The organism is Streptomyces sp. NPDC104309 (assembly GCF_055584025.1).
Genome location: NZ_JBVJMV010000001.1, coordinates 113,329 through 169,649, shown reverse-complemented (window position 1 = coordinate 169,649; position 56,321 = coordinate 113,329). Strand labels below are relative to the sequence as shown.

The 56,321-nt window shown below is 70.1% G+C and carries 49 protein-coding genes, 1 tRNA gene and 4 pseudogenes (1 of these 54 running past the window's edge); 15 read left to right on the top strand and 39 right to left on the bottom strand.

What is annotated here, in order from left to right; genetic code table 11:
• Window positions 1-55 precede the first annotated feature (55 nt).
• A complete protein-coding gene (locus tag ACZ68L_RS00775) occupies window positions 56-688 on the top strand; it encodes a class F sortase (RefSeq protein ID WP_469573023.1) in 633 nt (210 codons plus the stop codon).
• Window positions 689-778: 90 nt separating this feature from the next.
• Here the strand turns inward: ACZ68L_RS00775 and ACZ68L_RS00770 are convergent, their stop codons facing one another.
• The 5 genes from ACZ68L_RS00770 to hsaA form a co-directional block, all read right to left on the bottom strand.
• On the bottom strand, window positions 779-2,467 hold the full coding sequence (locus tag ACZ68L_RS00770; RefSeq protein WP_469573021.1) for an FAD-dependent oxidoreductase: 1,689 nt from the start codon (window positions 2,465-2,467) through the stop codon (window positions 779-781).
• A gap of 298 nt (window positions 2,468-2,765) precedes the next feature.
• Entirely contained in the window at window positions 2,766-3,251 is a 486-nt protein-coding gene (locus ACZ68L_RS00765) for a flavin reductase family protein (protein WP_469573018.1), read from the bottom strand.
• On the bottom strand, window positions 3,239-4,132 hold the full coding sequence (locus tag ACZ68L_RS00760) for a VOC family protein (protein WP_469573017.1): 894 nt from the start codon (window positions 4,130-4,132) through the stop codon (window positions 3,239-3,241). Before ACZ68L_RS00760 ends, ACZ68L_RS00765 begins: the two co-directional genes overlap by 13 nt.
• Window positions 4,133-4,404: 272 nt before the next feature.
• Complete coding sequence (gene hsaD / locus ACZ68L_RS00755) at window positions 4,405-5,268, bottom strand: 4,5:9,10-diseco-3-hydroxy-5,9,17-trioxoandrosta-1(10),2-diene-4-oate hydrolase (protein ID WP_469573016.1); 864 nt, start codon at window positions 5,266-5,268, stop codon at window positions 4,405-4,407.
• Window positions 5,265-6,437 (bottom strand): 3-hydroxy-9,10-secoandrosta-1,3,5(10)-triene-9,17-dione monooxygenase oxygenase subunit, encoded by a 1,173-nt coding sequence (hsaA, locus tag ACZ68L_RS00750; protein ID WP_469573015.1) that lies wholly within the window; start codon window positions 6,435-6,437, stop codon window positions 5,265-5,267. Before hsaA ends, hsaD begins: the two co-directional genes overlap by 4 nt.
• A gap of 169 nt (window positions 6,438-6,606) precedes the next feature.
• On the opposite strand from hsaA, the gene ACZ68L_RS00745 reads away from it, so the two are divergent.
• Complete coding sequence (locus ACZ68L_RS00745) at window positions 6,607-7,443, top strand: IclR family transcriptional regulator (RefSeq protein ID WP_469573013.1); 837 nt, start codon at window positions 6,607-6,609, stop codon at window positions 7,441-7,443.
• Between the two features lie 33 nt (window positions 7,444-7,476).
• On the opposite strand, the gene ACZ68L_RS00740 is transcribed toward ACZ68L_RS00745, so the two are convergent.
• From ACZ68L_RS00740 to ACZ68L_RS00715, 6 genes are all read right to left on the bottom strand, one after another.
• Window positions 7,477-8,484, bottom strand: a complete 1,008-nt coding sequence (locus tag ACZ68L_RS00740; RefSeq protein WP_469573010.1) for a 2Fe-2S iron-sulfur cluster-binding protein — start codon at window positions 8,482-8,484, stop codon at window positions 7,477-7,479.
• The gene (locus ACZ68L_RS00735) at window positions 8,477-8,620 is read right to left on the bottom strand and encodes a hypothetical protein (protein WP_469573009.1); all 144 of its coding nucleotides are present in this window, start codon (window positions 8,618-8,620) and stop codon (window positions 8,477-8,479) included. Before ACZ68L_RS00735 ends, ACZ68L_RS00740 begins: the two co-directional genes overlap by 8 nt.
• Window positions 8,621-8,663: 43 nt before the next feature.
• Entirely contained in the window at window positions 8,664-9,821 is a 1,158-nt protein-coding gene (locus ACZ68L_RS00730) for a Rieske 2Fe-2S domain-containing protein (RefSeq protein WP_469573007.1), read from the bottom strand.
• Between the two features lie 190 nt (window positions 9,822-10,011).
• Entirely contained in the window at window positions 10,012-11,055 is a 1,044-nt protein-coding gene (gene dmpG, locus ACZ68L_RS00725; protein WP_469573314.1) for a 4-hydroxy-2-oxovalerate aldolase, read from the bottom strand.
• Window positions 11,056-11,072: 17 nt separating this feature from the next.
• Window positions 11,073-11,978: an acetaldehyde dehydrogenase (acetylating) gene (locus tag ACZ68L_RS00720; protein ID WP_469573006.1), complete on the bottom strand. Its 906-nt coding sequence runs from the start codon at window positions 11,976-11,978 to the stop codon at window positions 11,073-11,075.
• Between the two features lie 7 nt (window positions 11,979-11,985).
• The gene (locus ACZ68L_RS00715; RefSeq protein WP_469573004.1) at window positions 11,986-12,771 is read right to left on the bottom strand and encodes a 2-keto-4-pentenoate hydratase; all 786 of its coding nucleotides are present in this window, start codon (window positions 12,769-12,771) and stop codon (window positions 11,986-11,988) included.
• A 368-nt stretch (window positions 12,772-13,139) separates the two neighbouring features.
• On the opposite strand from ACZ68L_RS00715, the pseudogene ACZ68L_RS00710 reads away from it, so the two are divergent.
• The 3 genes and pseudogenes from ACZ68L_RS00710 to ACZ68L_RS00700 form a co-directional block, all read left to right on the top strand.
• Window positions 13,140-13,264: pseudogene (locus ACZ68L_RS00710) on the top strand (enoyl-CoA hydratase); the annotation flags it as partial.
• A gap of 33 nt (window positions 13,265-13,297) precedes the next feature.
• A pseudogene (locus ACZ68L_RS00705) lies at window positions 13,298-13,567 on the top strand (nitronate monooxygenase); the annotation flags it as partial.
• 32 nt (window positions 13,568-13,599) lie between these two features.
• On the top strand, window positions 13,600-14,520 hold the full coding sequence (locus ACZ68L_RS00700; protein WP_469573002.1) for a tyrosine-protein phosphatase: 921 nt from the start codon (window positions 13,600-13,602) through the stop codon (window positions 14,518-14,520).
• Window positions 14,521-15,148: 628 nt separating this feature from the next.
• On the opposite strand, the gene ACZ68L_RS00695 is transcribed toward ACZ68L_RS00700, so the two are convergent.
• Entirely contained in the window at window positions 15,149-16,753 is a 1,605-nt protein-coding gene (locus tag ACZ68L_RS00695; RefSeq protein WP_469573001.1) for a FadD3 family acyl-CoA ligase, read from the bottom strand.
• 99 nt (window positions 16,754-16,852) lie between these two features.
• On the opposite strand from ACZ68L_RS00695, the gene ACZ68L_RS00690 reads away from it, so the two are divergent.
• Window positions 16,853-17,416, top strand: a complete 564-nt coding sequence (locus ACZ68L_RS00690; RefSeq protein ID WP_469572999.1) for a flavin reductase family protein — start codon at window positions 16,853-16,855, stop codon at window positions 17,414-17,416.
• On the opposite strand, the gene ACZ68L_RS00685 is transcribed toward ACZ68L_RS00690, so the two are convergent.
• The gene (locus tag ACZ68L_RS00685; RefSeq protein ID WP_469573312.1) at window positions 17,338-17,958 is read right to left on the bottom strand and encodes a PadR family transcriptional regulator; all 621 of its coding nucleotides are present in this window, start codon (window positions 17,956-17,958) and stop codon (window positions 17,338-17,340) included. The two genes, ACZ68L_RS00690 and ACZ68L_RS00685, sit on opposite strands and share 79 nt — an antisense overlap.
• Window positions 17,959-18,063: 105 nt before the next feature.
• Here ACZ68L_RS00685 and ACZ68L_RS00680 point away from each other — a divergent pair, with 105 nt between their 5' ends.
• From ACZ68L_RS00680 to ACZ68L_RS00670, 3 genes are read left to right on the top strand one after another with little or no spacing between them, the layout of a single operon-like run.
• Window positions 18,064-19,188 (top strand): LLM class flavin-dependent oxidoreductase, encoded by a 1,125-nt coding sequence (locus ACZ68L_RS00680; RefSeq protein ID WP_469572997.1) that lies wholly within the window; start codon window positions 18,064-18,066, stop codon window positions 19,186-19,188.
• 5 nt (window positions 19,189-19,193) lie between these two features.
• Window positions 19,194-19,919 carry an SDR family NAD(P)-dependent oxidoreductase gene (locus ACZ68L_RS00675; RefSeq protein WP_469573310.1) on the top strand — a complete coding sequence of 242 codons (726 nt, stop codon included), beginning with the start codon at window positions 19,194-19,196 and terminating at the stop codon, window positions 19,917-19,919.
• Window positions 19,916-20,878 (top strand): alpha/beta hydrolase, encoded by a 963-nt coding sequence (locus ACZ68L_RS00670; RefSeq protein WP_469572995.1) that lies wholly within the window; start codon window positions 19,916-19,918, stop codon window positions 20,876-20,878. The genes ACZ68L_RS00675 and ACZ68L_RS00670 overlap by 4 nt, the downstream gene beginning before the upstream one ends.
• A 443-nt stretch (window positions 20,879-21,321) precedes the next feature.
• Here the strand turns inward: ACZ68L_RS00670 and rbsD are convergent, their stop codons facing one another.
• Genes rbsD through ACZ68L_RS00645 form a run of 5 tightly spaced genes read right to left on the bottom strand, consistent with a single transcriptional unit; the run spans window position 21,322 to window position 27,195 of the window.
• A complete protein-coding gene (gene rbsD / locus ACZ68L_RS00665) occupies window positions 21,322-21,711 on the bottom strand; it encodes a D-ribose pyranase (RefSeq protein WP_469572993.1) in 390 nt (129 codons plus the stop codon).
• A complete protein-coding gene (locus ACZ68L_RS00660) occupies window positions 21,708-22,628 on the bottom strand; it encodes a ribokinase (RefSeq protein ID WP_469572992.1) in 921 nt (306 codons plus the stop codon). Before ACZ68L_RS00660 ends, rbsD begins: the two co-directional genes overlap by 4 nt.
• Before the next feature lie 40 nt (window positions 22,629-22,668).
• Window positions 22,669-24,642: an ABC transporter permease/substrate-binding protein gene (locus tag ACZ68L_RS00655; protein ID WP_469572989.1), complete on the bottom strand. Its 1,974-nt coding sequence runs from the start codon at window positions 24,640-24,642 to the stop codon at window positions 22,669-22,671.
• Complete coding sequence (locus tag ACZ68L_RS00650; RefSeq protein ID WP_469572988.1) at window positions 24,632-26,182, bottom strand: sugar ABC transporter ATP-binding protein; 1,551 nt, start codon at window positions 26,180-26,182, stop codon at window positions 24,632-24,634. The genes ACZ68L_RS00655 and ACZ68L_RS00650 overlap by 11 nt, the downstream gene beginning before the upstream one ends.
• Window positions 26,179-27,195, bottom strand: a complete 1,017-nt coding sequence (locus ACZ68L_RS00645) for a LacI family DNA-binding transcriptional regulator (protein ID WP_469572987.1) — start codon at window positions 27,193-27,195, stop codon at window positions 26,179-26,181. The genes ACZ68L_RS00650 and ACZ68L_RS00645 overlap by 4 nt, the downstream gene beginning before the upstream one ends.
• A 392-nt stretch (window positions 27,196-27,587) precedes the next feature.
• On the opposite strand from ACZ68L_RS00645, the gene ACZ68L_RS00640 reads away from it, so the two are divergent.
• Window positions 27,588-27,731 carry a hypothetical protein gene (locus tag ACZ68L_RS00640; protein ID WP_469572986.1) on the top strand — a complete coding sequence of 48 codons (144 nt, stop codon included), beginning with the start codon at window positions 27,588-27,590 and terminating at the stop codon, window positions 27,729-27,731.
• 136 nt (window positions 27,732-27,867) lie between these two features.
• Here the strand turns inward: ACZ68L_RS00640 and ACZ68L_RS00635 are convergent, their stop codons facing one another.
• The 3 genes from ACZ68L_RS00635 to ACZ68L_RS00625 all read right to left on the bottom strand — a co-directional run bounded on the left by ACZ68L_RS00635 (window position 27,868) and on the right by ACZ68L_RS00625 (window position 29,656).
• Window positions 27,868-28,140 (bottom strand): DUF7848 domain-containing protein, encoded by a 273-nt coding sequence (locus ACZ68L_RS00635; RefSeq protein WP_469572984.1) that lies wholly within the window; start codon window positions 28,138-28,140, stop codon window positions 27,868-27,870.
• Window positions 28,137-28,355, bottom strand: a complete 219-nt coding sequence (locus ACZ68L_RS00630) for a hypothetical protein (protein ID WP_469572982.1) — start codon at window positions 28,353-28,355, stop codon at window positions 28,137-28,139. The genes ACZ68L_RS00635 and ACZ68L_RS00630 overlap by 4 nt, the downstream gene beginning before the upstream one ends.
• A gap of 89 nt (window positions 28,356-28,444) precedes the next feature.
• Window positions 28,445-29,656: a helix-turn-helix domain-containing protein gene (locus ACZ68L_RS00625; RefSeq protein WP_469572980.1), complete on the bottom strand. Its 1,212-nt coding sequence runs from the start codon at window positions 29,654-29,656 to the stop codon at window positions 28,445-28,447.
• Window positions 29,657-30,014: 358 nt separating this feature from the next.
• Here ACZ68L_RS00625 and ACZ68L_RS00620 point away from each other — a divergent pair.
• Window positions 30,015-30,860 (top strand): annotated as a pseudogene (locus ACZ68L_RS00620) (cupin domain-containing protein); the annotation flags it as partial.
• Between the two features lie 29 nt (window positions 30,861-30,889).
• Window positions 30,890-31,585: an aldo/keto reductase gene (locus tag ACZ68L_RS00615; protein ID WP_469572977.1), complete on the top strand. Its 696-nt coding sequence runs from the start codon at window positions 30,890-30,892 to the stop codon at window positions 31,583-31,585.
• A 131-nt stretch (window positions 31,586-31,716) separates the two neighbouring features.
• Here ACZ68L_RS00615 and ACZ68L_RS00610 read toward each other — a convergent pair.
• Window positions 31,717-31,804 (bottom strand) — tRNA-Leu (locus tag ACZ68L_RS00610).
• Between the two features lie 226 nt (window positions 31,805-32,030).
• Here ACZ68L_RS00610 and ACZ68L_RS00605 point away from each other — a divergent pair.
• On the top strand, window positions 32,031-33,335 hold the full coding sequence (locus ACZ68L_RS00605; protein ID WP_469572975.1) for a DUF2254 domain-containing protein: 1,305 nt from the start codon (window positions 32,031-32,033) through the stop codon (window positions 33,333-33,335).
• Window positions 33,336-33,505: 170 nt separating this feature from the next.
• Here ACZ68L_RS00605 and ACZ68L_RS00600 read toward each other — a convergent pair whose 3' ends face one another.
• The 17 genes from ACZ68L_RS00600 to ACZ68L_RS00520 all read right to left on the bottom strand — a co-directional run bounded on the left by ACZ68L_RS00600 (window position 33,506) and on the right by ACZ68L_RS00520 (window position 55,851).
• Complete coding sequence (locus ACZ68L_RS00600) at window positions 33,506-34,657, bottom strand: sugar phosphate isomerase/epimerase family protein (protein WP_469572973.1); 1,152 nt, start codon at window positions 34,655-34,657, stop codon at window positions 33,506-33,508.
• A gap of 49 nt (window positions 34,658-34,706) precedes the next feature.
• A complete protein-coding gene (locus ACZ68L_RS00595) occupies window positions 34,707-36,104 on the bottom strand; it encodes a nucleotide pyrophosphatase/phosphodiesterase family protein (protein WP_469572972.1) in 1,398 nt (465 codons plus the stop codon).
• Complete coding sequence (gene eboE / locus ACZ68L_RS00590) at window positions 36,101-37,276, bottom strand: metabolite traffic protein EboE (protein ID WP_469572971.1); 1,176 nt, start codon at window positions 37,274-37,276, stop codon at window positions 36,101-36,103. The genes ACZ68L_RS00595 and eboE overlap by 4 nt, the downstream gene beginning before the upstream one ends.
• A gap of 4 nt (window positions 37,277-37,280) precedes the next feature.
• Window positions 37,281-38,129 (bottom strand): TatD family hydrolase, encoded by an 849-nt coding sequence (locus tag ACZ68L_RS00585; RefSeq protein ID WP_469572968.1) that lies wholly within the window; start codon window positions 38,127-38,129, stop codon window positions 37,281-37,283.
• Entirely contained in the window at window positions 38,129-38,794 is a 666-nt protein-coding gene (locus ACZ68L_RS00580) for an EboA domain-containing protein (protein ID WP_469572966.1), read from the bottom strand. Before ACZ68L_RS00580 ends, ACZ68L_RS00585 begins: the two co-directional genes overlap by 1 nt.
• 22 nt (window positions 38,795-38,816) lie before the next feature.
• Complete coding sequence (locus ACZ68L_RS00575; RefSeq protein ID WP_469572964.1) at window positions 38,817-39,674, bottom strand: sugar phosphate isomerase/epimerase family protein; 858 nt, start codon at window positions 39,672-39,674, stop codon at window positions 38,817-38,819.
• The gene (locus ACZ68L_RS00570; RefSeq protein ID WP_469572963.1) at window positions 39,671-40,921 is read right to left on the bottom strand and encodes a UbiA family prenyltransferase; all 1,251 of its coding nucleotides are present in this window, start codon (window positions 40,919-40,921) and stop codon (window positions 39,671-39,673) included. Before ACZ68L_RS00570 ends, ACZ68L_RS00575 begins: the two co-directional genes overlap by 4 nt.
• Window positions 40,918-42,036, bottom strand: coding sequence for an inositol-3-phosphate synthase (locus ACZ68L_RS00565; RefSeq protein ID WP_469572961.1), 1,119 nt, complete (start codon window positions 42,034-42,036; stop codon window positions 40,918-40,920). Before ACZ68L_RS00565 ends, ACZ68L_RS00570 begins: the two co-directional genes overlap by 4 nt.
• A gap of 152 nt (window positions 42,037-42,188) precedes the next feature.
• A complete protein-coding gene (locus ACZ68L_RS00560; RefSeq protein ID WP_469572959.1) occupies window positions 42,189-45,917 on the bottom strand; it encodes a ThuA domain-containing protein in 3,729 nt (1,242 codons plus the stop codon).
• A gap of 347 nt (window positions 45,918-46,264) precedes the next feature.
• Window positions 46,265-47,269, bottom strand: coding sequence for a sugar phosphate isomerase/epimerase family protein (locus tag ACZ68L_RS00555; RefSeq protein ID WP_469572957.1), 1,005 nt, complete (start codon window positions 47,267-47,269; stop codon window positions 46,265-46,267).
• Window positions 47,270-47,281: 12 nt separating this feature from the next.
• Window positions 47,282-48,523, bottom strand: coding sequence for a Gfo/Idh/MocA family protein (locus ACZ68L_RS00550; protein WP_469572956.1), 1,242 nt, complete (start codon window positions 48,521-48,523; stop codon window positions 47,282-47,284).
• Window positions 48,524-48,591: 68 nt separating this feature from the next.
• Window positions 48,592-49,629, bottom strand: a complete 1,038-nt coding sequence (locus ACZ68L_RS00545) for a substrate-binding domain-containing protein (protein ID WP_469572954.1) — start codon at window positions 49,627-49,629, stop codon at window positions 48,592-48,594.
• A 141-nt stretch (window positions 49,630-49,770) separates the two neighbouring features.
• Complete coding sequence (locus tag ACZ68L_RS00540) at window positions 49,771-50,820, bottom strand: ABC transporter permease (RefSeq protein WP_469572952.1); 1,050 nt, start codon at window positions 50,818-50,820, stop codon at window positions 49,771-49,773.
• On the bottom strand, window positions 50,817-52,343 hold the full coding sequence (locus ACZ68L_RS00535; protein WP_469572950.1) for a sugar ABC transporter ATP-binding protein: 1,527 nt from the start codon (window positions 52,341-52,343) through the stop codon (window positions 50,817-50,819). Before ACZ68L_RS00535 ends, ACZ68L_RS00540 begins: the two co-directional genes overlap by 4 nt.
• Window positions 52,344-52,689: 346 nt before the next feature.
• Window positions 52,690-53,871 (bottom strand): ROK family transcriptional regulator, encoded by a 1,182-nt coding sequence (locus tag ACZ68L_RS00530; RefSeq protein WP_361453231.1) that lies wholly within the window; start codon window positions 53,869-53,871, stop codon window positions 52,690-52,692.
• Window positions 53,872-54,158: 287 nt separating this feature from the next.
• Complete coding sequence (locus ACZ68L_RS00525; protein WP_469572948.1) at window positions 54,159-54,836, bottom strand: GntR family transcriptional regulator; 678 nt, start codon at window positions 54,834-54,836, stop codon at window positions 54,159-54,161.
• Between the two features lie 64 nt (window positions 54,837-54,900).
• Window positions 54,901-55,851 carry a beta-ketoacyl-ACP synthase III gene (locus ACZ68L_RS00520; protein ID WP_469572947.1) on the bottom strand — a complete coding sequence of 317 codons (951 nt, stop codon included), beginning with the start codon at window positions 55,849-55,851 and terminating at the stop codon, window positions 54,901-54,903.
• Between the two features lie 180 nt (window positions 55,852-56,031).
• On the opposite strand from ACZ68L_RS00520, the pseudogene ACZ68L_RS00515 reads away from it, so the two are divergent.
• A pseudogene (locus ACZ68L_RS00515) lies at window positions 56,032-56,198 on the top strand (2Fe-2S iron-sulfur cluster-binding protein); the annotation flags it as partial.
• Window positions 56,199-56,209: 11 nt separating this feature from the next.
• On the top strand, window positions 56,210-56,321 hold the 5' portion of the coding sequence (gene fdhD, locus ACZ68L_RS00510) for a formate dehydrogenase accessory sulfurtransferase FdhD (RefSeq protein WP_469572944.1). The gene runs 737 nt beyond the window's last position; 112 of the gene's 849 nt are visible here — the first part of the coding sequence; the start codon lies at window positions 56,210-56,212; its stop codon lies beyond the right edge, outside the window.

Below are 56,321 nucleotides of genomic sequence, written 5' to 3'. Positions count from 1 at the left end.
CGCCGCCCCTCCAGGGCGGCGCCACTGCCGATCTCCGTCCCGATCTGGAGCCCTCATGTCCCCCACACCTCCCCCGTTCTGGCGCGCCGCACTTCCGGTGCTCGTCTGTCTCGTCCTCACCGGTTGTTCCTCCCACGCCGTGGACGCCGCGTCCGACGCACCGGACAGCAGGGCGAGTACTCCTCGCGACTCTGCGAAGGACACCGGCCCCGACGGCACCGGGACGCACAAGGGGTCCGAGCCCGCAGCGGCCCCCGTCCAGCTCAGCATCGCTTCGATCGGGGTGAACACCCCGCTGATGCGGCTCGGTCTGAACGAGGACGGCACCGTCCAGGTCCCGCCCGCCGAGAAGGGCATGACGGCCGGCTGGTACACCGGTGGCGCCGCCCCCGGCGAGCGTGGCGCCGCGGTCCTCATCGGACACAACGACACCCGTTTCGGCAAGGCCGTCTTCCACGATCTGAAGAAGATCACCAAGGGTGCGGACATCGCGATCCGCAACAACCGGGGAGCGGAGATCCATTTCCGGGTCACCGGCACCGAGACCGCCAGCAAGAAGGCCTTCCCGACCAAGAAGGTCTACGGCGCCACCGACGAACGCGTGCTGCGTCTCATCACCTGCGACGGCGCCTTCGACGCACAGGGCCACCCCGTCGACAACCTCATCGTGTACGCCGCACGGAGCTGACGGCGACCGGCACCGCCTTCCCCGCCTCGTCACCGGCCGTGGAGGAGTTGACAGGACGCCGCGATACGACATCGGCCGGAGCGCTCGACGTCACGCCTGCGGGGTCGGCCTCCCAGCGATGTCGTTGACTGCCGCCCAGCTGAAGGCCATCGCCGGGCCGATCGTCGCGCCCGGACCGGGGTAGGTCTCGCCCATGGACGCGGCCGAGCAGTTCCCGGACGCGTACAGGCCCTCGATGGCCGTGCCGTCCTCGCGCAGCACACGTGCCGTGCCATCGGTGAGCAGGCCGCCCTTGGTGCCGATGTCGCCGGGGTGGACGGGGATGGCGTAATACGGACCCTTGGTGAGTGGCGCGAGGTTGGGGTTGGGGAGGGTCGGGTCGCCGTAGTAGCGGTCGTAGACGCTGTCGCCGCGGCCGAAGTCCTCGTCGCGTCCGGATGCGGCGAAGCGGTTGAAGCGGTCGATCGTGGTGCGGAGCCGGTCCGCGGGGGCGCCCATCCGCGCGGCCAGTTCGTCCAGTGTGGCGGCCTTCTTGATGAAGCCGCTCCTGGTCCACTTCTTGGGGAAGGGCTGCCCCGGGAAGAGGCCCATGAAAAGGTAGCGGGCCTTGGAGCGGGCGTCGAGGATCAGCCAGGACGGGACGGTCGAGGCCGAGTCGTCCGGCCGGTCGTTGGCATACATCTGGTCGACGAACTCGTGGTACGGGGCAGCCTCGTTGGCGTACCGCTCCCCCGCCTGGTCGACGATGACCATGCCCGGTATGCCGCGGTCCGCGACCAGGAAGAAGGGCTTCTCGCCGGGCGGGCAGACGGACGGCGCGCCCCACACCTTGTCGAGCAGGTCGGTCGCAGCTCCGGCCTCCGTGCCCAGTTCCAGGGCGTCGCCGACCTGGCCCTCGGAGGCGGAGGTCCAGTCGGTGGAGGTGGGCGCGGGGAGGTACTTCTCGCGCAGTCGCTGGTTGTGCGAGAAGCCGCCGGAGGCGAGGATGACGCCGCCCGTGGCCCGGATGGTCCGCTCCTTGCCGGCGCGCGTCACGCGTACGCCGGTGATCCGGCCGTCCTCCTCGACCAGGCCGGTGAGTGGGGTGTTCAGCCACAGTTCGCCGCCGAGCCGGTCCAGCGAGAAGCGCATCCGCGCGATGAGCGCCTCGCCGAGAGAGAGCGGTTTCGCGCCGGTGGCCAGGGCTTTGGCCGCCCGCAGCCCGACCTTGACCGAGGTCTTCTTGCCCGCCCAGGTGCGGGCGACCATGTTGAGGAAGCGGAAGTCGTACGAGGTGATGGTGAGCCCGTACGTGGGCAGCCCGGCGCGGCGCATGCTGTGCCGGAGGTCTCCGAGCTGCTTGAAGTCGAAGACCTCCGGTTCGATGGAACGGCCCTGCGGGTAGCCGCCGAGACGCTCCGGGAAGTAGTCGGAGTAGCCGGGGGTGTAGACGAAGCGGACCGCCGTCTTGTCGTGGAACTCCCGGACCATGCGCGGTCCGTGGTCGAGGTATGCCTCCTTGCGTTCGGCGGGGACGCGGTCGCCGACGGTCGCGTCGAGGTAGGCACGGGCCTTCTCGCGGGTGTCACCGAGGCCGGCCTCGTCGAGGTGGAAGTTGGCCGGGACCCAGATGGCGCCGCCCGAGAGGGCGGTGGAGCCACCGTAGGAATCGGTCTTCTCGACGACCAGGGCGCTGAGACCGCGCAGCCGTGCGGTGATCGCGGCGGCCAGGCCGGCCGCGCCCGATCCCACCACGACGACGTCATAGGTGTGGTCCCACGTGGTGCTGTTCGTACTCATCCGGATTCCGCCCTCTTCAAGATCAACGGATAGTGGGTCTGGCCTCGGTCGGTACGGGCTCGTCCGCGCGGTCCGGGACCGTGGCCCACACCACGTACCGATCGGGTGTCTCCCGGGGACGTGGACGCGCAGTGTCCCGTCGGGCGGGAAGCTGCCCGCGAGGCGGGTGCGCGGACCGGTGATGCGCGGTGGATCGGCGCGGAGCGGCCCAGGTGACAGGGGCGCACATCACGGTCGCCCCTGCCGGCCTCGGTGGGTACGGGCTCGGCCGCGCGTGGTTCCGTCACGCCGACGGGCATCAGAAGGTCCCGGCGGCGTAGGCGCTGCGGAAGTAGAGGAGCGGCAGCCCGTCCTCGCGGGTGGTCAGCTCCAGCACACGGGCTGTGACGACGAGATGGTCCCCCGCCTCGTGGACCTCGTGGAGCGCGCAGTCGACGGTCGCCAGCGCGCCCTCGACGCGGACGGCCCCGTGCTCGGACAGCTCCCAGGGCACATCCCGGAACTTGTCCGGGCCGCGCTTGCCGAGCGCCGCGCACACGTCCTGCTGCTCCTCGGCCAGGATGCTCACCCCGAAGCGGCCGGCCTGCTGGACCTTCGGCCAGCTGCTGGAGGTCTTGCCGACGCAGAGCATGACGAGCGGCGGGTCGAGGGAGAGCGAAGCGAAGGACTGGCAGGCGAGGCCGACCGGTTCGCCGTCAGCGTCGAGGGCGGCCACGACGGTGATGCCGGAGGCGAAGCGGCCGAGGACCTCACGGAAATCAGCTGATTCGTTCAGCCGTTCCACTGGTGGCCCCAGAAGCTGTCGGAGGTGATCTCCTTCGCGACCCAGGTGGCGGGGTCGACGACCATGCCGTCCCAGCCGTACTCGACCTGGAAGCCGCCGGGTGCCTGGGCATAGAAGGAGACCATGCGGTCGTTGCTGTGCCGGCCGAGGGTGGAGGCGATGGGGATGCCTGCCTTGTTCATCCGGTCCAGGCAGAAGCCGACGTCGTCGAGGGTCTCCAGCTCGACCATGAAGTGCACGATGCCGGGCGGCAGAGCACCGGGGTAGAGGCCCAGGCTGTGGTGACGCCTGTTCGGGCTGAGGAAGTGCATCCAGTAGAAGTCCTGGCCGGGCTTGCCGGTCGGGACGGCCTGCGGGGGCAGCCTCATCGAGTCGCGGAGCTGGAAGCCCATGAGCTTCTCGTAGAAGGCGAGGGTCTCTGCCAACTCGGTTGCGGGCAGGACGACATGACCGAGGCCGAGGTCTCCGGTGACGAAGCGGTTGCCGTACGGGGTGCCGAGCGGGGTGTGGTCCTGTTCCTGGCCCCAGAAGACCTCGACCGGGTTTCCGCTCGGGTCCTCGAAGCGGATGAAGCCCTGCACGCGGCGCTCGGCGAGCTCGGCCGTGCTGCCCGGCTTGACGGGGGTGCCGGCCGCTTCCAGCTCGGCGGCGACCTCGGCCAGGGCCGCCGCGTTGGCCACCTCGAAGCCGGCCGCGAGCAGCCGGTCCTGCTCTCCGGCGACGATCGCGAAGCGGTGCGCGCGGTCGTCGATGCGGAGGTGGAGGACGTCGTCGGTGGAGCCGGACGCCTCGATCATGCCGAGGATGTCGAGGGCGTAGGTGCGCCACTCGTCGAGCTTGGTGGTCTCTATGCGCAGGTAGCCGAGAGCGCGAATGTCCATGGTGATCCAAGGCCCTTCAGTTCGGTTCGAGACGCTGTCGTCTTGGAGGGACCGGCAATGGGGGGCGGAGAAGGGTGGTGCCGGGTCCGTGCCGCCGCACGGCGCAGGGGGAAGCGGATGAGGTCTCCGCGGCTTGAGCGCAGCCGCGAGCTCGGGGAAGGAGCGTTGCCGACTGGCGACGACGCCGGAGGGGTTTCCTGGCTGCTGTGGCCTCGAAGGAGTGCGTGCCCGGCCCCGCCACGCCTCCCCCCTGCCCCCGTTGCCGGTCTCTCCTACTGGAAGAAAGCGGTGGCGAGGTGGTTGAACTCGTCGGCCTTCTCCGTCTGCGCCCAGTGGCCGCAGTGCGGGAAGACATGCAGGCGCGCGTCCGGGATGGCCTTCAGGGCGAGCAGCGCGCCGTCGAGCGGGTTGACGCGGTCCTCACGGCCCCAGGTGAGCAGAACGGGGTGGGTGATGCGGTGGGCCTCGCGCCAGAGCATGGTGGCCTGCTGCCAGGCGGGGTTGGCGAAGGAGGCGGCCATCCGGGCGTTGCCGAGGCGGGCCTCGGGGTCGATGGCCTGCGCGAAGCGCTCCTCGACGAGCGCGTCGGTGACGATCGACGGGTCGTACGCGAGGGTGGTGAGGAAGGTGCGCATCTGCTCGCGGGTGGGCTCGGAGGCGGCGCTGAACTCGAACAGCCGCTTGATGCCCTCGGTCGGGTCGGGCGCGAAGAGGTTGAGCGAGATCCCGCCGGGGCCCATCAGCAGCAGCTTGCCGACCTTCTCCGGGTGGTTCAGCGCCATCCGCACCGACGTGCCGCCGCCGAGCGAGTTCCCGACGAAGTGGGCCTTTTCGATGCCGAGTTCGTCCATCAGCGCTGCTATGGCTTCGGCGCTGTAGCTGAAGTAGTCCCGGTCGAGCTCGGGCTTCGCGGAGCGGCCGTAGCAGGGCTGGTCGATGAGGAGCGTGCGGAACGACCGCGAGAAATGCGGAAGGTTGCCGCCGAAATTGGACCAGCCGGAGGCGCCGGGGCCGCCGCCGTGCAGCATGATCACCACAGGGCCGTTCGCGGGTCCCGCCTCGTGGTAATGGAGCGTGAGACCGGCGGCCTCGGCCGTACGCGAGGTGCTCTCGTAGGTGATTCCGTCGTTGCTCACAGCATCGTGTCCTGGACGTCGAGGCCGAGCGCGCCCTGGCCGAAGAGAACGAGCGCCCGCTCGGGGTCGTTGGCGGCGTGGCCGCGCCCGGTGTGGATGTCGCGCCAGGCGCGCTGGACGATGTTGCCGCCCTTGGACCGCATGGCGCTGCCGCCCGCGTTCTCCATCAGCAGGTCGACGGCGGCGACGCAGCGCTCGGTGGCGAGTACCTGATCGCGACGGGTGCGGGCACGCAGCAGCATCGGGGGTTCCTCTCCACGTGCCGCGATCTCGTACAACTCACCTATATTTCGCATGAGTTGGAGCCAGGAGGAGTCAATATCACTCGCGGCACGGGCGATCCGGACCTGCGCGAAGGGGTCCTCGGCGACCTGCTGACCGTACGAGACCCGGAACCGCTCGCGGGTTGCGCGGACATAGCCCTCGTACGCGCCTTCGGCGATGCCGACGATCGGCGTCGAGATGGTGGTGGTGAAGACGGCGGCGTACGGCAGCCGGTAGAGCGGCTCGGGATTGATCTCCTGGCCGGGGGTTTTGAGTGCGGTGACCGGGCCGAAACTGAGCGCGCGGTGCTCGGGGACGAAGACGTCCTCGGCGATGATGTCGTTGCTGCCGCTGCCGCGCAGGCCGACGGTGTCCCACACGTCGTCGACGCGGTAGTCGGTTCGCGGAACGAGGAAGGTCCGCATGTCGACGGGCAGGCCCTCGGCGTCCGAGATGAGGCCGCCGAGCAGGGCCCAGTCGGCGTGGTCGCAGCCGGAGGAGAAGTGCCAGCGGCCGGTGATCTTGAAGCCGCCGTCGACGGGGGTGACCTTGCTGGTCGGGGCGTAGGAGGAGCAGATGCGGGCGTCCTGGTCCGCGCCCCAGACCTCCTCCTGCGCCCTGGGGTCGTAGAGACCGACGTGCCAGGGGTGCACGCCGACCACGGAGGAGACCCAGCCGGTGGAGCCGCAGGCCTTGGCGATCTCCTTGACGGCCGCGTAGAAGACGCGCGGGTCGGCGGCGTGGCCCCCGTACGCCTTGGGCTGCAGGAGCCGGAAGAAGCCGGTCGCCGCCAGTTCCTTGATCGAGGCGTCCGGCACCCTGCGCAGTGTTTCGGCCTCGGCGGCGCGCTCGCGCAGGGCCGGGGCGAGAGCGCGGACCGCTTCGAGGACCTCTACGTCGCTCATGCGCATTCCCTCTCGGATTCATCGTGGATGAGTGCGAGGAACCTACGCTTTGCTGTTCCGAAACGAAATACCTCCTTCCCACTGGGCGGGAACGCGTGGCAGTGTCGGCACAACGTCGGAAACGCGCCCGCAACGTCGCGGTTGCGCGCTGTACACCGGGGAGATTCCTATGCCCACGCTGTCGCTGCTGGAGAAGGCCGCGAAGGTGCTGGGCGCCTTCGAGGGGCCTGCGCCCCGGCTCAGCCTCACCGAGGTGATGCACCGCTCGGGGCTGCCCCGGTCGTCGGCGCACCGCATCCTCGACCAGCTCGTGCGGCTGCGCTGGCTGGACCGCGAGGGCCGGGACTACCGGATGGGCATGCGCATGCTGGAGCTGGGTGCGCTCGCCTCGCACCACAACCGGCTGCGGCGGGCCGCGCTCCCGCAGTTGCACGCCCTGCACGAGAAGACGGGGCATCTGGTGCATCTCGCGGTCCTGGACGGCTCGGACGTCGTCTACCTGGAGCGGATCGGCGGCTCGGACGACTCGACGGTGCCCTCACGGGTGGGCGGCAGAATGCCGGCGTACTGCACGGCGGCGGGCAAGGCGATCCTGGCGTTCAGCGATCCGGCGGCGCTGGAACTGGTCCTGCTGGACGGTCTGAGGGCGCGCACGCCGCGCACCATCGTCCGGCCGGTCGCGCTCCGCGCCGAGCTGGCGGCGGCCCGGGACCGGGGGGTGGCCTTCGACCGGGAGGAGAGCTTCCGGGGCATCGCGTGCGTGGCGGCTCCGCTGCGCGGGGCGGGACGGGCGGTCGCCGCCATCTCGGTCTCGGGGAAGGGCGGGCACCGGGAGCTGGAGCGGTTGGCGCCGGTGGTGCAGGCGTGCGCGCGGTCGGTGTGGCGGGAGATGTACGGCCCGGGACGCGCCTCCCGGGCGGCTCCGGCGCCGAGCTACGCGCCGGGCGTGTCGGAGCAGGCGATGGACAGCATGATGGGCTGGCTGCGGTTCACCGAGTGGATGTGAACCGCAGCCGGCCGGTCAGGCCCACCAGGAGCCTCAGGAATAGCTGATTTCCACCTTCTCGCTGAGGGGTACGGCCTGGCAGGCCAGGACGTACCCCTCGGCGATGTCCTCCTTGTCGAGGATCTCGTTGCGCACCATCGTGACCTCGCCCGAGACCACCCGGCAGCAGCAGGCGCTGCACGCGCCCTCGCGGCAGGAGTACGGGGCGTCGAGCCCGGCGGCGAGCAGCGCGTCGAGGAGTGGCTGCTCCGCGGCCCAGGGAACGCGGTGGGTCCGGCCGTCGAGCTCGACCTCGGCGGTCCGGGTGGTCTCGCCCGCGGCCGTCGGCGCCGCCTCGAAAACATTGCCGCTCAGCGAGAAGAACTTCTCGCGGTGGATACTGCGGCCGGGCGCTCCGGCCGAACGGAGTGCGTGCTCGGCAGCGTCCATCAGCGGTCCCGGTCCGCAGAGATACGCCTCGCGCCCAACGTACGGGGCGAGTGCGGACGCCAGCAGCGCGGCCGTCGGCAGCCCCTGGAGCGTCTCCAGCCAGTGCATCACGACCAGCCGGTCCGGGTGCTCCTCGGCCAGTCCCCACAGTTCGTCGCGGAAGATGACCGAGCACTGGTCGCGGTTTGCGTAGAAGACCGCGACTCGGCCCTGCCCCTTCGCCAGAGCCGACTTGGCGATCGACAGCACAGGGGTGATGCCGCTGCCGCCCGCGACCAGGAGCAGGTCCTGATCGAAGGAGCCGGGGGTGAACGTGCCGGCCGGCGGGAGCACCTCCAGCTCGTCGCCGACCGACACCTGGTCGCAGACCCAGGTGGAGCCGAGTCCGCCGGGCACCCGCTTCACCGTGACCTTCATGGACTCGCCGGTGAGCGGGGAGCTGGCGAGGGAGTAGCAGCGGGCGGCGCCTCCGGGCAACCGCAGGGTGAGGAACTGTCCCGGCAGATAAGCGAACCGTTCCTCGCTCCCGGCCTCCGGCCGCAGGACGAGCGTGCGGGCGTCGGCGGTCTCCGTGACGACCTCGGTGACCTTCACGCGGTACGTCCTAGGCATCGGCCACCTCGACGGTCCCGTCCTCGACGGCACGGTCGATGCTGTCGCGCAGCGCACCGCAGGTACGCATCCGGAAGCGGTACTCCTGGCACACCCGCGAGGCGTCCTCGGTCCACTGGACCTGGGTGTGGGCCATGCTGAACTTCCCGCACAGGACCTGGTTTCCGCAGAGTCCGCACTCAACGGGCTGCATGCCGACCGCCGTTCTCGGCCTTGTGGCGAGCAATGTTCTCGTCGACCTCCGCGCGCCAGGCCGCGGTCGCCCGGTCGGTGTCGATCTCGAACTCGAAGCGCTGGACCATCGCGTCCTTGACGTCACCGACGTCCACGTAGAACTGCTCGTACCAGCGCCGCAGTTGGTAGACCGGCCCGTCCTCCTCGGAGAGCAGCGGGTTGTCGATCTTCGCCTTGTTCTGCCAGATCTCGACGTCCTGCTCGAAGCCGACCGCGAGCCCCTCGGAGGTGAGCCGGGCGGCCTCGGCGGCCTGCTCGTCGCTCATGCCGGGCAGCTTCCTGACGATCGTGCCGTACATCAGCAGGAAGCTGTTGTCGTCGATCGGGTAGTGGCAGTTGATGAGGACGCTCTCCAGCTCGACGCCCCCTCCGATGTCGCTCCACAGCCGGTCGATCATGTAGGAGGGCCCGTAGTACGAGGCGTCGGAGCGCAGTCCGCCGCCCGTGCTCAGTGTGCCGAGGTCGACGTCGCCGCGCGGCGAGCTCTCCATGTACTGCGTGGCCACATGGCCTTCGAAGACGTTCTTGAAGTAGGTCGGGAAGCAGTAGTGGACATAGAAGAAGTGCGCCATGTCCACGACGTTGTCGACGATTTCCCGGCAGTGGGAGTTCTCGACCCGGAGGGTGTTCCAGCTCCAGTCGCTCCACTCGTCGCTGAAGACGCCCTCGATCCGTGGGATGACGACGTCCGCCGGGGGCGGGTTGCCCTCGGGGTCGTTCCAGACGAAGAGCTGCTTGTTCTCCTCCAGCGCCGTCCACGCGCGGGTCCTGGCGCGCGGCGGGATGCGGCGCGCGTACGGGATGCCGGAGCACTTGCCACTGCCCGCCCAGCGCCAGTCGTGGAAGGGGCAGGCGACCGAGTCGCCCTTCACGGTGCCGCGTGCGAGATTGCCGCCCATGTGGGGGCAGTAGGCGTTGAGGATGTGGAGTCGGCCGTCGTCCTCGCCCTGGAAGACGACGAGCTTTGTACCGAAGGCCTCGATCTCGTGCGGCTTGCCGTCCTTGAAGGTGTCGGCGAGGCCGAGGCAGTGCCAGCCGCGGGCGAAGCGGGTCGGTGCGGCGGCGGCTTCGATGAGGCGAAACTCGTCCTGGGAAGCGTTCATGGTGTCCCTCCACGTCGTCGTGGTGACGGTCAGTGCGATCGCGCCGGGTCCCCCCGGCGGCGGTTCGTCCTCCCTCGCCGGAAAGGCTCGGCGGCGATCGAGGACTCGGCCCTGGCTGGGGGCTTTCGTCCGGATCAGGCCGGATCGGCGACCGGGGCGCGCGAGCCCGGCGTGATCCGAACGAGAGGCCCTAGGGGTTCTGCGACGGTCCCGGTCGAGCGGCGGCGAGTTCGACCGCGATGTCGATGAGCTGGTCCTCCTGGCCGCCGACGAGTCGGCGTTCCCCCGCGCGCAGCAGGATCTCCGCGCCGGAGACGCCGTACCGCTCGGCCTGCCGGTAGGCGTGCTTGAGGAAGCTGGAGTAGACGCCGGCGTGGCCCATCATCAGCGCCATCCGGTCGAGGAGGCACTCGCCGTCCATGACGGGCCTGACCACGTCCTCGGCCGCGTCGATGATCTTCAGTACGTCAATGCCGGTCCGGATGCCCATCTTGGCGCAGACTGCGGCCAGCGCCTCGACGGGGGTATTGCCGGCGCCCGCGCCCAACCGCCGTGTGGAGCCGTCGATCTGGAGCGCACCCGCCCGTATCGCCGCGATCGAATTGCCGACGCCCAGGCCGAGGTTCTCGTGCCCGTGGAAGCCGACCTGGGCGTCGTCGCCCAGCTCGGCGACGAGCGCCCCGACCCGGTCCGTGACGTCGTCCATGACCATGGCACCGGCCGAGTCGACGACGTACACGCACTGGCAGCCGGCGTCGGCCATGATCCGGGCCTGCTTCGCCAGCGCCTCGGCCGGTGTCGAGTGGGCCATCATCAGGAAGCCGACGGTCTCCAGGCCGAGATCTCGGGCGAGTCCGAAGTGCTGGATGGAGATGTCGGCCTCGGTGCAGTGGGTGGCGATCCGGCAGATGGCGGCGCCGTTGCCCCGGGCGGCCTTGATGTCGTCCTTCACGCCGAGCCCGGGAAGCATCAGGAAGGCGATCTTCGCGCTCTGCGCCGTGTCCACGGCGATCTTGATGAGCTCCTGCTCGGGCGTCCTGGAGAAGCCGTAGTTGAAGGAGGAACCGCCGAGTCCGTCGCCGTGCGTGACCTCGATGACGGGGACGCCGGAGGCGTCGAGCGCGGCGACGACCGACGACACGTCCTCACCCGTGAACTGGTGCCGCATGGCGTGCGATCCGTCGCGCAGCGAGGAGTCGGTGACGCGGATGTCGAGCGTGTCCGAGTACGGGATCGTCTGCGAGTACGGGCTCATGCGCGCATCTCCTTCGCGAACTCCTCGCCCACCTTGGTGGCGGCGGCGGTCATGATGTCGAGGTTTCCGGCGTACGGGGGCAGGAAGTCGCCCGCGCCCTCGACCTCCAGGAAGACGGCTACCCGGGCCTGGCCGCCGTTCTCGGGGGAAGGGTCGTCGAACTGCGGCTCGACTCGAAGCCGGTAGCCGGGGACGTAGGTCGCCACGTCCTCGGCGACCTCCTTGATCGACAGGGCGATGGCGTCCCGGTCGGCGTCCTCGGGAATCGCGCAGAAGACGGTGTCGCGCATGATGACGGGCGGCTCGGCGGGGTTGAGGATGATGATCGCCTTGCCGCGCGCGGCTCCGCCGATGGTCTCGATGCCGCGCGAGGTCGTACGGGTGAACTCGTCGATGTTCGCGCGGGTTCCGGGCCCGGCGGAGAGCGAGGCGACGGACGCGACGATCTCCGCGTACGGCACGGGCACCACACGGGAGACGGCGTACACCATCGGGATGGTGGCCTGGCCGCCGCACGTGATCATGTTGACGTTGGGCCGGTCCAGGTGGGCCCGGAGATTGGCGGGCGGGACGACGGCCGGGCCGACCGCCGCGGGGGTCAGGTCGATGGCCTTGATCCCCAGCTCGGCGTAGCGCGGGGCGTTCGCCCGGTGCACGTATGCCGAAGTGGCCTCGAAGACCAGATCCGGCTTCTCGTCGTGGGCGAGCAGCCAGTCGACGCCCTCATGGCTGGCTTCGATCCCGGCGCCGCGGGCGCGGGCGAGGCCTTCGCTCTTCCGGTCGACGCCGATCATCCAGCGCGGTTCGATGTGCTCCGACCGCAAGAGCTTGTAGAGCAGATCGGTGCCGATGTTGCCGGAACCGACGATGGCGGCGGTGGCTTTGGTCTTGTGCGTGGTCATCCATACCTCAGCAGAACGAGAGGGAAACCGAGCCGAGTCCGGTGAACTCAGCGGTGTAGGTCCGGACCGCGGCCACGTCGATGGCGCGGGTGCAGGAGCCGGGCAGCACCACGTGCCCCTTCTTCAGGGGCACGCCGAAGCGGGCTACGGTGCGGGCGAGCCAGGCGACGGAGGTGGCCGGGTCGCCGAGGACGGCGTCGCTGCGGCCGGAGGCCAGCAGTTCACCCCCGTCGGTACGGAGCGTCGCCGTGATCGCCTTGAGATCGAGCTCGCGCGGGTCGCGGCCCTCTCCGATGACGTAACCCGCCGATGAGGCGTTGTCGGCGATGGTGTCGGCGATGGAGATTCGCCAGTCCGCGATCCGGCTGTCGATCAACTCCAGCGCGGGCACGACTCGTTCGGTGGCAGCGAGCACATCGGCCTCGGTGCACCCTTCGCCCGGCAGGTCGCCGCCGAGCACGAAGCCGACCTCGACCTCGATGCGGGGCGCGCAGTAGCGGGCAACCGGTACGGGCAGGTCCTCGGACAGCTCCATGTCGTCCAGCAGATGGCCGTAGTCGGGCTCGTCCACGCCCATCATCTGCTGCATGACGGGCGAGGAGAGCCCGACCTTGTGGCCGTTGACCACGGCCCCGGCGTCCAGCCGGTGCCGGATGCCGAGCAGCTGGATCTCATACGCGTCCTCGGTGCCGATGCCCGGATACGACTCGACAAGCGGGGCGACCGGCGTCCGGCCGTGCTCGGCGGAGCGCAGGAGTTCCGCGGCCTGCTGCCTCTGGCGTTCCGTGAGCATCGTGGCTCCTCCAGGGGGCGGGGTGGGTGTTCCGGCGACGTTAAGCCGATCCCGCCACGGTCCGGGAGCCCGGTTTCCCACTGGGCGGGAAAGCCCGCGGGGCGCCTCCGGCGGGGCCCGTCCCGTGTCTTCCTCGCTGATCCGGCGGGGAAGGCGGGAGCCCGCCCCCGGTTGCGGCGAGGGTCGGGCACGGAGCCCCCACAGCGGCGCCCCGGCCTTTCACTCATGTGCGGGAAGAAGTCCCGCCGGTGACGACGGCGATTTGTCCGGCCAGATCCACTGTGATACTCAACTCGCACCTCCCGCGACGCGCGAACCACTGCTATGTCCACCAAACAAATGTTTGGTGGAAGGTAGCTGATCCACTCATGGGTGTCTCCACCTCAAGCCCTGCCAAGGGCATCGCCGTCGTCACAGTCGACTTCCCTCCGGTCAACGCGCCGCCCGGCCAGGGCCGGTACACCTGGTCGACGCCGTACGCAGTGCGCCGAGGCCTGGCGCGACAGCGGCGAAATCGTCACCGGAGAAGATCTCCGGCCCGAGCCGACACCGGATGGTCCGCGACGGCTTCGCCATGAAACACAGCAAGGACCTCAGCTGGAGCCAGGTCCTGCTCGCCGCCCGTACTCCGATGCTGCTCAAGGCATCGATGGTCGAGGGCCGCACCGGCCTCGGCCTGACGGCCACCGGCCAGGTCGTCGGGCTCATCGACGACCTGCCGTCCTGCGCGGAACTCGTCGACCGCGTCATGGCCGAGGCACGCGAAACGCTCAGCGCCCTGCCGACACCAGGGTGATCCCCTCTCCATGCTGTTGAGGAGTTGTCCCGATGCGCCCAGCACGTGCACGCCTGGCCACTGGATTCCTGATCTCCGTACTCGCTCTCGGCACCCTGTCCACCCCGGCCGCGGCCGCGGCCCACTCCCCGATCGCCGCGGCCACCGGTCAGCACACCGCCGTCCGGCAGATCCCCCTCCAGGGTGCGATCAACGTCCGTGACCTGGGCGGCTACCGGACGTACACGGGACGCAGCGTCCGTTACGGCCAGGTATTCCGCGCCGACGGACTCGGCAAGCTCACCGGCCCGGACGTCACCGCCCTCGCCGGCCTCGGCCTCAAGAAGGTCATCGACTTCCGAGTCCCGCTGGAGCTCCAGTACGACGGGGCCGATCGTCTCCCGGCCGGCCTCACGGTCACCTCCCGCTCGGTCGACGACCGCGGCCTCTACGGGATGACGATGTCGGTCATCGCCTCAGCGGATCCGGTCAAGCAGCAGGCTGCCCTCGGCGACGGCGGGGCCGAGCAGTTCATGCGGGACGTCTACCGCGCCTTCGTCGACAGCCCCGGGAACCGGGCCCAGTTCGCCGCCACCGCCCGGGACGTCGCGAACAGCAAGCACTCCGCCCCGCTGCTCTACCACTGCACCTCGGGCAAGGACCGTACGGGCTGGATGAGTTACGTCCTGCTGCGTGCACTCGGCGTCCCGGCCACCACCGCCGAACGCGACTACCTGGCGTCCAATGCCTACCGCGCCGAGGCCGACGCCAAGGTCCGGGCGGGCGTCAAGCAGGCCGGCCTGATGCAGAATCCGGACCTGCTCATCCCGCTCCAGGAGGTCCGCACCGACTACCTCGACGCCGCCCTGGCCCAGGTCGAGCAGAACTACGGCAGCTTCCACGCGTACCTCACGTACGGCCTGGGCCTCGACCACGGCATCCAGGCAAGGCTCCGCGCGCGACTGCTCCGCTAGGGCCTCTCGTTTGGATCACGCCGGGCTCGCGAGCCCCGATGGCGCGCGCTGATCCGGCCTGATCCAAACGAAAGACCCTGGGCGTCCGTCCGGCCCTGATCCGCCGGACAGGCCATCGAGAGATGGACGGTCGGCGTGGTGATCCGGCGGCCGTCGCCCTCCCGCCGGTACATGACGTCGAAGTCGACGACGGGATCCTCCGTCCGCGACTGCGGTGACCGACTCCGGTTCCTCGCACGCCTCGTCGAAGGCCCGGCATTCGACGAGGCGTGCTCACCAGCGGGATCAGCCCGTCCTTGATCCCGGCGCGAGCGGACTCACGCATCACCAGCTGCGCCGCGATCCGCCTGCGCCGAGCGGCAGCGGAGCCGAAGAGCGGGGCGGAGCCGTGAGACCGCTTGAAGTGGTCGTGCGCCCCGTGTTTCTCAGCTCCCTTCCCGACTCCGCCATGCCGACGTGTACTTCGAGCCCGCCGCAGCCCGTCCCTCCGTACTCCTCGGGGACGGCGGGGCAAGCGGCACCGACCTGCCGCGTCAGCGGCCGTCGGGCGGCGCCGCCCGCGTGGCCGGCGCTGACGCGGCCCGTACGGCCGAGCGCGGCTCTTCCTGTTCCGCACTCGGCCTGAGCTTCACTTCTGCTCTCCTCCTGCCACACGCCGCAGTTCGCCCTTGAGCAGCTTCCCGCCCGCGTTGCGCGGCAGCTCCGCCACGACGTGGAAGCGGCGCGGGACCTTGAAGTTGGCGAGGCGCTCCCGGGTCCAAGCGGTGAGCTCCGCGGGGTCCGGGTCGGCTCCTTCGGCTGCCACGACGAAGGCGACTCCCACCTCGCCGAGGCGCTCGTCCGGCGCCCCGACAACCGCGGCGTCGGCGATCTCCGCATGCTCGATCAGCACGTTCTCGACCTCCGCCGGGTAGGCGTTGAAGCCTCCGACGACGTACATGTCCTTGAGCCGGTCGGTGATACGGAGAAAGCCGCGCTCGTCGAGTACGCCGACGTCCCCGGTCCGCAGCCAGCCGTCCACGCTCACCGCCTGGGCGGTGGCGGCGGGATCGTCGAGATAGCCCGCCGTCACGTGGTAGCCGCGGACCTGCACCTCACCGACCTCGCCCGCGGCAAGGACCTCGCCCAGCGGATCGGCGATACGGACCTCCGTGCCGGGCAGCGGAACGCCGACTGTGTGGGAGACGGTCCAGGCGTCCGCGTCGGTCGGGCAGACGGTGACGACACCGCCGGACTCGGTGAGGCCGTACGCGGTGAAGACGTCGGGGGCGCCGAGAACCGTGCGGAGCTGTTCGACGAGTTCGGTCGGTATGGACGCGGCGCCCGTGCCGACGAGCCGCAGCGCGTTCAGGTCGTGCGCGCCTCGTTGGGCGTGCTGGATGAGGCCGTGGAAGACGGTCGGCGGACCCATCAGGCAGGTGACCTGTTCGGCGGCCATGCGGTGCAGGATGCGGTCGGTGTCGAAGAGCGCCTCGGGGAGCATGGCGGCGCCGCGCAGCAGGCAGGCGATGATGCCGGCCTTGTAGCCGAAAGTGTGAAAGAAGGGGTTGACCAGAAGGTACCGGTCTCCCGCCCGCAGGGTGACCAGCCGGGACCAGTCGGCAAAGACGCGTACGGTCTGCGCGTGGGTGGTCATCACCCCTTTGGGCCGGCCGGTGGTGCCGGAGGTGTAAAGGATGTCGGAGAGATCGTCCGGGCGCACGGCGGCGGCGCGCACGGCACGCTCCGCCTCGCTCACGCGCTCTCCCGCCGCCAGGTAATCCGGCCAGGACAGGGTCTCCGCGCCCGCCTCGCCGCGCAGCACAACCGTGCTGCGCAACTGCCCGAGGTCCTCACCCGAGTCGTGCAGCATCGCCACATAGTCCGTGCCGAGGAAACCGCGCTCGGTGTAGAGGACCTGCGCTCCGCTGCGACGGATGATGTCGGCGGCTTCGGCCGCCTTGTAGCGCGTGTTGAGGGGGACGAGTACGGCCCCGATACCGACGGCACCGAGTGCGGCGGTGATCCACTGACGGCTGTTGGGCGCCCAGACGGCGACGCGGTCACCCGGTCGAATGCCGTGGGCGACGGCGGCTCGGGCGGCTGCGGCGATCTCGTCGCGCAGCCGCTCAAAGCTCCATCGGACCTCGCCGTCGACGAGGGCTTCCGCGGCGCCGTACGCCTCGGCGGCGTACTGCGGGAGCTGCGCGAGCGTGGTGGGTTGCGGCACCTGGATGGAGTCTGAGTCGGTCATGACCTTCTCCTACTTGCCTACTTGACGTGCGAGCTTGGGCGGTATCCAATCACAGTGTTTCGGTTAGGCATATACCTAGTAGGAACATTGGAGGTTCCGATGTCGACCCTCACCCACGAGGTTGCCCCGATGATCGACAGCAAGCAGATGCGCGAGACGCTCAGCAGCTTCTGTACCGGGGTGGCGGTGATCACCGCGATCCAGTCCGACGGCCGGCCGGCCGGCATGGCCGTACAGTCCTTCTCCTCGGTCTCGCTCGACCCGCCCCTGGTCTGCTTCTGCCCCGCGCACACCTCGACCACCTGGCCGCTCATCCGCGCCGCCGGCCACTTCGCCGTCAACGTCCTGGCGGCCGACCAACAGCAGCTGTGCCGCCAGTTCGCGGTGACAGGCGGGGAGAAGTTCGACGGGGTGGACTGGCACCCGGGCACCAACGGCGCGCCGCTGCTCGACTCCGCACTGGCGACGATCGAGTGCGAGCTGACAGACGTACTGGACGGTGGCGACCACGCCATCGCACTGGGCCGCGTCACGGCCCTGGCACAGCCCCGCGAGGCCGAGCCACTGCTCTACTTCCGCCGGACCTACGGCCGGGTGTCGCCCTTCTCCAGCTCCTCGATGTCCGCGAGCATGGCGTCGGCGAGGTCGCGCTCCGAGGCGTAGTACCGCTCCGCCCACTTCAAGGTGAGCGTGGGGTACGCCCACGCCGCCTCGCTGCGGGCCCCCTCGACGTCCGCCCGCGCTCGGAGCCGCATGTTCTCCGCGTACTCCCTTTGCTGCGCGAGGACTTCACGCAGCTGCTCGGGTTCCAGCAGATGACCGAGCCAGATCCGGAGCATCGCGCCGTGCTTGAGCACGGGCGGGTCGACAGGCGTCTCACGCGCCCATGTCCGTACGGCATCCAGGCCGGCGTCAGTGATGGTGTAGACGCGCTTGTCGCGGTTGCCGGTCTCCTGCGCGACCATGCGCGAGGTGGCGTACCCGGCCTTCTCCAGGCGCTTGAGTTCGCCGTAGATCTGACTGAAGGACGGGCTCCAGTAGAAGAAGCGGAGCGACCAGTCGGACCACTTCTTCAGGTCGTAGCCGGACAACTCCTCGCCGAAGGAGAGCAGCCCGAGCACCGCCCAGCTCGTCGCCGGGAGTGCGAGCCTCCCGCCGCCACCGGCACTCTCGCCCTGCGCACCACTCACCGTCTTCTTCTCCACCACGCCCGGCAGTCTACGGCCGGGGCCCCGATCCCCCTTCCTCTCCCTCGGTGTACCTGATAGAAGTATTTCTATTAGGCATACACAAACAGTGCAGGAGGCACCGTGAAGTTCTCGATGATCTTCGAGGCCCAGCTCGCCGATCCCACCCCCGAGCGCGAACGCCAGGTCATCCACGACTGTGTCGAACAGGCCGTATTCGCCGAGGAGATGGGCTTTGACCGGATCTGGGCCGTCGAGCACCACTCCCTCACCCAGTACGCCCACATGAGCGCCTCCGAGATCTTCCTGACCTGGGTCGCCGCCCGGACGTCCAGGATCCGCATCGGCCACGGCGTCGTCACCATGCCCTTCGGCTACCAGCACCCGGTCCGCGTCGCCGAGCGCGCCGCCATGCTCGACGTGCTCTCCGGCGGCCGCGTCGACATCGGCTCCGGCCGGGGCGCCACCAAGCAGGAAATGTCCATGTACGGCGTCCGGCCCGAGGACACCTACCCCCAGATGGAAGAGGCCCTGCGGATCTTCTCCAACGCCTGGCGCGAGGAGCGGTTCGAGTGGCACGGATCCATCGACATCGGCCCCGGCGCGATCCTTCCTCGCCCCGTCCAGGACCCGCACCCGCCCCTGTTCATGGCCTGCAGCAAGCACGACACCCTCAAGCTCGCCGCCGAACTCGGCATCGGCGCCCTGGTGATGGGCTTCGCGGGCGCCGACGACGTGCGCGAGATGCGCAAGGTCTACGACGAGGCCATCGCGAGCCGCACCGGCGACCGCCTCGTATCGACCGAGGTCAACGACCATCTCTCCGCACTCTGCCCCACCATCGTCCTCGACGACGCCGAACAGGCCCTGCGCATCGGCACCCTCGGTCAGCGCTTCTTCGCCGAGTCCATCGCCCACTGGTACGGCAACGGGCCTGAGCCCACCGGCTACGACGAGTACGAGGACCACACCGCCGCCATGGAGTCCCGCCGCGACGAACTGGTCGCGAGGCTCCACGACGCCAAGATCCCGGCCCGCCCCTCCGACACCGGCGCCTTCAACGCCGAGCACGCCTACGGCGATGCCCGGACCGCCATCGCCTACGTCGAGCAGCTCCGCGAGATCGGCGTCGACGAGGTCATGTGCCTGATCCAGATGGGCACCGTCCCACAGGAGGCGTGCATGGAAACCATCCGCCAGTGGGGCGAGCAGGTCATCCCGTACTTCCGTGCGCAGGAGGGCAAGTGACCTCCCTGCCCTCCCTGGACGGCAAGGTCGTCGTCATCACCGGGGCCGGGCGCGGTCAGGGCGCGGCCGAGGCCCGGCTCTTCGCCGAGGCGGGCGCCCGCGTCGTGGTCACGGACGTGCGCGAGGAGGAGGGTCGCGAGGTCGCGGCCGACCTCGGCGAACAGGGCCTCTTCGTGCGCCACGACGTGACGGACGCAGCCGGCTGGACGGAGACGGTGGCGGCCGGGGTCGCCGCCTTCGGCCGGATCGACGCACTCGTCAACAACGCCGCCCTCTGGCGGACCGCCCCCGTCGAGAAGGAGAGCGCCGAGAACTTCGAGACCCTCTGGCGGGTCAACCTCCTCGGTCCCTTCCTCGGCATCCAGGCCGTCGTCCCCGTCATGAAGGAGGCGGGCGGCGGATCGATCGTCAACATCTCATCGACCGCGGGGCTGGTCGGCATCGCCGGCCATGCGGCGTACGGATCGACGAAGTTCGGCCTGCGCGGCCTGAGCCGGTCCTCGGCCCTGGACCTCGCCCGGTACGGCATCCGCGTCAACTCCGTGCACCCGGGTGCGATCGACACCCCGATGATCTCAGCGGCCGCGTCCAACGACTGGTCGCACGTCCCGCTGGGCCGGATGGGCCGACCGGAGGAGGTCGGCAAGCTGGTCCTCTACCTCGCCTCGGACGCCTCCTCCTACATCACAGGCACGGAGTTCACCGTCGACGGAGGGTTGACCACCGGATGACGGGCGATGGGACGACTGATCACCTCACCCCGGCCGCCCGCCGCCTCTGCGACGCGATGGCGGCCGGTTTCCCGGACCCGGCGTTCGGGCCGCTCGACGCGGCGAGGCTGCGGCAGGTCGCCGGAACGGGCGGCGGCGCCCCGGTCCGCGAACTGCTCTCGGTCACCGAGCGGCGGATCCCGGTACCGGTCCGCATCTACGACGCCGGCCCGGGGCATGTGCCCGACCCCGCCTCCCGCCCGCTCATCATCTTCTTCCACGGCGGCGGCTGGGTCTTCTGCGACCTCGACACGCACGATGGACTGTGCCGCGAACTCGCCGCCCGTACAGGTGCGTTGGTCATCTCGGCCGACTACCGCCGCGCCCCGGAGTCCCGATTCCCCGCTGCCGCGGAGGACGCCCGCACGGTCGCGGCCTGGGCTGCGCGGCACGCCCATGAACTGGGCTGTTCCCCGGACCGGCTGATCCTCGCGGGTGATTCCAGCGGCGGCAATCTCGCCGCCGCCACCGCCCTGTGGGCGCGGGACGAGGGCGGGCCGGCGATCGCGGCGCAGCTGCTCCTCTACCCCGCGCTGGACCATCGCCTGAGCAGCGAGTCGGCCACGGCGTACGCGACCGGCTTCTTCCATACCACCGCCCATATGCGCTGGTACTGGGAGCAGTACCTGGGCCCGGACGGCGACCCGGCCGACCCGCACGCCTCCCCCGGCCTCGCCGCCGATCTGTCCGGGCTGCCGCCCACTCTCGTGGTGCTGGCCGACTGCGACCCGCTGCGCGACGAGGGTCTCGCGTACGCCCGTCGGCTGGCACAGTCGGGCGTACGCGCCCAAGTCCAGCTCCACCCAGGGACGTTCCACGGCTTCCTGGGTGCCGTCGGCCATCTCCCCGAGGCCGACGCGGCGATGGAGGCGGCAGCACACTGGGTGAGCAGACAGGGTCTCGGCGTGAAGGGCGGATGACCGGTTTGCGATCAAGGGATGGCCAGAACCCGCAGGCGCCGGGTTGCGTCGCAGGCGTTCCTCGTGCGGGCGGCACCGTAGGCACCGGAGCGACACCCGGGCAACGCGGACCGCTCAACCCGCGGCTCCCCCGCGAAGTCGGGGAGCCCACAGTCCGTGTGCCGCTCCACCGGCTTCTCCACCCGGTCGACGCCGAGGTGGTCGCACCCGGCGACGCGGCGCACCTGGAGCTGTGGGTACGCCGCGGAGAGGTCCGCCGTCGGCGCCCGACTCGTTGACGGCCTCCCGGGAGACGGCCGCGCCGCCGTTCCACTCCGGTGCGCTTGTCCCGGTGCGTCCCGGTGCGCTCGTCTCGGTGCATTTGTCCCGGTGCGCTCGTCTCGGTGTACTTATCCCGGTGCGGGCGGTCTTGTTCACGAGCTCCGGGGCGCGTTCCCCTCGGGTCAGAAGAAGACCCCGCAGCGCAGCAGCACGTTCGCGTACGGCCGCGCCTCCCCGGTCCGTACCACCAGCCGGGCACCCGCGGAGAGCACCTTGAGTTCGTCGTGCGGTACGTGGGCGAGTTCCGGGAGCCGCTCGTGCAGGAGCCGTGCGGCCTCCGGGTTGGCCTTCCCGACCTCGTGCGCCGCCGTCGCGCCCTCCACCACCAGTTCGTCCAACAGCCCGTCGAGCACCTCGACGAACGACGGGACGCCGGCCCGGAAGGCCAGGTCGACAACCCTGGGACCGGCCGGAATGGGCATGCCCACGTCGCAGATCAGTACCCCGTCGCCGTGGCCCAACTCCGCCAGTGCCCCGGCGAGATGGCGGTTGAGGATTCCTCTCTTCTTCACGGCCCGGAGACTTCCTCCGCGGTCGGGAAGGACGCCTGCGCGCCCTGCCTGGTGACGGCCGCCGCACCCACCCTGACGGCGAAGGCGGCAGCCTCGGCGAGCTCCTCGCCCTGGCCCAGCCGCCAGGCCAGAGCGGCGGTGAACGCGTCACCCGCCCCGGTCGTGTCCACGGCCTCGACCGCGGGGCTCGGGACGGTGACGAACGCCCCCGTACGGCTGTCGGCGACGAGCGCGCCTTTCGCCCCCAGCGTGACCACGACCGATCGCGGACCGGACTTGAGCAGCGCCCGCGCCCACTCCCGAGCCGTGCTGCCCGCCGCTTCTCCCAGTATGTAGCGCGCCTCGTGCTCATTGACCACCAACGGGTCGCAGACGGCGAGCACGGAGTCGGGCAGGGACGCGGGCGGGGACGGGTTCAGTACCAGCCGGGTGCCGGGTGACATCGCCCCGGCCACCTCGGCGACGGTGTCCAGCGGGATCTCCAGCTGCACGGAGACGACCCTGGCCGCCTCGAAGAGGGGCCCGGCCGCCCGGATGTCCTCCGGGGTCAGCCGGCCGTTGGCCCCGGGCGACACCACGATGCTGTTGTCGCCCGAGGGGTCCACGGTGATCAGTGCGACTCCGGTCGGCGCCCCGCCCACGAGGACGCCACTCGTGTCGACTCCCGCCGCCCGCTGCGACTCCAGCAGCAGACGGCCGTGGGCGTCGTCGCCGACCCTGGCCAGCAGGGCGGTGCGGGCCCCGAGACGGGCGGCGGCGACCGCCTGGTTCCCTCCCTTGCCGCCCGGATGGACGGCCAGATCGGAGCCGAGCACGGTCTCACCGGCGGCGGGGCGGCGTTCGACATCGATGACCAGGTCGGCATTGGCCGAACCTACGACCAGCAGGTCGTACCGGTCGTGGTCGTTCTCGTGCATCATTCCTGCTTTCTGTGGTCGGACAGTGCTCAGATCCCGCTCAGGAGAAGTCGGCGACGTTCTTCTCGGTGACGACCTTGACCGGCACCTTCACCGTGCTGTCGACCTTCTTGCCCTCGGCGGCCTTCACCGCGTTCTGCACGGCGATCTTGCCCAGTTCCCTCGGCTGCTGAGCCACGGAGGCGTACAGCGTGCCCGCCGCGACCGCCTTCAGGCCGTCCGGAGTTCCGTCGAATCCGACGACGGACACGGACGTTCCCGCCTTGCTGCCGAGTGCCTTGACCGCGCCGAGCGCCATCTCGTCGTTCTCGGCGAAGACACCGGTGACGTCGGGGTGGGACTGGAGCAGATTGGTCATGACGTCCAGGCCCTTGGTGCGGTCGAAGTCCGCGGGCTGCTCGGCCACGACCTTGATGCCGGGGTAGGCCTTGAGCCCTTCGGCGAAGCCCGCGCCGCGCTCTCGGCTGGCCGAGGTGCCCGCGGTGCCCTGCAGGATGACGATGTCGCCCTTGCCACCGAGCTTGTCGGCCAGCGCCTTCGCTGCGAGCTCGCCTCCCGCGACGTTGTCGGAGGCCACCAGCGTCGCGGTCCTGGCCTTGTTGACCCCTCGGTCGGCGGCGATCACCGGGATGTCCGCCTGGTTGGCGCTCCGCACGGCGGGGCCCGCCGCGTCGGAGTCCACCGGGTTGACGATGATGGACTTCACTCCGGAGCTCGTGAAGTTCTGCAGCTGGTTGGCCTGTTGCGACGCGTCGTTCTGCGCGTCGGTGACCGTGAGGTCGACCCCGTCCGTCTTCGCCTCCGCCTGCGCGCCCGCCTTCATCTGCACGAAGAACGGGTTGTTGAGCGTGGAGAGCGACATGCCCACCTTGGTGTTCCCGCCGGAGGAGCCGTGGTTGAAGTACGAAACCCCGCCCACGACGACGGCCGCACAGAGCGCGGCGATCCCGAACTTCATCGCTCCCGCTCCCTTGCGGCCGGATCCCGGCGAGCCGGGGGCGCCGGAGGGACCGGTCGCGGGGGCGGCCTTGGCCCCGGCCTTGCGGCGCAGCGTGTCCAGCAGCACCGCGAGGGCGATGACCACACCGATGACGACCTGCTGCCAGAAGGCGGAGACGGAGAGAAGGTTGAGTCCGTTGCGCAGCACGGCGAGGATGAGCGCGCCGATCAGGGTGCCGGACGCCTTGCCGACGCCGCCGGCCAGGCTGGCACCGCCGATGACGACCGCGGCGATCGCGTCGAGCTCGTACCCCTGCGCGGCCTGCGGCTGGGCGGAGGTCAGACGGGACGCGAGAACGATGCCCGCGACCGCGGCGAAGAGCCCGGACAGGGCGTAGATGGCCAGCTTCTGGCGCTTGACCCGCAGTCCGGAAAGGCGGGCCGCCTCCTCGTTGCCGCCGATCGCGTACATCGAGCGGCCGATGTAGGTACGGGCCAGGATCAGTGCCGTGACCAGGCCCATCGCGATCATCACGAGGACCGGGACGGGCAGCCAACCGCCGAGCGTGTCACCGAGGACGGAGACCGAGTCGGGGAAGGCGATCGGGCTGCCCTGGGAGATGACCAGGGACAGACCGCGCGCGATGGAGAGCATGGCCAGTGTCGCGATGAACGGCGGCAGTTTGCCGTACGAGACGAGGGCGCCGTTGACGAAGCCGCAGGCGATGCCCGTGGCGACGGCCAGGACGACCGCCAGCCAGACGGGCACGCCTTGTGAGGTCGCCGACCAGGCGAGCACGGTCGCGGAAAGCGCTGCAACCGAGCCCACGGACAGGTCGATGCCGGCCGAGACGATGACGAAGGTGACGCCGAACGCGAGGATCGCGGTCACAGCGGCCTGCACACCGACGTTCAGCAGGTTCTGGGTGGTCAGGAAGTCGCCGGAGAGCAGCGACATCGCCACCAGCAGGACGACCAGGGCGCTGAGGGCGCCGTTGTCGAGCAGAAGGCGGCGGATCGTACGTCCTGCGGCGCCACTCGCGCCCGAATCGCTCTTGAGCGTGTCAGTGGCCACGGGGGCTCTCCTCTTCGTTCACAGCCGGAGTTGTTGCGGGAGTCGTTGTGGGGGCGGCGCTGACGGCGAGCGCCATCACCGCGTCCTGGGTCGCCTCGTGCGCGGGGAGTTCCCCGGCGATGCGGCCCTGGGCCATGACCAGCACCCGGTCGCTCATGCCGAGGACTTCGGGCAGGTCGCTGGAGATCATCAGAACGGCGTGGCCGGAGGCCGTCAGCTCGTTGATGAGCTGGTAGATCTCGACCTTGGCGCCGACGTCGATGCCGCGCGTGGGTTCATCGAGGATCAGCACCCGGGTGTCGGCGAGCAGCCACTTGCCGATGACGACCTTCTGCTGGTTGCCGCCGGAGAGCGTGCGGACGTGCTGACCGAGGCCCGCCATCCGTACCCCGAGCTGTTCGGCGATCCGGGCGGCGGCCGTGCGCTGTCCCTTGAGGTCCACGAGCCCGGAGCGGGTCGCCGAGCGCAGGGTGACCAGGCCGAGGTTCTCCTGTACGGAGGCATCGAGCACCAGCCCCTGGGCCTTGCGGTCCTCCGGCACGAGACCGATCCCGGCGCCCATGGCCGCGGTCACGTCGTACTTGGCCAGCCGCCGGCCCCGTACGTCGACGGTGCCCGCGTCATAGGGATCCGCGCCGAACACGGCACGCGCGACCTCGGTACGTCCGGCGCCGACGAGACCGGCGAGGCCGACGACCTCACCCGCCCGCACGTCGAAGCTGACATCGTGGAAAACGCCGTTGCGGGTCAGCCCGCGTACGGCGAGCAGGGGGTCCCCCGCCTTCGGCCGCTCCCTCGGATACTGCTGCTCGATGCTGCGGCCGACCATGAGCTGTACGAGCTTCGGCTCGGGGGTCGAGGCGGGCACCTGGTCGATGCTGCGGCCGTCGCGCAGCACCGTGACCCGGTCGCCGAGCGCCGCGATCTCTTCGAGGTGGTGGGTGATGAAGATGATCCCCACGCCCTCCTCGCGCAGCTGCCGCACGATCCGGAAGAGCTTCTCGACCTCCTCGGATGTGAGTACCGCCGTCGGCTCGTCCATGATCAGCACGCGTGCGTCGAGGCTGAGCGCCTTGGCGATCTCCACCATCTGCAGCCGGGCGATGCCCAGTTCGCGCACCTTGGCCTTCGGCGAGACGTGCAGGCCGACACGGTGCAGGAGCACCTCGGCGTCCGCCTCCATGCGGCGCCGGTCGATCATCCCGAAGCGGCGCGGCTGCCGGCCGAGGAAGATGTTCTCGGCCACGGTGAGATCGGGTACCAGGTTGAACTCCTGGTAGATCGTGGCGATTCCGAGCCGTTCGGCATCCTGTGCGCCGTGGATGCGGACCTCGCGCCCCTGGGCGAAGATCCGGCCGCTGTCGGGGCGGTAGGCACCGGAGAGCATCTTGATGAGGGTGCTCTTGCCCGCTCCGTTCTCACCGAGCAGGACGTGCACTTCGCCGCCCCGCAGGTCGAAGTCGACGCTGTCGAGGGCGACCACGCCGGGAAAGGTCTTGCGTACGCCTTCGATGCGCAGCAACTCGTCCTGGGCGCTCACAGGCTGCTCCTCCGGTTCGAAGCGTGTTCGCCGCAGGAACTGCGTACGACGAGACGGGCGGGAAGGGTCACGGACTGCGGGGGCCGTCCCTCGATGAGGTCGACCAGCGCGCGTACGGCGGCGCGGCCGAGTTCGCCGGTCGGCTGGGCGATCGCCGTGATCGGAGGGGCGGTGTGCACGAACCACGGGATGTCGTCGAAGGCAGCCAGCCCGATGTCCTGCGGAACGCTCAGCCCATGAGCGCGGATCGCGTCCAGCGCGCCGAGTGCCATCAGATTGTCGGCGGCGAACACGACCTCGGGCCGTTCGGGAAGGGCCAGGAAGCGATCGGTGACGCGGCGTCCGCTGTCCGCCCGGAAGTCGCCCTGGCCGATGTAGGCGTCGGGCAGGGCGAGCCCGTGCTCGCGCAGCGCCTCGCGGAAGGCGTCGACCCGCTCGTTGCCCGTAGTGGTGGCCGCCGGACCCGCGATGATCGCGAGCCTGCGGTGACCGAGACGGTGCAGGTGGGCGACCAGCTCCCGGATGGCGTCGCGGCCGTCGGCCCGCACCACGGGAACGTCCACGCCCTGGATCCAGCGGTCCACGAAGACCATCGGTGTGCCGCTGTCGCCCGACCCCGGCATGAGCGGGGAGCTTCCGTCGGCCGGGGAGACGAGGAGTCCGTCGATCCTGCGGTCGAGGAGCGTCCGGACGTGATGTTCCTGCAGTTCGGGCCGTTCGTCGGCGTTCCCGATGATGACGCTGTAGCCGAGCGCGCGGGCCTCTTCCTCGACGAAGCGGGCCAGTTCGGTGAAGTACGGGTTGAGTACGTCACTGATGACCAGGCCGAGGGTGCGCGTCTGATCGGTGCGCAGCGACCGGGCCACGGCGTTGGGCCGGTATCCGAGGGCGTCGACAGCGGCGAGGACGCGTCGGCGCGCGTCGGGGCTGACGGAGGGATGGCTGTTGAGAACGCGGGAGACCGTGGCGACGGACACTCCCGCCTCGGCCGCGACATCCTTGATGCTCGCCATTTCCGGACCACCTCCTTGTGGTTTCCGTGAGCCTCGAATCCAGCGGCCCAGAGCCGTGGAATCGATTACAGCGATGATTGGAATCGATTACATGGCCGAAATCAAGACTTCACCGGGCGTCCGAGGCTGGATTGTGACCAAGGTGACACGCTTCACGCAGAGCCACCGCCACGGGCCGTCGAGCAAATGGGCCCCTCGCCGGAGCGGCCGGAGTGACCTGGGTCACCGAGCAGCGCCGACCGCCCCCTCGGCACCCGCGACGGGGCGCCGAACGTCCACCATCACGGGTACGCGGACGGAAAGACTCCCACCCTCCGGCATCTACCAAGGGGTAACTTCCGCTGATTGGATGTGTGTTGCCTGTCCCCCCGTCAGCAGAAACAGGAGACCCCGTGCCGCTCACCGCGCTCCGCCGCACCTCCGGCGTGACCCTGTCCGCCGCACTCGCCGCCACCGCCCCGCAGGCGTCGGCGGCCGATGTCCCGTCCCTGCGGGCGCTCACGTACAACACGTGCCTCATCGACAATGCAGGCTAAGTGTAGAAGCGCACGACACACGAGAGCCCCGTTCTTCCCCCGGGGGCGCGGGAAGAACGGGGGCTCAATGAGGCAGCGCCGCCGGGTGGGATGACGCTGCCACTCTTCCGTGTGCGTCGGCGCACACGGACCGCTACTACTTCGCCGACGGGTGCGGGCGCACCGTGGAGGCAGTAGCGGAGTCTTCTCCGTCACGGACGACGAAGGCAAAGCCGGTGACGATGCGGCGATACCCGCGGTGATTGCTCCGGCCGACGTGGCTCATGCACTCGATGTCGACCGCACGCACGTCCGTCGACGGCTTCGACGACCAGTTGCACGCGAGACATTCGCCCTCGTACGTCACGTCGGTGTCGGGATGCCGAATGATGGTGTGGGGCACGCTGCGAATCAGCGCACGGGTGCTCATCGGGTCGGCTTCTTCACGTGCGGGTGTCGCCCGATCTCGATGGCCAGGTCTGCGGCGTGCGACATGTCGTAAGCCGGGTTGCCCTTGTCCGTCGCCTGACGCCACTGGCTCTTCAGCGCCCGACAGACGGCGCATCCGGTTGTTGCTCTGGGCTCGTCCGGTAATCCGCTGTCGCTCAGGAACACCGGGCCCGACTGTGCACTATTGGTCTGCATCCCCGCACCTCCGCCATGGGCTTGTGTGCCCAGACGATTTCGCCTCACGAAACGACGTGACAGGGATGCAGCGGCATAGTTCCGCCACGCTAATTGGCGACGCCCAGGAACTCAGCAATGGAACGCAGGCCCGTCGGCCGGTTCGGTAGTGACCACAGGTCCGTGACGATGGCGACAGCCAACGTGTGGTGGCGCATCCACGTCGGAGCGACGCGACGCAGGGACTCCAGAGCTTTCACCGCCCCCTCGGCGTTTCCAACGTCCGTGTGCGCCCGCGCGACGTCGAGCAGCAGCCACGTGCGCCAGGAGGGGGGCGTGTCCTTCGACAGCCGCATCCCCCGCGCCAGTTGCAGCGCCTCTTCCGGGCGCTCATGTTGAACGGCCAGGCGGACGCGCTCGATGCGGACTGACGACTTACTGAAGACTGAGACGAGGCGGCCCTCTTCCGCGGCTGGCATCTTGGCCAGGCGCTCCGCAGCCTTCTCGGACGTCCTCATCATCTCGTCCGCACGATCGTAGTCACCGCTCCTGGCGTAACTTGTCGCAGCGGACATCAGCAGGCCACCCCACACCCTGACGCCCGACGTGTCGGTTGCGTGGCTGCGCTCCACTCCGTCGGCTGCGTAGATCGCAAGGTTGGTCGCGTCGTCCAAGCGGTTCTGACGCTGGTACGCCCATGCGACAGAGTTGGAGATCATCGGGGCGAGCAAGGGATCCGACGAGGCGTCTGCGGCGGCTATGGCCCGCTCCAGGCTGGACAGCGCCAGGTCGGTCTTCCCCATGCGGATTGCCAGATGTCCGCCAAGCTGAAGCGCCTTGCCGAGAGCGGCCTGCCCGGCTGCCCGCTCGTCGTCAGCGCCCACCGCTGCCGTCAAACGTGCGTCCGCGATGATGCCCGGCAGCAGCTCCATCAGCCGGCCGAACTCCGCTTCGTGGTACAGCGTCCAGGCGTCTGCGATTTCCGCGCGGACGACTGGCAGGGAGAGCGATGCGGTGTCGGCCGGCTCCGGAGGCGGCGCGAAGAGCGGCGGCATGATCGCGCGGCGAACTGCGACGAGTTGCGGCGGCTCTACCTCACCTGTGGACGGCACACCGGGTGGGTCACCCAGGAGCGTCGTCAGCTCTACGCCCAGCCCGCGGGCCAGAGCGTGAAGGGTGGGAAGCCGCGCGGAGTTTGTCCGCTTCTGCTCCAGCTTCCTGACCACGTCGACGGACAGGCCCGACTTCTCAGCCAAGCCTTCCTGCGTCTGCTTGGAGAGGCGCCGCAAGCGGCTCAGCTTGTCTCCCAGGTGCTCACTCACGCTACGACGGTACGCCGCGCATCGTCCGCCGGACCAGCAATCTAGACAGGCCACCCCAGCGCACGGACACGCCGACGCCAGGAACGGCCGTGCTCCTGTGTGCAGAAGCGCTTCACCCGTCCGCGGCCCGGAGTCTGTGCGACGTCAGCGCCGCACTGCGGGCAGTTGACGGGGGGTGGCCTTGGCGGGGTTCGTGAAGTCCATGGTGTGTCGTCCTCTCGATTTCATGGGGAGCCCCAGGAGGGCCTATGGCGAGCGCTCCTGGAGCAGACGGAAGAAGTGTGCGACGGCTCGCCACCGTGGCGGCAGCGAGCCGTTGAGCGTGCATCAGGGGTGTGCGTCGACGTCAGGTCCGTAGGCGGCTGCCGAAGGACTTGAGCGCTTCCTCGGGACTTCCGTGCAGGCCAATGTGTACGCCTCGTGGACCGAGCGTGAGGGCTTCGGCCGGCACTGGGACGACCACGATGTCGTCGTGGTCCAGTTGCACGGTTCGAAGCGGTGGCGTTTGTACGGGATGACCCGTGACGCGCCCACATTCCGGGACGTGGAGTCGCCGGAGGAGCCGGAGGGCGACCCGGTGGCGGACATCGTTCTCGCTCCCGGCGAAGTGCTCTACCTGCCGCGCGGCTGGTGGCACGCGGTCACCGCCGATCAGGGGACGGAATCCCTGCACCTGACGTTCGGCATGGTCCCGCACACAGGGGCCGATCTGATGCTCTGGGCCGTCGATCAGCTTCGGGTGTCCCTGGCCCTCCGCAGGGACATTCCGCGCTTCGGGTCTGCGGCGGAACGGTCCGACTTCATCGATGCCATGCGCCGTGAGGTGGCCGACATGATGGCGGACCCCCGCCTCGTGGAGCGGTGGGCGGAGTCCATCGACACAACGGACCTCGGCCACGCGATTCCGTCGCTGCCCTACGTGGACGGGCTCCCTGAACGGAGAGAGATCACAGTCAAGCTCACCACTCCGAGGGGTCGTCTGACAGCGAACCCCTCACAGGGCACGGTCACCCTCTCGGCGGCGGGTACCGCCTGGGACTTCGCCGAGTCCGCAGCGCCCGCGCTGGCCACGCTGCTGACCAACCAGCCGACCACGCTCGGTGAGATGGCCGACTCCGCCGGACTGGAGGTCAGAGACGTGGCCGAACTGGTCTCCGTCCTCATCGACGGTCATGCCGTCGCGGTCGTGGGGACCGCGCTGTGACCGCCGCGCTCTCCCTCGGGACATACCGCGTGCGTGCCGTCAGTCACGCGGCACGCACCGCCCTGGCTGCCGGTAGCCCCTGGGTGGACACGGCACCCCACTACGCCCACGGCCGGGCGCATGAGGAGCTGCGCCCGGTTCTCGGGGAGTTCCCGACCGTGCGCGTAGCCACGAAGGCGGGGTTCTTCACGGAGGAGCAAGCCCGCGCCGCCCTGGCTGAGGGCGTGGTCACCCGGGGAGAGGCGGCCCGTGGGCACAGCCTTGAACGGGGCTTCGTTCGCTGGCAGACGGAGCGCTCGTTGGTCGCGCTCGCCCGCGTGGACCTGGTCTTCGTGCATAACCCCGAGCACCACGGGCACGGCCTTGAACGTGGCGCTGTGCACCGGCGCGTGAGGGACGCCTTCACGGCGCTGGAAGAGTTCGCCCATGCGGGCAGGATCGGTGGGTACGGCGTCGCCACGTGGTCGGGCCTGCGCTCCGGAGCGTTCAGTGTTCCCGAGTTGCTGGGGCTCGCCCGGCAGGCGGCGGGTTCAGCCGAGCATCACTTCACGGGCCTGCAGATGCCCGTGAGCCTGGTCACGGATGACCCGATCACACAGTCCCTGAACGGCGGTGGGCCGCTGGTGCAGGCGAAGGACGCTGGTCTGATCACGTTCGGGTCCGCTCCCCTGCACGGCGGCGAACTCGCCGGGCTACACCATGGCCCGGTACGGGCACTCTCGTAAGGACGGAGCGCGCCGACTCGGCCTGTCGTCCCTGGTCTGACCTGGGGATTCGCTCGGCTGTTGGTCAGGTGGTTGGTCACGCCACAGCCTGAGAAAGCAAAAAACCCCTGATCAACAACAGGAGTCTTAGCTGGTGTCCGAGGGGGGACTTGAACCCCCACGCCCGATAAAGGGCACTAGCACCTCAAGCTAGCGCGTCTGCCATTCCGCCACCCGGACTAGGTGATCGGCCCCGGTCTCCCGCAGCGACAAAGAAAACAATACCAGGGGTTTGGGGCGCCTCTCACCTGCATATTCGGTGGTCACCGGGGGGAGGGCGGGCATACGAAAGGGGGCCGGCTCGGTGCGGGTACGGTCTGTCGCGGTTCACGCACGTGCGGTACGCGCGGCGGATCGCCGGGCGGCGTCCGGCTGTCGCGAAGGCCATCGGGCTAGCTTCGCCTGCATGAGTGATCGCGACTATCGGCGGCCCCGTGCGCTGTCCCCCTTGCGTGAGCATCTGCGCGATACGTTCTGGTTCGCTCCGACAGTGGGACTGGTGTGCGCCTTCGTGGTGTGGTGGGGCGCCTCGACGCTGGATACGGAGATCATTGCGCGGCTCCAGGACGAGCAGGCGTACGGCGAGGTCGGCGATCTGATCAAGTTCGCCGACGACGCCAGGACCATCGTCACCACCGTCAGCTCGGCGATGATGACGTTCATCGGTGTCGTCTTCAGCATCTCGCTGGTGGCCGTGCAGATGGCGAGCGGGCAGCTCACTCCGCGGGTGGTGCGGATCTTCTCCCGGAGCCGGATCAGCAAGCTCACTCTGACGGTGTTCCTGGCGACGTTCTCCTTCTCGTTGCTGGTTCTGACTTCGTACGAGAGTGAGACCGATCCGAAGCGGGTCACGTCCGTGCCGCTCGTACAGAGCACGCTGACGTTGGCCATGGTCGGCCTGAGTCTGTTCCTGTTCATCGCGTATGTGAGCGCCACGCTGCGGCTCATGCAGGTGGGGCCTGTCGTCGATCGCATCACCCGTGATTCCGTGCGGATGCTCCGGCACATGCCTGGTGGGGAGGGGGAGAGGGTCCCGCTCGCGGAGGAGAGTGCACGCGTCCTGTACGAGGGGCGGGCGGGGGTGCTTCGGGATGTGCATGTGGCGCGGGCGGTGCGGGCTGCTCAGCGGCAGGGGGTCGTCCTGCGGCTGCTCCCGCGGATCGGGGACTACGTGGTGCCGGGGACGCCGGTGCTGGCCGTGCATGGTGAGGGCGCACCGTCCCGGCGGGCCTTGCGGTACGCGCTCTCGGTGGGGGTCGAGCGCACGCTCCACCAGGACCTGGCGTTCGGGCTGCGTCAGCTGTCGGACATTGCGCTGCGGGCGCTGTCCCCGGCCATGAACGATCCGACGACCGCCGTGCAGTGCCTGGACCGGATCGTGCAGTTCCTGGCGGCGGTGGTGCGCCTGCCGCTCGGCGCGGTGCATCACCGGGACCGGGCGGGGGCGGTGCGGCTCGTACAGGAGGGGCCGGGGTGGTCGGACTTGGTGGATCTTGCGTTCGAGGAGATCCGGCGGTCGGCGACGGGGAGTCCGCAGGTGTCGCGGCGGATGCTGTCCGGGATCGACGACTTGCTGGTGCTGGCGCCGGAGGACCGGAAAGACGCACTGGTCAGGCACCGCAAGCTCCTGACGAGGACGGTGGAGCGGACGGTGCCTGACGTCACCGAGCGGGAGTTCGCGCTCGTCCCCGACCGTCAGGGGATCGGGTGAGGCACCGGGGTCGGTGGCGCGGTTCGGGGGCTGGTCAAGCACCGTACGCTCCTGGTGACCGCCGTGGAGCGTACGGTGCCTGACGTCACCTGGCGGGCATCTACGCCGTTCCCCGGTCGTCAGGAATTCGGGGTGGGGCGCGGACCGCTCCTCCCGTGCCGCCGATGGTCCTACTTGCGCAGCGCCGCCAAGTTGTCGTAACCGGTCCGCGCATGGTTCAGGGACTGCGCGGGGACGGTCGAGCTCGGTGCGTTGTCCTGCTCGACCATCGGGTTGTGGTAGTTCTTCGCCCCGACGCGGCGGAAGAACGTCCGGTAGTCGATGACCCCCGTACCGAAGGGGACCATGTCGTAGCCCTGGCCGCTGGTTGTGTTGACGATGCCGTCCTTGGCGTGGAACAGCGGGTAGCGCTTGGTGTTGCAGCCGACCAGTGCCGCCGGGTCGAAGATGTTCTCCTGCTGCGATCCGTCGTGCGCGGTGTAGGTGTGGAACTTGTACTGAGCGACGTGCGCCCAGAAGATGTCCATCTCCAGCCATACGGACTTGGGGTCGGTGAGCTGAAGGAAGTACTCCAGCTTGCGGATGCCGGAGCTGCGGGTGGGGCGGCCCTGTGCGTCCAGCGGACCGCCGTCGAGCAGGAAGCCGTAGGCCGCGTCGTGGTTGTGGGTGTACAGCTTGATGCCCGCACCCCGAGCGATCCGTCCCAGCGTGTTCCACTTGTCGGCGGCCACGTCCCAGTCGGCGCGGTAGGCGCTGCCGGTGGGGTCGCCGCCGGTGCCCATGTGTTCCATGCCGAGGATGTTCGCTATCTCGAGGTGGCGTTTGAACTGGTCCAGGTCGCTCTGGTTCAGCGGCCAGGACGACGGGATGAAGCCGTGGTTGCCCTGGGCGCGCAGACCGTAGTCGTCCAGCCACGAGCGCAGCAGCTTCGCTCCTTCCACCGATTCGAGGTTGCTTCCGCCGGGTGCGTTGGCGTGCTGGCCGTACCCGGCGAACTCGACCTGCTGGTAGCCATAGCGGGCCAGCTCCCTGAAGACCTCACGGAAGCCCGAGGGAAGGTCGGTGCTGAGCGGGTCCCGGCCCGTGGCGTCGCGCACGGTGTACAGGATGATTCCTCGCTTGTCCGCCGGGACCAGAGCCTGGCCGACGCCCTGCCCCTTGCTGGAAGCCGTCTGGGCGAGGGCCGGCGACGCGCCGAAGGCGGGCGCGGCGATCGCCGCTGCCGCAGCGGCCGTGCAGGTGCTCAGAAAGCGGCGGCGGCTGACGCCGAGGCTGCGGCGCAGTGCGCCGTCCGTTCCGGATTCGTCGTTGTACGCGGTCACGGTCTCTCTCTTTCTCGAAGATGCTCGAAACGCTGTGCCCGCACCGATCTCATGCGAGGCCGGCCAGCGTGAGGAGCAAGGACTTCACTTCGGTGGCCCGGACGGGGCCGGTGAAAGCGTGGGGGGTGGAGCACAGGATGAGCGGACCTTCTTCGTCGCTCGCGGGGAGGCGGCCGTGGCTGCCTCGAACAGGTGAGGGGTCCAGCGGTACGACCGCCATGCGGTAGCGCATGCCGAGCTTCTTGCGGGCGACGGCCGTGGCCGCCTTGACCCGGACGTACGGGTCCTGGGGGTCCAGGAAGAGTTCGACGGGGTCGTAACCGGGTTTGCGGTGGATCTCGACCAGCTGCGCGAAGTCGGGCGCGCGGGCGTCGTCGAGCCAGTAGTAGTACGTGAACCAGGCATCCGGGTCCGCGACGGCGACCAGTTCGCCGGAGCGCGGGTGGTCGAGGCCGTGGGCCTTCTTGCCCTCGTCGTCGAGGAGCTGCTCGATCCCGGGGAGGTCCTGGAGGGCTTCGCGCGTCACTTCGAGGTCCTCGGGACGGCGTACGTAGACGTGGGCGAGCTGGTGGTCGGCGACGGCGAAGGCACGGGAGGCCATCGGGTCGAGGTACTCCATGCCGTCCTGGGTGTGGACTTCCAGGAGGCCGGCGCGGCGCAGGGCCCGGTTGATGTCGACGGGCCGGTCGACGCGGGTGATGCCGTACTCGGAGAGGGCGACGACGGTGCGGCCTTCGCGGCGCGCGTCGTCCAGGAGAGGTGCCACGGCCCGGTCGAGATCGGCCGCGGCCCGGCGCGAGCGGGGGTCGTCGGGGCCGTAGCGTTGCAGGTCGTAGTCGAGGTGCGGGAGGTAGCACAGGGCCAGGTCGGGGTGGCGGGTGTCGAGGATGTGCCGGGTCGCGTCGATGATCCACTGGGAGGAGACGAGGTCGGCGCCGGGGCCCCAGAAGTGGAAGAGGGGGAAGGTGCCGAGTTTCGCGGTGAGTTCGTCGTGCAGGGCGGGCGGCCGGGTGTAGCAGTCGGGTTCCTTGCGGCCGTCGGCGTAGTACACGGGACGGGGGGTGACGGTGATGTCGGTGTCGGCGCCCATCGCGTACCACCAGCAGATGTTGGCGACGGTGTAGCCGGGGTGGGCACGGCGGGCGGCGTCCCAGAGTTTGTCACCGGCGACCAGACCGTTGTGCTGGCGCCAGAGCAGCACGTCGCCGAGCTCGCGGAAGTACCAGCCGTTGGCGACGATCCCGTGCTCGGCGGGGGTGGTGCCGGTGAGGAAGGTGGACTGGGCGGCGCAGGTGACGGCGGGAAGCACGGTGCCGAGGGGGGCGCGGGTGCCGGACCGGCCGAGGGCCTTGAGGTGCGGCATGTGGTCGAGGAGCTGCGGGGTGAGGCCGACGACGTCGAGAACGAGGAGGGGGGTGGGTGTCGTGTGCTGCCCGGTTCGGATCACGGGAGCTCCTTGAGACCGAGGTCGACCAGGAGGTCGCGGGCGAGGGTGAGTTCGGCGGCGATGCCGTCGGCGAGCTGAGGGCGGGTGCGGGGGCGCAGTTCGGCGGGCAGCGCCTGCCAGGTGTACGTCTCGACCTCCAGGTGCCTGGTGAGGGGCCGAGCGCCGCCGACCAGTCGGGTCAGCGTGGACCGGAGCACGGGAAGGGTGGAGGTGAGCGGCGGTGCGGGGGGTGCGTGCAGGGGGACGTGGAAGTGGGCGCGCCACGGGGCTCCGTCGGGCAGGGTCCGACCGGTGACCGCCTCGTCGAGGTCGTCGGTGCCGCGCAGTCCGGCGGCGGTGCTGGTGCGGGTCTGGTGGAGGAAGCGGGGCTCGGCGAAGGCGGCGAGCGCGGCGCGTACCTCGGGGAGGTGGGGGTGTTCGGCGTGCAGCGCGGCGGAGAGCTGTGCCTTGACGACCGGGACGCCGGCGGAACCGAGCGCGTCGACGGCGGTGTCGGGGTCCTCGAAGGAGGTCGCGAGGTGGCAGGTGTCGATGCAGATGCCGATGCGGCGGTGTCCGACGGCGGTGAGCGGGGCGACGGCGTCGGCGGTGGTCTCGACCGTGCAGCCGGGCTCGGGTTCGAGGCCGATGCGGATGGACTTGCCGGTGAGTTCGGCCAGCGCGTCGAGGCGTTCCGCGAGGGTGGTGAGCGCGGTGTGTGCGAGAGCGGCGGCCTCGGCATCGGAGTCGAACGGGGTGCGCCAGGCGATCGGAAGGGTGGAGATGGTGCCTTCGGTGACGTCGTCGGGGAGCAGCCCGGCCAGGAGACGGGCGAGGTCGGTGGTGTGGGCGAGCCGCTCCGGGTCCGTCCAGTCCGGCTTGTACACCCGGTACTTGACCTCGTCGGCGCCGAAGCCCTCGTACGGGAAGCCGTTGAGGGTGACGACTTCCAGGCCGCGGAGGTCCAGTTCGGTGCGCAGGGAGCGCAGCCGGGACGGGTCGTTGATCAGGCTGCGGGCGGCGTCCCCGGCGAGCCACAGGCCGATGCCGAGCCGGTCGCGGCCGAGGCGTTTGCGGACCGGTTCGCAGTGGTCGCGCAGTTGGGTGCGGACCCCGTCGAGTGTCTCCGCCGGGTGGACGTTGGTGCAGTACGAGAGGTGGACGGTGGAGCCGTCGGGGTGACGGAAGCGCATGGCCTCACTCCCCGCCGCGCAGGATGGAGTTGCCCTCGTGGAGCGGTTCCGGCGCGGCGATGTCGAGCTGGAGCCGGCCGCTCTGCCCGTAGAAGGCGACGGGGTTGCGCCAGAGCACCTGGTCGACGTCGTCCTCGTCGAACCCGGCGGCGAGCATCGCGTCGCCCACCTTGCGGGTCTTGACCGGGTCGCTCCTGCCCCAGTCGGCGGCCGAGTTGACCAGGACCTTCTCGGTGCCGTGGGTCCTGAGGACCGCGATCATGCGGTCCACGTCCATCTTGGTGTCGGGGTAGATGGAGAAGCCGGCCCAGCAGCCGCTGTCGATGGCGTCCTTCACGGTCGTCTCGTTGAGGTGATCGAGCAGGACCCGCTCCGGTGGGAGGTGGGATTCACGGATCACGTCGAGGGTGCGGTGCAGACCGGCGAGCTTGTCGCGGTGCGGGGTGTGCACGAGCGCCGGCAGGCCGTGGTCGGCGGCGAGCTGGAGCTGGGCGGCCAGGGCGATGTCCTCGGCGGGGGTCATGGAGTCGTAGCCGATCTCACCGACGGCGACGACGGAGTCCTTGACGAGATAGCGCGGCAGGGCGTCCAGGACGGGGGTGCAGCGGGGATCGTTCGCCTCCTTGGGGTTGAGGGCGAGCGTGCAGTGGTGGGCGATGCCGTACTGGGCGGCGCGGAAGGGCTCCCAGCCGAGCAGGGCGTCGAAGTAGTCGAAGAAGCTGGCGGGCGAGGTGCGGGGCTGGCCGAGCCAGAAGGAAGGTTCCACGAGGGCGCGGACGCCCGCGTCGAACATCGCCTGATAGTCGTCCGTGGTGCGGGAGGTCATGTGGATGTGGGGGTCGAAGATGCGCATCAGGACTCCTCCGTGGGGCCGGCAGGGCCGGGGGTGGTGAGGTCGAGAACGCGGGTGAGACCGACGGGGACGGCGCGGTTCGCCGCAATGCGTTCGGCCGCGAAGTCGCCCAGCATGCGGGCGAGTTCGGCGTCGCCGCGGGAGCGTCGTGCCAGTTGGTCCACGGCGTCGACGGGGACGCCGGTGAAGAGGCACTTGAGAATGGCGTGGCGCCAGTTGTGCGCGTCGAGATGGGCGGCGGCGTACGGTCCGACGGCCGCGGCGACGAGCCGGGTGTCATTGGTGCGCAGGGCGTCCTCGACGAGCGGAAGGGCGGTGGGGCCGAGGTCCAGCCGGTGCAGGGCGAGCAGGACGGCGCGTCGTTCGGCGGCGGTGCCCTGCTCGTAGATCCTGGTGAGAGCGGGCAGCGCAGCGCGGGCCGCGATGAGCAGCAGGACGCGTACGGAGTCGGCGTGTTCGGCTCCGCAGTAGCGGCCGACGGCGGCGTACCGCAGTTCCCACGGCGGTACGGCGTACGGGCCTCCGGGCTGTTCGGTGTCCTCGTGGGCTGCGGTGTGCTCGGCCTCCGCGAAGGCCTCGTCGAGCCAGGCGCGCGCGGCTCCGCCGAGCTGTGCGTCGAGTTCTTCGCGGGTCAGCAGCGGGGCGGTCGTCGGGGTCATCGGCATGGCGTTTCTCCCTTCGGCGGTTTCAGCGGCTCGACGGGCTGTGCTTGCGGAGGAACTCGATCGAGGTGCGGGCGAGTTCGGGGCCGGCGTGGGAGTGCCGGGGCAGTTCGACGACGGCGAGGCCGCGGTAGCCGGTGTCCGAGAGGGTGTCGAGGGCTTCGAGTACGGGCGGGAAGTCGATCTCGCCGTCGCCGAACGGGAGGTGTTCATGGACGCCCCGGCGCATGTCCTCGATCTGGACGTGGCGCAGCCAGGGGGCTGCGTCGCGGACGCAGTCGACGGGCGCGGCGGGTTCCAGGCACTGGCAGTGGCCGATGTCGAGGGTGAGTCCGAGAGGCGGTGGATCGCCGCTGAGGACGCGCAGGTGGTGGAAGTCGGCGAGGGTGGCGAGGAGGTGTCCGGGTTCGGGTTCGATCGCCAGAGGGATGCCGGAGCGGTCGGCGACGTCCAGAACGGGCGCGAGGGAGTCGGTGAGCCGCTGCCACGCGGTGTCGGGGGTGGTGTCCGGTGGGGTGATGCCGCTGAAGCAGTGCACGGCGTGGGCACCGAGGTCGGCGGCGATGCCGACGGCGCGGACGAGCAGCCGGGTACGGGCGGCGCGGGCCTCCGGGTCCGGGTCGAGGAGGGACGGGCCGTGTTTGCGGCGGGGGTCGAGGACGTAGCGGGCGCCGGTTTCGACGGTGACGCCCAGGCCCAGTTCCCGGAGCCTGGAGGCCACATGGCGGGTGCGGGCGGCGAGATCCGGGGCGAGGGGGTCGAGGTGCATGTGGTCGAGGGTCAGGCCGACCCCGTCGTACCCGAGATCGGCGAGGAGTCCGAGGGCGTCGTCCAGGCGGAGGTCGGTGAGCCCGTTGGTGCCGTAGCCGAAGCGGATCGTCATGTGAGGCTCACCTTCCGGGCGAGGGTGCGGGCGAGTGGGACCAGTCCCATGAGGGCGAGCCCTGTTCCGGCTGCTCCGGCGCGGGCGGCCAGAGCGGCCTGGAGCGGGATCATCGCCCGGATGCCGCCGCCGACGGCGCGTTGGGTGAGCGGTGGGGACGGGTTGAGGGCGGCGTGGAGGAGGGGCCCGGCGGCGGTGCGGAAGTAGGCGCCGGTGAGCGCGGTGAGAAGGAGGCGCGGGGTGGTGGTGACGCCGGGCGTCGGCGACGGGTCCGACCGGTGCGCCGCTCCCTTTCCACCGCTCGTCGCGTCCCGGATCGCGGCCCCGGCACCGCGCCGTCCACGTCGCTCGCGCAGGGCCGCGGCTCCGAGTGCGGCCGTGGCCGCGAGTGCGGCCAGGGGTGCGGTGGTGGATCCGCCCTGTGCCTCGTGGCGGGAGACGGCGGTGACGGCGTACGTGTGGGCTCCGAGCAGGCCGGCCGCCGGGAGCGCGCCGAGAACGGAACCACGCGCGGCGCCACCCGCGGCGGAGGCCCGACCGGAGCCCCGGGCCGGAACCACGGCCGCACCCGAACACGATCCGGAGCCGGAACGCGAACCCGAACGCGAACCCGAATACAAACCCGAACGCGAGTCCGGACCCGGGACCGGACCCGGGACCGGACCCGAAGCCCGGACCGGGAGCGGACCAACGGGCGAAACCGAACCCGAGGCCGAAAGCGATTCCCGCCCCGAATCCCGCCCCCGTCCCGAACCCGCGCGCGAGTCCCGGTCCGGGCCCGGCCCCGCCGCCCTCGCCGCCGCGCCGGTGGCGGTGGCGCCGAGCAGCAGGTCCAGGGCTCGCGCCGCCGCCATCGCCGCCGGTCCCGCCGGGGTGTGCTTGAGGCGGAGGTCGTATGCCCAGACCGTCGCCGCCAGTCCCGCGGCGACCGCGAGGGCGGGGCGGCCCGCACGGGCGGCGAGGCCCAGGCCCGCGGCCGTCAGCGCGCCCGCCGCCGCGAGGGCCGCGCCGGGAGCGATCCGTCCCGAGGGGATCGGTCGGTGCGGGCGGTCGACGGCGTCCTCGTCGCGGTCGGCCCAGTCGTTGAGCGCCATGCCCGCCTCGTACAGGCAGAGCGAGGCGCCGACGGCGAGCGCGGTGCCGCGGTCGGGGCGCAGGCCCGTCGCCGCCGCCCCGGCCAGCGCGTCCCCGGGGACGGTGAACAGCGCCGACACCCGCAGCAGTTCCGCCCAGGCCCGTACCGTCACTTCTCCCCCCGCAGCGTCTCGGCGAAGGCGAGCAGCGCCGTGTACTGCTCGAAGAGTGCGGCCGGCCCACCGTCCGGGTCCTTGAAGTAGAAGCCGAGCTGGGGCAGGGGGCCGGCCAGCCCCTTCTCGTGGGCTCGGGCGACCAGTCTGGCCAGGTCCAGGACCAGCGGTGCGGCCAGTGCGGAGTCGCAGCCCTGCCAGGTCGTCTGGAGCACCATGCGTGCCCCGAGGAATCCGTCGAACGCGATGTGGTCCCAGGCCGTCTTCCAGTCGCCGAGCGCCGGCACGTCGTCGATGTGGACCTCGCCCTCGGGCGCGGTTCCCAGCGTGTCGGCGAGGACACGTTCCTTGCCCGCGTTCTTGGCCGCGGCCGCGCCCGGGTCGGCCAGTGCCGCTCCGTCACCTCCGCCCAGGAGGTTGGTGCCGGACCAGGCCCGTACGGGCAGGGCCCGTTGCACGAACATCGGGGCGAGCACGGAGCGCAGCAGTGTCTGGCCGGTCTTGCCGTCGCGGCCCGCGTGAGGAAGTCCGCAGTCCGCGACGGTGTCCTGGAGGGCGGGCGTGCGCAGCCCGGTGGAGGGGGTGAAGTTGATGTACGGACAGCCGGCCCGGAGCGCCGCCGCGGCGTACAGCGAACTGGCGGGCAGCCGCCGGTCGCCGGGGGCCGGGGCGGGTTCCGTGGAGGCGACATTGACCACGACCGTCCTGGCCAGGCCGTGACGCTGTCCGAAGTCGGCGAGGTCGGCGGCGAAGGCGGTGATGAGCGCCTCGTCGCCGCGGGTGTCGCCGGGCAGCGGTCCGCCGGGCCGGATCTCGGCGTCGGCTGCGTCGAGTTCGGAGCGTACGGCCGCGGGAAGGCCGTACGGCAGGACTCCCCCGGCGGCCAGCGCCTCGGCACGTTTGGGCAGCGGACAGCCGACGGTGTCGTGTCCGCCGAAGACCAGTGAGGTGAGGGCGGGCAGTCCACTGGCCGCGAACGGCGGGGTCTCGGTGACCATGCCTGCCGCCGGGTGGAGCCCCGCCGCGACCGCCGCGCACCCCGCCGTGGCGGTGGTGGCGACGGAGCCGCGTGCTCCGATGAACCAGACTCCGGTGCGAACGGCGGATGCTGTCACTGGCTGCCTCCCTGGCTGGGGATCCTGGCTGGGCAGAGCGGGTGGCGCTGTGCGACGGGGGAACGGGATCGACGAGGAGGGTTGGTCTCGCGTGGTGACGGCGGGCGGGGAGGACGGACCTTCCCCGCCCGCCGTCGGCCGGGTGCACCTCCCTACGCGGAGGGCAGCTCCTTCAACTGGATGTTGCGGAAGGACACATGGTCATCGGCACCGTGGTTCTGCAGGCCGATGTATCCGTTCTTCAGGCTCCGCACCGGATCGGTGTTGGTGAAGTCGTTGATCTTCACTCCGTTGAGGAAGACCTGGAGACGTTCGCCCTGGACCTTGATCTCGTAGCTGTTCCACTGGCCGGGCGGGCGCAGGACCCGGTCGCGGGCCTTGATGTCCGCCGCCTTGAAGGTGTAGATCGAGCCCGTGGTGCGGTCGGGCGCGTCGGTGGCGTCGATCTGGACCTCGTAGCCGTTGTTCACCGCGGACCAGGGGTCGTCGGACTCCGGGAAGCCGACGAAGACACCGGAGTTGTCGTCGCCCTGCAACTTCCAGTCGAGCTTGAGCGAGTACGAACCGAGTTCCTTGGCCTGGTAGGTGAGCAGGCCCATGCCGCCCTGGGACCGCAGCTCACCGTCGACGATGTCGAACTTCCCGGGGCCGGCCTGCTTCCAGCCTTCGAGCGTCTTGCCGTTGAAGATCGACCGGTAGCCGGTGTCGGGCTTGCAGTCGGCCTTCACCTGGCCGGCCGCGTACCGCATGCCACCGAGCAGGAGTTGGCGGAAGGCCGGTTCGGCGTACGACTCCTTGGTGTGGCCGAGCCCGGTGTAGAAGGAGCGGCCGCCCTGGTAGCTCTGGCACCAGGTGATCGGGTGATCACCCTTCATGGTGCCGCCGGTGTAGGTCGTCTCGTCGAGTGTGGCGAGGACCTTGGCCTGACCGCGCGGGTTGGTGCGGTAGTTGTACCACTCGTCGGTGCGGTTCCACTCGTCGTCGAGGTGGGCGGTCGCCGGGTGCTTGTGGTCCTCGACGCGGACGGTGGCGGGCTGGATCGCGGGGTGGGAGGAGAAGTACGCGCCGACGAGTCCGCCGTAGAACGGCCAGTCGTACTCGGTGTCCGCCGCCGCGTGGACGCCCATGTAGCCGCCGCCGGTGGCCACGTAGTTCTCGAACGCCTTCTGCTGGTCGGCGTCGAGCACGTCACCGGTCGTCGACAGGAAGACGACGGCGTCGTACCGCGCCAGGTTGGCGGTCGTGAACTGGCGGCCCTCCTCCGTCGCGTCGACGGTGATGTCGCTGCCCTTGCCGAGTTCCTTCAGCGCGGCGACGCCGTCGGGGATCGCGTCGTGGCGGAAGCCGGCCGTCTTCGAGAAGACCAGGACCCGCTTGGCGGTCTTGCCGGCGGTGCTGTGGGTGAGCTCGAAGTCGTCGACGTCGTACAGCGCTCCGCCGCCTCCCTTGAAGACGAGGAAGAGCTCGGTGGCCTTCTTGGGCACGTTCCGCAACGGCACGTCGACGTTCTGGAAGTTCTCCCAGCCGCCGGTCACCGGCACCGGGGTCGAGCCCAGGAGCGTACCGGTCACCGAGCCTGCCCGGACTTCCAGGAAGCCTCCGCTGCCACCGGACGCGATGCGGGCGGTGAGCTTGTTGGAGTCGCCGAGGATGTACGGCTTGAAGGAGATCCAGTCGTCGTTGTGGATGTCGCCGACGGTCTTGCCGCCGTTGGCGGTCGCCTTGTCGTAGACCTTGATCCCTGACGAGGCGCTGAAGTGCTCGGCCTGGCGGTGCCGCGGCTGGAGCTGGGCCTGGTCGTGACCGGACAGGGACGCCTGGCCGCCGCCTCCACCGTCCGTGTAGGAGGCGTCGATGACCCCGAAGATGTTGGCGTTCGGGTCGTGGCCGCCGTCGACGGCGGTCTTGATGGTGCCGGAGCACCCGTTGACGGTGGTGATGGGGTGGCCGTGGCTGTCGTGGCCGAGGACGAAGCGGACCTCGACCTTGGAGCAGTCGATCGTGCCGTCCTCGGGATCGGTGACGGTCACCTTGAACGGGATGTCGTCGCCGAAGCTGAACAGCTGCCCGTCACCGGGGAACTTCAGCTCCACCTTCGGCGCGGTGTTGCCGACTGTGACATGGACACTCGCCGAGGCGGTCCGGCCGGTCGGGTCCTTGGCGGTGACGGTCGCCGTGTAGGTGCCGTTCTTCTTGTACGTGTACGTGGGGTTGGCGGCCGTCGAGGTGCCGCCGTCACCGAAGTTCCAGGCATACGTCAGGGAATCGCCGTCGGGGTCGACGGTGCCCTCCGAGGAGAATTTCACCTTCAGCGGTGCCGTGCCGGAGGTCTTGTCGGACGATGCCACCGCGTTGGGAGAGCGCCCGCCGGTGGCGTTCTCGATGCGGTAGAGGGCGGAGTTCTCGTCGCCGCCGAACCAGCTGGTGCCGTAGTCGAGCACGTACAGCGCCCCGTCGGGCCCGAAGGCCATGTCCATCACCTGGGTCCCGGTCCACGGGACGGGGTTGATGGACTGGACGGTGCCGTCGGCGTCGTGCTTGATGGCCTTGATCCAGCGTCGGCCGAACTCTCCGGCGAAGAACTGCCCGTCGTAGGACTCGGGGAACTTCACGGGCGAGTCGAGGCCCGCGTCGTAGTGGTAGACGGGTCCGCCCATCGGCGACTCGGATCCGGTGCCGAATTCGGGCACGGATCCGCCGTCGTAGGGAATCCAGGCGGGCTGGGCGGGCGGAAGGTCGACGAGACCGGTGTTGTGCGGGGAGGTGTTCTTCGGGGCGGCGCAGTCGAAGGACGCGCCGGACGTCTTCGTCGCGAAGTCGTAGTCGACGTAGGCGTCGTTGTTCCCGGTGCAGAACGGCCAGCCGAAGTTGCCCGGCTCGGTCACCCTGGCGAACTCGACCTGGCCTGCCGGGCCTCGCTTGGGATCGGCCGCGCCCGCGTCGGGCCCGTAGTCGCCGACGTAGAGGATGCCGGTGGCCTTGTCGACGGAGAAGCGGAACGGGTTGCGCAGGCCCATCGCGTAGATCTCGGGGCGGGTCTTGTCCGTGCCGGGTGCGAAGAGGTTCCCGTCGGGGATGGTGTACGAGCCGTCGTCGGCGACCTTGATCCGGAGGATCTTGCCGCGCAGGTCGTTGGTGTTGCCCGCGCTGCGCCGGGCGTCGAACGCCGGGTTGCGGTCGGGGCGCTGGTCGATTGGGGTGTAGCCGTCGGAGGCGAACGGGTTGGTGTCGTCACCGGTCGACAGATACAGGTTGCCCTGGGCGTCGAAGTCGATGTCGCCGCCGACGTGGCAGCACATGCCGCGCGAGGTCGGGATGTCGAGGATCTTCTTCTCGCTGGCGTTGTCGAGTGTGCCGTCGTCCTTCAGGACGAAGCGCGACAGGCGGTTCACCCCGTCGAACTTGGCGAAGTCGGCGGCCGTGCCGTTCTCGGGGGCGTCTCCGGAGGGGGTGTCCAGCGGGGGCGCGTAGTAGAGGTAGACGGCCCGGTTCTTGCTGAAGTCGGGGTCGATGGCGACGCCCTGGAGCCCCTCCTCGTCGTGCGAGTAGACGGGGACGGACCCCACCACCCGGGTGTTTCCGCCGCTGTCGGTGAGACGCAGCTCGCCGGTGCGCGAGGTGTGCAGCACGCTGCGGTCGGGGAGGACGGCGAGGGTCATGGGCTCGCCGGTCTCGGCCGCGCCCTTGGCGAGCGTGACCTGCTGGAAGTCCTCCGCCGCCGCGTCGGCGGCGGCCGGCGAGGACGGTCCCGTCGCGGCCGCTCCGGGCGCGGCGCCCAGGGCGAGGGTGGCCGCCGCGAGCAGGCCGCCGGTGAGCAGCGCGAGGGATTTGCGGGCGCGGAGCCGCGTTCTGTTCCTGCTTCTGGCTCTTGTTCTGTGCACGAGTGTCCTCCGGAGAGTGCCGGTTGTACGGGCGGGTGCTGCCGTGCCGTTCTGCGCGGGGACTGCCGCGCAGGTCATCCGGGGCCGATGGGGCGCCTGCGACCCAGGTCATGTCATGTACACGTCGTGGACGGTAGACCTGTTCGTCCGGGACGGAAAGCCCTTGTGCAACGGTCATGTCGAACTTTTTCCTGCATCAGGACAAAGCGGGGTGAGGGCAGGGCTGAGCGCGGGACGGCCGCGAGCTCCCGCTCCCGGCCCACCCTTCCCGAACCGGCGTTCAGCCAGTCCGGACGCCTCCGACGAGGGAGGAGCCCGGCCCGGGGGCGGCGCCCCGGGCACAACCGTCAGTCCCCACCCCCGAACGCCGCGTCGAACGACGCCGACGGCGGCTCGAAGTCGTACCGCTTCAGCGTGGCAAGCGCTTCCGGCGCGCCCGCCAGCCGGTCCATCCCCGCGTCCTCCCACTCGACGGACACCGGACCCTCGTACCCGATGGACCGGAGCATCCGGAAGACGTCCTCCCAGGGCACGTCGCCGTGTCCGGCGGAGACGAAGTCCCAGCCGCGCCTCGGGTCGCCCCACGGCAGGTGGGAACCGAGACGACCGTTCCGGCCGTCGAGGCGCCTGCGGGCCTCCTTGCAGTCCACGTGGTAGATCCGGTCCCGGAAGTCGTACAGGAAGTTGACCGGGTCGAGGTCCTGCCAGACGAAGTGGCTGGGATCGAAGTTCAGCCCGAACGCCGCCCGGTGGCCGACCGCCTCCAGGGCACGGTGCGTGGTCCAGTAGTCGTACGCGATCTCGCTCGGGTGAACCTCGTGGGCGAACCGCACGCCCTCCGCGTCGAAGACGTCCAGGATCGGGTTCCAGCGCTCGGCGAAGTCCTCGTAGCCCCGCTCGATCATGTGCGGCGGGACCGGCGGGAACATCGCGACCAGGTGCCAGATCGAGGAGCCGGTGAAGCCGATGACCGTACGCACCCCGAAGGCGGCTGCCGCTCGGGCGGTGTTCTTGATCTCCTCGGCCGCCCGGCGGCGCACCCCTTCGGGGTCGCCGTCGCCCCAGATCCGCGCGGGCAGGATCCCCTGGTGCCGCTCGTCGATCGGGTTGTCGCAGACGGCCTGGCCGACGAGGTGGTTGGAGATCGCCCAGCACTTCAGTCCGTACGTGTCGAGCAGCTGCCGCCGCCCGTCCAGATAGCCGGGGTCGGACAGCGCCTTGTCGACCTCGAAGTGGTCGCCCCAGCAGGCGAGTTCGAGCCCGTCGTAGCCGAAGTCCCGGGCGAGCCGGCAGACCTCCTCCAGCGGCAGGTCGGCCCACTGACCGGTGAAGAGTGTGAAGGGACGGGGCATGCGCGGGACCTCCTAGAGGACTACAGGGGTGTGTACGGAGTTCTTCTCGGCGCTCTCCTCCACCGCGGCGAGCACCCGTTGCACCTGCAGGCCGTCGGCGAACGACGGTACGGGCGCGACCCCTTCGGCGATCGTCCGCACCAGGTCACGGGCCTGATGGACGAAGGTGTGCTCGTAGCCGAGGGCGTGACCCGGCGGCCACCACGCCTCCAGGTAGGGGTGCTGCGGCTCGGTGACGAGGATGCGCCGGAATCCCGCCGTGGTGGCGGCCTCGGTGTGGTCGTGGAAGGACAGCTCGTTGAGCCGTTCCAGATCGAAGGCGAGCGAGCCGCGCTCCCCGTTGATCTCCAGCCGCAGCGCGTTCTTCCGTCCGGCAGCCATCCGGGTCGCCTCGAACGAGGCCAGCGCCCCGGACGCGAGCCGGCCGGTGAACAGCGCCGCGTCGTCGACGGTCACCGCGCCCCGCGCGCCCGGGTCCGCGGCCCCGGAGAGCCCGGCCGAGGGCCCGGCGAGCACCGGTCGTTCACGCACGAACGTCTCGCTGACCGCGGACACCCCGACCAGCGGCTCCCCCGCCAGGAACTGGGCCAGGTCCACGATGTGCGCCCCGAGGTCACCGAGCGCTCCCGAGCCGGCGCGTTCCCGCTTCAGCCGCCAGGTGAGCGGTGATTCGGGATCGACGAGCCAGTCCTGGAGATAGGTGGCGCGGACGTGTCGCAGGGTGCCGATCCGGCCGTCGGCGATCAGCTGCCTGGCATAGGTGATCGCGGGCACCCTGCGGTAGTTGAAGCCCACCATCGCCACCTGGCCGCGGACCGCGGCGCGCTCCGCGGCCTCGACCATGGCCTCGGCCTCGGCGACCGTGTTGGCGAGCGGCTTCTCGCACAGCACGTGTTTGCCGGCCTCCAGCGCGGCGATGGCGATCTCGGCATGGCTGTCACCGGGGGTGCAGATGTCGACGAGCTGTACGTCCTCCCGGGCGATCAGGGCGCGCCAGTCGGTCTCCGCCGCAGCCCAGCCGTGGCGGGCCGCCGCCGCGTCGACCGCCGCCCGGTCGCGTCCGCAGATCGCGGCGAGAGCCGGTCTCATCGGCAGTTCGAAGACGTGTCCCGCGGTGCGCCAGCCCTGTGAGTGGGCGGCGCCCATGAACGCGTATCCGACCATGCCGACTCCCAGCACCGGCACACTCGTCGTCGGCCGGTCCGTCGGCGGCGGCGGCGCCGCCTCCTGATCCGTCTCTTCCCTACGGGCCATCCGGGCTTCCTCCTCGTCGGTCGTTCGGTGGGGGCGGCAGGAGGGTCAGCACCCTCCCGCGGGGCGGATCAGCTGAAGCCCGTCGGCAGGTACTGGTCGATGTTCTCCTTGGTGACCACAGCCGAGTAGAGGGTGAGATTGGTCGGGATCTCCAGCTCGGCCAGGCCGCCGAGGCCCTTGCCCTGTCCGAGGGCGCGGGCCAGGTCGATGGCGGACGCGGCCATCGACGGCGGGTAGAGGACGGTGGCCTTCAGCACACTGTTGTCGGCCTTGATGGCGTCCATCGCGGACTTGGCCCCGGCGCCGCCGACCATCAGGAACTCGTCGCGGCCCGCCTGCTGGATGGCGCGCAGCGCGCCCACGCCCTGGTCGTCGTCGTGGTTCCACAGGGCATCGAACTTCTTCTGCGCCTGCAGGAGCTGGGCCATCTTGGCCTGGCCCGACTCGACGGTGAAGTCGGCGGCCTGACGAGCCACCAGCTTGACGTTGGGGTAGTTCTTCAGCGCGTCGGCGAAGCCCTGGCTGCGCTGCTTGGTGAGCTCCAGGTTGTCGATGCCCGCCAGCTCGACGACCTTGGCATCCGCCTTGTCCTTGAGCTGCTCGCCGATGTACGTACCGGCGTTGAGACCCATGCCGTAGTTGTCGCCGCCGACCCAGCAGCGGTAGGCCTGCGGCGAGGCGAAGATCCGGTCCAGATTGATGACGGGGATGCCGGCCCGCATGGCCTCCAGGCCGACCTGGGTGAGCGCCTTGCCGTCGGCGGGGAGGATGACGAGGACGTCGACCTTCTTGTTGATGAGGGTCTTGACCTGGCCGATCTGGGCGGCGGTGTCATTGGAGCCCTCGGTGGTCTCCAGCGTCACCTCGGAGTACTTCGCCGCCCGCGACTTGGCATTCTCGTTGATGGCGTTGAGCCAGCCGTGGTCGGCCTGCGGACCGGCGAAGCCGATGGTGACGGGCTTGCCGGGCTTGTCGTCGGCGGCAGGGACGCCGCTCTGCGCGGTGTCCTTGGTCTTGGGGTCGTTGCTGGTGCAGGCGGTGAGCAGGGCGCCCGCGGAGACGGCCGCGGTGCCGAAGAGCAGTCGTCTGCGGCTGGTTTCTGGCATGGCTGTCAAACCCTTCATCCAATGCGTGACATGTCACAGGTGGCGTTCGGGACGGTGGGTGGGGCGGAGTGGCGGAGGCGAAGGGGCGCGGTGCGGTCCGGTCCGGGCTTGTCCGGTCCTGATCCGCCTGGGCCCCGGGCCTCAGGTCTCCCCGTGCGCGGAGGTGCGGCGCTGGACCAGGACGGCGGCGACGATGATCGCGCCCTTGGCGATCTGCTGGACGTCGCTCTGCAGATTGTTGAGCGCGAAGATGTTGGTGATGGTGGTGAAGACGAGGACGCCGAGTACGGAGCCGACGATCGTGCCGCGCCCACCGCTGAGCAGGGTCCCGCCGATGATCGCGGCGGCGATGGCGTCGAGCTCGTACAGATTGCCGTTGGTGTTCTGTCCCGAGCCGGACAGGACGATCAGCATGAAGGCCGCGATGCCGCAGCACAGCCCGGAGAGCAGATAGAGACAGAGCCGCTGCCGTCGTACGTCGATACCGGCCAGTCTGGCCGCTTCCGCGTTGCCGCCGACCGCGACCGTACGCCGTCCGAAGGTCGTACGGTTCAGCACCAGCCAGCCGATGACGGTCACCGCGGCGAACATCATGACCAGGGGCGGGATGCCGAGGACGTAGGAGTCGGGCAGGCCCAGGTCGAGCACCGACTTGACGGTGACGATCTGGGTCTTGCCGTCGGTGATCTGGAGGGCGAGCCCGCGGGCCGAGGCGAGCATGGCCAGCGTCGCGATGAACGGCACCATCCGGCCGTACGCGATGAGCAGTCCGTTCACCAGTCCGGCACCGAGTCCGACGATCACCGCGGTGAACAGGATTCCGGCGAAACCGTACTCCTGGGTGGCCAGCGTGGTCGCCCAGACGGAGGCGAGCGCGACCATCGCACCCACCGACAGGTCGATGCCGCCGCTGGTGATGACGAAGGTCATGCCGACGGTGACGACGCCGATGACGGACGACTGCGTCAGGATCAGCTGAAGGTTCCCGGTGTCCAGGAAGGCATCGGGCTCGGTGATTCCGCCGACCACGATCAGTGCGGCGAGGACGCCCAGGAGCGAGAGGTTACGGACGTCCGCGCGCAGGCCGAAGGCGCGCGGAGGTCCGTCCTTGCTGCGTGGTCCGGCGACCGGGGCGGGGGCGGCTCCCTCGTCCGGCCCGCCCGGCTGCGTCGAGGAGACGGGCTTCGTCATGACGTCGGGCTCCCTTCCATCACAAGGTCGAGTACGCGGTGCTCGTCGAGCTCCCGGGCGTCCGCCGCATGCACGACGCGGCCCTCGCGGAGCACCAGCACCCGGTCGGCGAGGCCCAGCACTTCGGGCACCTCGCTGGAGACGAGCAGGACGGCGAGGCCTTCGTCGGCCAGCCGTCGGATCACGGCGTAGAGCTCGGCGCGGGCGCCGACGTCGACACCGCGGGTCGGTTCGTCGAGCAGCAGGACCCGGCAGCCCCTCAGCAGCCAGCGGGCCAGGACGGCCTTCTGCTGGTTGCCGCCGGAGAGCGTGCGGACGGGGGTGTCCGGGTTGTCGGGGCGCAACGAGAGTTCGCGGGTGGCGGCGCGCGCCGCCCGGCGCTCGGCCCCGCGGTCCATCCAGCCGGCCCGGGAGAAGCGCGACATCGAGGAGACGGAGACGTTACGGGTGACGGATTCGAGCATCAGCAGGGCTTGCGCCTTGCGTTCCTCGGGGGCTAGTCCGATTCCGGCGGCGACGGCCGCGCGTACGCTGCCGGGCCTGAGCGGTGTGCCGGCCACGGTGACATGTCCGGCGCTCGGCTTGCGGGCGCCGTAGACGGTCTCCAGGATCTCGGAGCGCCCCGATCCGACGAGTCCGGCCAGGCCGACGATCTCACCGGGCCGGAGCTCCAGGTCCACCGGGTCGAATTCCCCCTTCCTGGTCAGCCCCACGACCTTCAGCACCGGCTCCGTCGCCGCCGCTGCCGCGCTGTCCGTGGTGCGCGGCGGGAAGACGTACTCGACATTGCGGCCGGTCATCATGGCAACGATGTCGCGCGTAGGTGTGGACTTGGCGGGCAGCCCCACGGCGACGGCGCGGCCGTCCTTGAGCACGGTCACCCGGTCGCCGATCCTGCGGATCTCCTCCAGGCGGTGCGAGATGTACACGACGGCCACCCCGTCGGCCGTGAGGGAGGCGACGATGCGGAAGAGGTTGTCGACCTCGTCGGGGTCGAGTGCGGCGGACGGCTCGTCCATCACGATGAGCCGGACGTCGTGGGAGAGCGCCCGCGCCATGGAGACGATCTGCTGCTGTGCGGCGGACAGCTCGCCGACCGCCCTGGCCGGGTCGATCTCCGGGTGACCGAGACGTCTCAGCAGCGCGGCCGCCGCCGTACGTCCCTCCCGGGTGCGGACGACGAAGCGGGCGGTGGTGGGTTCATGGCCGAGGAAGACGTTCTCGGCGACCGACAGGCCCTCGACCAGGTCGAGTTCCTGGTAGATGGTGGCGATGCCCAGGCGCATCGCCGCCATGGGCGACTTGAGCGCGGCCGGTGCGCCGCGCCAGGTGATCTCGCCGCCGTCGGGCTGGTGGGCCCCGGCGAGCACCTTGATGAGAGTGGACTTGCCGGCGCCGTTCTGCCCGAGGAGACAGTGGACTTCGCCGGCCAGGACCTCCAGGTCCACGCCGTCGAGGGCGCGCACTCCGGGGAACGACTTGGTGATGCCGGACATGGTGAGCAGGGGTGGTTCTGGTGCCATGACGATCCCCTCGGCGAATGGGGTCTCCCCTGCTCGAGCGCAGCCGAGAGCGTGGGGAAGGCCGGTGAGCGGGCAGGGCGGGACCAGGTGCGGTGGTGCGGGTGTTTCCGGTGTTCCGGTGCCCCAGGTGCGGTGATGCGGGTGTTTCCGGTGTGCGGGGGCTTGCGCAGGTGTGCCGATGTGGGTGTTTCCGGTGTTCCGGTGCCCGGTGCGGTGGTGCGGGTGTTTCGGTGTGCGAGTGCTTGCCCGGGTGTGCTGATGTGGGCGGGTGTGCTGATGCGGGCGGGTGTGCGGATGCTTGCCCAGGTGCGCTGGTGCGGGGTGCCTATGTGCTGCCGGCCCGGAGTCAGGCCGGTGAGAACAGGTGGTCGCTGATGAGCCGGGCGGCGCCGATCACTCCGGCGGCCGGCCCCAACTCGCCGAGCACGATGGGGAGATTGCCGGTGGCCAGCGGCAACGACTGCCGGTAGACCTGGGTCCGGACGCTGGCGAGGAGCGTGTGCCCGAGGCCGGTGACACCGCCTCCGATCACCACCAGGCCGGGATTGAAGAAGCTGACGAGTCCCGCGATGACCTGACCGACCCGGTTGCCGCCCTCGCGGATCAGGTCGAGCGAGGTGGCATCACCGGCCGCCGCGGCGGCTGCCACATCGGCGGCGGTGAGCTTTCCGGCCGCCTCCAGCCGGCCCGCGAGTTCCGCCGACTGTCCGGCACGCGCCGCGTCCTCGGCGTCGCGGGCGAGCGCGGCACCGCTGAAGTGGGCCTCCAGGCAGCCCCGGTTGCCGCAGGCGCAGGCGCGTCCTTCGGGTTCGACCTGGATGTGGCCGATGTCTCCGGCGCTGCCCGTCGTACCGCGGTGGACCTCGCCGCCCACGACGATGCCGCAGCCGATGCCCGTGCCGATCTTGACGCAGAGGAAGTCGCCCACGGAACGTGCGACGCCCGCGTGCTGCTCCCCCATCGCCATCAGGTTCACATCGTTGTCGACCATGACGGGGCAGCCCAGTTCCTGGCTGAGCGCCTCGCGGACCGGGAAGCCGTCCCAGCCGGGCATGATCGGCGGCGCGACCGGTACCCCTTCGGGGAAGCGGACCGGACCGGGCACACCGATACCCGCGCCGTCGAAGCCCTCGGCGAGCCCGGAGGCCCGGAGCTTGGCGGCCATGGCCAGCACCTGTTCGAAGATGGCGACGGGGCCTTCGCGTACGTCCATGGGGTGGTTGAGGTGACCCAGGACCTCCAACTCGGCGTTGGTGACAGCCACATCGACGGATGTGGCACCGATGTCGACGCCGAGGAAGCGCAGTTGCGGAGCGAGCCGGATGTTGTGCGAGCGACGCCCGCCGCGGGATGCGGCGAGTCCGTCGGCCACGACAAGTCCGGTCTCCAGCAGCCGGTCGACCTCGACGGCGAGCTTGGAGCGGGAGAGATCGACCTGATCCCCCAGCTGTGCCCGTGAGTTGGGCCCGCCGTCGCGCAACAGCCGGAGCAGTCGCGCCTGATGCGCATTCGCGGGTCGTGCCGTCATACGTCTCACGCGCCCCTCCCCGCCACATCGGCCTGTCCGTCGGGCTTTCGAGGGGAACGTAGCAGCGGTTGCCGGGAGTGGGAAGAAGTTGCGCAGGAATCCACCACAACTTTCTCCTCAGTGAGGACAAAGCGCTTCGGGCGAGTCAGGGGCGGCCGTCGGCGCCGACGCGTTCGCGGACACGGTACGGACCGACGAAGGGCCGGGGCGCGGACATGTGAGAAGGGCCGGGGCGCGAAGCCCCGGCCCCTTTCTGTGCGACCCGTCCGGCCTGTCCGGGCAGGTTGTCAGTTCTCTCCGTGCTGGTGGTACGTCCTGCGGGTGTGTTCCGTGTGCGCCCGCATGATCTCCGTGGCCCGCTGCTCGTCGCGCGAGGAGATCGCCTCGATGAGCGAGCGGTGCTCGATCCAGGACCGGGTGCCGCGCCGCCGGGTCACCGGTGTGTAGTACCAGCGGACCCGGCGGTCCACCTGTCCGGCCAGTTCGGAGAGGACGGCGTTGCCCGCCAGCTCCATGACCTTGGCATGGAAGGCCGCGTTGGTGGCGACCGCGAGGTCCACGTCGTCGTCCGCGACGGCCTGCTCACCCCTGGCGCACAGCTCCTCCAGGGCGGCGATGCCGACGGTGCCGGAGTTGGCCGCGGCAAGGCGTGCGGCCTCGGCCTCCAGGAGGGTACGGACCGAGAGCAACTGGTCCGCCTCGTCCTCCGTGGGTTCGTGGACGAACGCGCCCTGCGCGGGCCGGAGATCGACCCAGCCCTCGGTGTTGAGCCGCTGCAACGCCTCCCGTACCGGCTGCCTGGACACCCCTAGATGACCGGCCAGTTCACTCTCGACCAGGTGCTGGCCGGGACGGAGCGCGCGCGTCGTTATCAGTTCGAGCAGCGCCTCATACACGCGCTCGCGCAGCGGACCGGGCCGCTCCAGCTTCGGCACAGCACCTTGCGGCAGTCGTGCGGACAACATCGCGGTCCCCCTCCGGGCGACGAGCAATTGCTCATCGTCTGCAGTCTACCGAGCGCAACACCCCTCAGGGGCAGCGGATGACCTGACCCGCGTACGAGAGATTCCCGCCGAAACCGAACAGCAGCACCGGCGCGCCGCTGTGCACCTCGCCGCGCTCGACCAGCTTGGACAGGGCCATCGGGATCGAGGCCGCGGACGTATTGCCGGAGTCCACGACGTCCCGGGCGATGACCGCGTTGACCGCACCGATCTTCCGGGCGACCGGTTCGATGATCCTCAGGTTGGCCTGATGCAGCACCACCGCGGCCAGATCCTCGGGGGCGACACCGGCCTTCTCGCACACCTTGCGGGCGATGGGCGGCAACTGCGTGGTGGCCCAGCGGTACACGGACTGCCCCTCCTGCGCGAATCGCGGGGGCGTCCCCTCGATCCGTACCGCGTTCCCCATCTCCGGCACCGAACCCCACAGAACGGGGCCGATCCCGGGCAGGTCCCCGCCGTCCGGTTCCGCGACGACGACCGCCGCGCCGGCCCCGTCGCCGAGCAGGACACAGGTGCTGCGATCGGTCCAGTCGGCGATGTCCGCCATCTTGTCGGCGCCGATGACGAGGACGCGCCCGGCCGCACCCGCCCGGATCGCGTGGTCGGCGGCGGCGAGGGCGTGGGTGAACCCGGAGCAGACCACATTGATGTCCATCACCGCGGGAGAGCCCATACCGAGGCGGGCGGCGACCCGCGCCGACATGCTCGGCGAACGGTCGATCGCGGTGGAGGTGGCGACGAGAACCAGATCGACCTCGGCGGGCTGCAGCCCCGCAGAGGCGAGCGCCTTGGCTGCCGCGTGCGCGGCCATCTCGTCCACCGGCTCGTCGGGACCTCCGACGTGTCGGGTCTTGATACCGACGCGACTGGTGATCCACTCGTCACTGGTGTCGACCATGGCTGCCAGGTCGTCGTTGGTGAGCACCCGGGCGGGCTGATAGTGGCCGAGCGCCACGACACGTGAGCCGGTCATGTACAGGATCCCCTCGCTACATGTGGCAGGAACTATCCAGTCTTGGTCGCTACCGCCCGGTACAGGGGCACGTGATCCCACAGGAATCACCGCCGGTCATTGGAGGCTTGACGACAGCCTTGACCACCAAGAAAGCATATTGTAGACACTATTTCATCGACTTGACATCGTCCGCGTCACTCGCGGACCACCACCGTCTGCGCGTACGGCGGCATCGGCCGCAATGTCACACTCCATGTGCAGGACAATGAGGTCGTCGAGGTCCCACCTCGCCGCACGTCGATCCGGTGACCCGCGGCAACCTCTGCGTCAAGAGCCGCTTCGGCTTCCACCACGTACAGAATCGGGTTCAACCGCTATGGGACGGGTCACCGAGCGTCGCCGCACCATCCGCATCCGGGACGGGGCGGTCTCGACGCGCCCCGACACGCTCGTCGCCGAGGAGCCCCTGGAGATCCGGCTGAACGGCA

Bases quoted from the DNA above. Each gene is read 5' to 3' on its own strand.
- ACZ68L_RS00535 (WP_469572950.1), bottom strand. From the start codon at position 52,343: ATGGCACCAGAACCACCCCTGCTCACCATGTCCGGCATCACCAAGTCG.
- ACZ68L_RS00760 (WP_469573017.1), bottom strand. From the start codon at position 4,132: ATGGACATTCGCGCTCTCGGCTACCTGCGCATAGAGACCACCAAGCTC.
- ACZ68L_RS00630 (WP_469572982.1), bottom strand. From the start codon at position 28,355: ATGCAGACCAATAGTGCACAGTCGGGCCCGGTGTTCCTGAGCGACAGC.
- ACZ68L_RS00715 (WP_469573004.1), bottom strand. From the start codon at position 12,771: ATGCTCACGGAACGCCAGAGGCAGCAGGCCGCGGAACTCCTGCGCTCC.
- ACZ68L_RS00530 (WP_361453231.1), bottom strand. From the start codon at position 53,871: ATGACGGCACGACCCGCGAATGCGCATCAGGCGCGACTGCTCCGGCTG.
- ACZ68L_RS00695 (WP_469573001.1), bottom strand. From the start codon at position 16,753: ATGACCGACTCAGACTCCATCCAGGTGCCGCAACCCACCACGCTCGCG.
- ACZ68L_RS00645 (WP_469572987.1), bottom strand. From the start codon at position 27,195: ATGGCGAGCATCAAGGATGTCGCGGCCGAGGCGGGAGTGTCCGTCGCC.
- ACZ68L_RS00730 (WP_469573007.1), bottom strand. From the start codon at position 9,821: ATGAACGCTTCCCAGGACGAGTTTCGCCTCATCGAAGCCGCCGCCGCA.
- ACZ68L_RS00735 (WP_469573009.1), bottom strand. From the start codon at position 8,620: ATGGCCCACACCCAGGTCCAGTGGACCGAGGACGCCTCGCGGGTGTGC.
- ACZ68L_RS00575 (WP_469572964.1), bottom strand. From the start codon at position 39,674: ATGACGATCCGCTTCGGCTACGGCACCAACGGGCTCACCGACCTCCGC.
- ACZ68L_RS00720 (WP_469573006.1), bottom strand. From the start codon at position 11,978: ATGACCACGCACAAGACCAAAGCCACCGCCGCCATCGTCGGTTCCGGC.
- ACZ68L_RS00550 (WP_469572956.1), bottom strand. From the start codon at position 48,523: ATGGCCCGTAGGGAAGAGACGGATCAGGAGGCGGCGCCGCCGCCGCCG.
- ACZ68L_RS00605 (WP_469572975.1), top strand. From the start codon at position 32,031: ATGAGTGATCGCGACTATCGGCGGCCCCGTGCGCTGTCCCCCTTGCGT.
- ACZ68L_RS00690 (WP_469572999.1), top strand. From the start codon at position 16,853: ATGTCGACCCTCACCCACGAGGTTGCCCCGATGATCGACAGCAAGCAG.
- ACZ68L_RS00745 (WP_469573013.1), top strand. From the start codon at position 6,607: ATGCCCACGCTGTCGCTGCTGGAGAAGGCCGCGAAGGTGCTGGGCGCC.
- ACZ68L_RS00660 (WP_469572992.1), bottom strand. From the start codon at position 22,628: ATGCACGAGAACGACCACGACCGGTACGACCTGCTGGTCGTAGGTTCG.
- ACZ68L_RS00555 (WP_469572957.1), bottom strand. From the start codon at position 47,269: ATGCCCCGTCCCTTCACACTCTTCACCGGTCAGTGGGCCGACCTGCCG.
- ACZ68L_RS00775 (WP_469573023.1), top strand. From the start codon at position 56: ATGTCCCCCACACCTCCCCCGTTCTGGCGCGCCGCACTTCCGGTGCTC.
- ACZ68L_RS00740 (WP_469573010.1), bottom strand. From the start codon at position 8,484: ATGCCTAGGACGTACCGCGTGAAGGTCACCGAGGTCGTCACGGAGACC.
- ACZ68L_RS00635 (WP_469572984.1), bottom strand. From the start codon at position 28,140: ATGAGCACCCGTGCGCTGATTCGCAGCGTGCCCCACACCATCATTCGG.
- ACZ68L_RS00700 (WP_469573002.1), top strand. From the start codon at position 13,600: ATGCGCCCAGCACGTGCACGCCTGGCCACTGGATTCCTGATCTCCGTA.
- ACZ68L_RS00670 (WP_469572995.1), top strand. From the start codon at position 19,916: ATGACGGGCGATGGGACGACTGATCACCTCACCCCGGCCGCCCGCCGC.
- ACZ68L_RS00545 (WP_469572954.1), bottom strand. From the start codon at position 49,629: ATGCCAGAAACCAGCCGCAGACGACTGCTCTTCGGCACCGCGGCCGTC.
- hsaA (WP_469573015.1), bottom strand. From the start codon at position 6,437: ATGAGCGACGTAGAGGTCCTCGAAGCGGTCCGCGCTCTCGCCCCGGCC.
- eboE (WP_469572971.1), bottom strand. From the start codon at position 37,276: ATGCGCTTCCGTCACCCCGACGGCTCCACCGTCCACCTCTCGTACTGC.
- ACZ68L_RS00520 (WP_469572947.1), bottom strand. From the start codon at position 55,851: ATGACCGGCTCACGTGTCGTGGCGCTCGGCCACTATCAGCCCGCCCGG.
- ACZ68L_RS00525 (WP_469572948.1), bottom strand. From the start codon at position 54,836: ATGTTGTCCGCACGACTGCCGCAAGGTGCTGTGCCGAAGCTGGAGCGG.
- ACZ68L_RS00580 (WP_469572966.1), bottom strand. From the start codon at position 38,794: ATGCCGATGACCCCGACGACCGCCCCGCTGCTGACCCGCGAAGAACTC.
- ACZ68L_RS00770 (WP_469573021.1), bottom strand. From the start codon at position 2,467: ATGAGTACGAACAGCACCACGTGGGACCACACCTATGACGTCGTCGTG.
- ACZ68L_RS00585 (WP_469572968.1), bottom strand. From the start codon at position 38,129: ATGCGCATCTTCGACCCCCACATCCACATGACCTCCCGCACCACGGAC.
- ACZ68L_RS00540 (WP_469572952.1), bottom strand. From the start codon at position 50,820: ATGACGAAGCCCGTCTCCTCGACGCAGCCGGGCGGGCCGGACGAGGGA.